Annotated in this window: 45 protein-coding genes, 1 pseudogene and 1 riboswitch; of the genes and pseudogenes, 16 read left to right on the top strand and 30 right to left on the bottom strand. The window is 49.8% G+C overall.

Annotated elements, in window-relative coordinates; genetic code table 11:
• Nucleotides 1–190: 190 nt before the first annotated feature.
• Nucleotides 191–930 (bottom strand): annotated as a pseudogene (locus tag D6029_RS14745) (aminoglycoside phosphotransferase).
• 245 nt (nucleotides 931–1,175) lie between these two features.
• Between D6029_RS14745 and D6029_RS14740 the strand changes: the two are divergent.
• The 5 genes from D6029_RS14740 (at nucleotide 1,176) to D6029_RS14720 (ending at nucleotide 4,882) form a co-directional block, all read left to right on the top strand.
• Entirely contained in the window at nucleotides 1,176–2,147 is a 972-nt protein-coding gene (locus D6029_RS14740; RefSeq protein WP_120065477.1) for an HNH endonuclease, read from the top strand.
• Nucleotides 2,148–2,163: 16 nt separating this feature from the next.
• Nucleotides 2,164–3,066, top strand: coding sequence for a hypothetical protein (locus tag D6029_RS14735; protein WP_120065476.1), 903 nt, complete (start codon nucleotides 2,164–2,166; stop codon nucleotides 3,064–3,066).
• A gap of 284 nt (nucleotides 3,067–3,350) precedes the next feature.
• Entirely contained in the window at nucleotides 3,351–4,004 is a 654-nt protein-coding gene (locus D6029_RS14730; protein WP_120065475.1) for a hypothetical protein, read from the top strand.
• A 189-nt stretch (nucleotides 4,005–4,193) separates the two neighbouring features.
• On the top strand, nucleotides 4,194–4,370 hold the full coding sequence (locus tag D6029_RS14725) for an MbcA/ParS/Xre antitoxin family protein (protein ID WP_272482842.1): 177 nt from the start codon (nucleotides 4,194–4,196) through the stop codon (nucleotides 4,368–4,370).
• The gene (locus D6029_RS14720; protein WP_120065473.1) at nucleotides 4,370–4,882 is read left to right on the top strand and encodes an RES family NAD+ phosphorylase; all 513 of its coding nucleotides are present in this window, start codon (nucleotides 4,370–4,372) and stop codon (nucleotides 4,880–4,882) included. Before D6029_RS14725 ends, D6029_RS14720 begins: the two co-directional genes overlap by 1 nt.
• Nucleotides 4,883–5,138: 256 nt before the next feature.
• Here D6029_RS14720 and D6029_RS14715 read toward each other — a convergent pair whose 3' ends face one another.
• Together D6029_RS14715 and D6029_RS14710 are read right to left on the bottom strand one after the other, a co-directional pair.
• On the bottom strand, nucleotides 5,139–5,588 hold the full coding sequence (locus D6029_RS14715) for a hypothetical protein (RefSeq protein WP_120065472.1): 450 nt from the start codon (nucleotides 5,586–5,588) through the stop codon (nucleotides 5,139–5,141).
• 191 nt (nucleotides 5,589–5,779) lie between these two features.
• Nucleotides 5,780–8,902 carry an autotransporter family protein gene (locus tag D6029_RS14710; protein WP_120065471.1) on the bottom strand — a complete coding sequence of 1,041 codons (3,123 nt, stop codon included), beginning with the start codon at nucleotides 8,900–8,902 and terminating at the stop codon, nucleotides 5,780–5,782.
• Between the two features lie 455 nt (nucleotides 8,903–9,357).
• Here D6029_RS14710 and D6029_RS14705 point away from each other — a divergent pair, with 455 nt between their 5' ends.
• From D6029_RS14705 to cueP, 7 genes are all read left to right on the top strand, one after another.
• Nucleotides 9,358–9,882, top strand: coding sequence for a fimbrial protein (locus D6029_RS14705; protein WP_120065470.1), 525 nt, complete (start codon nucleotides 9,358–9,360; stop codon nucleotides 9,880–9,882).
• 80 nt (nucleotides 9,883–9,962) lie between these two features.
• A complete protein-coding gene (locus D6029_RS14700) occupies nucleotides 9,963–10,511 on the top strand; it encodes a fimbrial protein (RefSeq protein WP_120065469.1) in 549 nt (182 codons plus the stop codon).
• 85 nt (nucleotides 10,512–10,596) lie between these two features.
• Nucleotides 10,597–11,277: a fimbrial biogenesis chaperone gene (locus D6029_RS14695; protein ID WP_120065468.1), complete on the top strand. Its 681-nt coding sequence runs from the start codon at nucleotides 10,597–10,599 to the stop codon at nucleotides 11,275–11,277.
• A gap of 39 nt (nucleotides 11,278–11,316) precedes the next feature.
• The gene (locus D6029_RS14690; RefSeq protein WP_120065467.1) at nucleotides 11,317–13,971 is read left to right on the top strand and encodes a fimbria/pilus outer membrane usher protein; all 2,655 of its coding nucleotides are present in this window, start codon (nucleotides 11,317–11,319) and stop codon (nucleotides 13,969–13,971) included.
• 21 nt (nucleotides 13,972–13,992) lie between these two features.
• Nucleotides 13,993–14,958 (top strand): fimbrial protein, encoded by a 966-nt coding sequence (locus tag D6029_RS14685; RefSeq protein WP_120065466.1) that lies wholly within the window; start codon nucleotides 13,993–13,995, stop codon nucleotides 14,956–14,958.
• Nucleotides 14,959–15,430: 472 nt separating this feature from the next.
• Entirely contained in the window at nucleotides 15,431–16,360 is a 930-nt protein-coding gene (locus D6029_RS14675; RefSeq protein WP_120065464.1) for a LysR family transcriptional regulator, read from the top strand.
• A 471-nt stretch (nucleotides 16,361–16,831) separates the two neighbouring features.
• Nucleotides 16,832–17,374 (top strand): copper-binding periplasmic metallochaperone CueP, encoded by a 543-nt coding sequence (gene cueP, locus D6029_RS14670; RefSeq protein WP_120065463.1) that lies wholly within the window; start codon nucleotides 16,832–16,834, stop codon nucleotides 17,372–17,374.
• Between the two features lie 47 nt (nucleotides 17,375–17,421).
• On the opposite strand, the gene D6029_RS14665 is transcribed toward cueP, so the two are convergent.
• The 4 genes from D6029_RS14665 to D6029_RS14650 are packed head-to-tail and all read right to left on the bottom strand — an operon-like array spanning nucleotide 17,422 to nucleotide 20,464.
• The gene (locus D6029_RS14665; RefSeq protein WP_120065462.1) at nucleotides 17,422–17,922 is read right to left on the bottom strand and encodes a nucleoside deaminase; all 501 of its coding nucleotides are present in this window, start codon (nucleotides 17,920–17,922) and stop codon (nucleotides 17,422–17,424) included.
• Between the two features lie 11 nt (nucleotides 17,923–17,933).
• Complete coding sequence (locus D6029_RS14660; RefSeq protein ID WP_120065461.1) at nucleotides 17,934–18,692, bottom strand: ABC transporter permease; 759 nt, start codon at nucleotides 18,690–18,692, stop codon at nucleotides 17,934–17,936.
• Nucleotides 18,689–19,468: an ABC transporter ATP-binding protein gene (locus D6029_RS14655; protein WP_120065460.1), complete on the bottom strand. Its 780-nt coding sequence runs from the start codon at nucleotides 19,466–19,468 to the stop codon at nucleotides 18,689–18,691. The genes D6029_RS14660 and D6029_RS14655 overlap by 4 nt, the downstream gene beginning before the upstream one ends.
• Before the next feature lie 9 nt (nucleotides 19,469–19,477).
• On the bottom strand, nucleotides 19,478–20,464 hold the full coding sequence (locus D6029_RS14650) for an ABC transporter substrate-binding protein (RefSeq protein WP_120065459.1): 987 nt from the start codon (nucleotides 20,462–20,464) through the stop codon (nucleotides 19,478–19,480).
• A 239-nt stretch (nucleotides 20,465–20,703) separates the two neighbouring features.
• Between D6029_RS14650 and acuI the strand changes: the two genes are divergently transcribed.
• On the top strand, nucleotides 20,704–21,678 hold the full coding sequence (acuI, locus tag D6029_RS14645; RefSeq protein ID WP_120065458.1) for an acrylyl-CoA reductase (NADPH): 975 nt from the start codon (nucleotides 20,704–20,706) through the stop codon (nucleotides 21,676–21,678).
• A 106-nt stretch (nucleotides 21,679–21,784) separates the two neighbouring features.
• Here the strand turns inward: acuI and cobT are convergent, their stop codons facing one another.
• The 20 genes from cobT to D6029_RS14545 form a co-directional block, all read right to left on the bottom strand.
• Nucleotides 21,785–22,837, bottom strand: coding sequence for a nicotinate-nucleotide--dimethylbenzimidazole phosphoribosyltransferase (gene cobT / locus D6029_RS14640; RefSeq protein WP_120065457.1), 1,053 nt, complete (start codon nucleotides 22,835–22,837; stop codon nucleotides 21,785–21,787).
• Between the two features lie 67 nt (nucleotides 22,838–22,904).
• Entirely contained in the window at nucleotides 22,905–23,648 is a 744-nt protein-coding gene (gene cobS / locus D6029_RS14635) for an adenosylcobinamide-GDP ribazoletransferase (protein ID WP_120065479.1), read from the bottom strand.
• Nucleotides 23,648–24,190 carry a bifunctional adenosylcobinamide kinase/adenosylcobinamide-phosphate guanylyltransferase gene (gene cobU / locus D6029_RS14630; protein WP_120065456.1) on the bottom strand — a complete coding sequence of 181 codons (543 nt, stop codon included), beginning with the start codon at nucleotides 24,188–24,190 and terminating at the stop codon, nucleotides 23,648–23,650. The genes cobS and cobU overlap by 1 nt, the downstream gene beginning before the upstream one ends.
• Nucleotides 24,187–25,722: a cobyric acid synthase gene (locus D6029_RS14625; RefSeq protein ID WP_120065455.1), complete on the bottom strand. Its 1,536-nt coding sequence runs from the start codon at nucleotides 25,720–25,722 to the stop codon at nucleotides 24,187–24,189. Before D6029_RS14625 ends, cobU begins: the two co-directional genes overlap by 4 nt.
• Nucleotides 25,722–26,528, bottom strand: a complete 807-nt coding sequence (locus D6029_RS14620) for an ATP-binding cassette domain-containing protein (RefSeq protein ID WP_120065454.1) — start codon at nucleotides 26,526–26,528, stop codon at nucleotides 25,722–25,724. The genes D6029_RS14625 and D6029_RS14620 overlap by 1 nt, the downstream gene beginning before the upstream one ends.
• An 11-nt stretch (nucleotides 26,529–26,539) precedes the next feature.
• On the bottom strand, nucleotides 26,540–27,217 hold the full coding sequence (locus D6029_RS14615) for an energy-coupling factor ABC transporter transmembrane protein (RefSeq protein WP_120065453.1): 678 nt from the start codon (nucleotides 27,215–27,217) through the stop codon (nucleotides 26,540–26,542).
• A complete protein-coding gene (locus D6029_RS14610; RefSeq protein WP_120065452.1) occupies nucleotides 27,204–27,485 on the bottom strand; it encodes an energy-coupling factor ABC transporter substrate-binding protein in 282 nt (93 codons plus the stop codon). The genes D6029_RS14615 and D6029_RS14610 overlap by 14 nt, the downstream gene beginning before the upstream one ends.
• Nucleotide 27,486: 1 nt before the next feature.
• Complete coding sequence (gene cbiM / locus D6029_RS14605) at nucleotides 27,487–28,218, bottom strand: cobalt ECF transporter S component CbiM (protein WP_120065451.1); 732 nt, start codon at nucleotides 28,216–28,218, stop codon at nucleotides 27,487–27,489.
• 168 nt (nucleotides 28,219–28,386) lie between these two features.
• Nucleotides 28,387–29,094, bottom strand: a complete 708-nt coding sequence (locus D6029_RS14600; RefSeq protein WP_120065450.1) for a cobalt-factor II C(20)-methyltransferase — start codon at nucleotides 29,092–29,094, stop codon at nucleotides 28,387–28,389.
• Nucleotides 29,091–29,885: a sirohydrochlorin cobaltochelatase gene (gene cbiK, locus D6029_RS14595; protein ID WP_120065449.1), complete on the bottom strand. Its 795-nt coding sequence runs from the start codon at nucleotides 29,883–29,885 to the stop codon at nucleotides 29,091–29,093. Before cbiK ends, D6029_RS14600 begins: the two co-directional genes overlap by 4 nt.
• Nucleotides 29,885–30,673 (bottom strand): cobalt-precorrin-6A reductase, encoded by a 789-nt coding sequence (locus tag D6029_RS14590; RefSeq protein ID WP_244212415.1) that lies wholly within the window; start codon nucleotides 30,671–30,673, stop codon nucleotides 29,885–29,887. The genes cbiK and D6029_RS14590 overlap by 1 nt, the downstream gene beginning before the upstream one ends.
• 38 nt (nucleotides 30,674–30,711) lie before the next feature.
• On the bottom strand, nucleotides 30,712–31,437 hold the full coding sequence (locus tag D6029_RS14585; RefSeq protein ID WP_120065447.1) for a precorrin-3B C(17)-methyltransferase: 726 nt from the start codon (nucleotides 31,435–31,437) through the stop codon (nucleotides 30,712–30,714).
• Nucleotides 31,431–32,492, bottom strand: a complete 1,062-nt coding sequence (gene cbiG / locus D6029_RS14580) for a cobalt-precorrin 5A hydrolase (protein ID WP_120065446.1) — start codon at nucleotides 32,490–32,492, stop codon at nucleotides 31,431–31,433. The genes D6029_RS14585 and cbiG overlap by 7 nt, the downstream gene beginning before the upstream one ends.
• On the bottom strand, nucleotides 32,473–33,246 hold the full coding sequence (locus tag D6029_RS14575; RefSeq protein ID WP_120065445.1) for a cobalt-precorrin-4 methyltransferase: 774 nt from the start codon (nucleotides 33,244–33,246) through the stop codon (nucleotides 32,473–32,475). The genes cbiG and D6029_RS14575 overlap by 20 nt, the downstream gene beginning before the upstream one ends.
• Nucleotides 33,239–33,808 carry a decarboxylating cobalt-precorrin-6B (C(15))-methyltransferase gene (locus tag D6029_RS14570; protein WP_120065444.1) on the bottom strand — a complete coding sequence of 190 codons (570 nt, stop codon included), beginning with the start codon at nucleotides 33,806–33,808 and terminating at the stop codon, nucleotides 33,239–33,241. Before D6029_RS14570 ends, D6029_RS14575 begins: the two co-directional genes overlap by 8 nt.
• Nucleotides 33,798–34,400, bottom strand: a complete 603-nt coding sequence (locus tag D6029_RS14565; RefSeq protein WP_120065443.1) for a cobalt-precorrin-7 (C(5))-methyltransferase — start codon at nucleotides 34,398–34,400, stop codon at nucleotides 33,798–33,800. Before D6029_RS14565 ends, D6029_RS14570 begins: the two co-directional genes overlap by 11 nt.
• On the bottom strand, nucleotides 34,394–35,542 hold the full coding sequence (gene cbiD, locus D6029_RS14560; RefSeq protein WP_120065442.1) for a cobalt-precorrin-5B (C(1))-methyltransferase CbiD: 1,149 nt from the start codon (nucleotides 35,540–35,542) through the stop codon (nucleotides 34,394–34,396). The genes D6029_RS14565 and cbiD overlap by 7 nt, the downstream gene beginning before the upstream one ends.
• A complete protein-coding gene (locus D6029_RS14555; RefSeq protein ID WP_120065441.1) occupies nucleotides 35,539–36,171 on the bottom strand; it encodes a cobalt-precorrin-8 methylmutase in 633 nt (210 codons plus the stop codon). Before D6029_RS14555 ends, cbiD begins: the two co-directional genes overlap by 4 nt.
• A gap of 9 nt (nucleotides 36,172–36,180) precedes the next feature.
• Nucleotides 36,181–37,140, bottom strand: a complete 960-nt coding sequence (cbiB, locus tag D6029_RS14550) for an adenosylcobinamide-phosphate synthase CbiB (RefSeq protein ID WP_120065440.1) — start codon at nucleotides 37,138–37,140, stop codon at nucleotides 36,181–36,183.
• On the bottom strand, nucleotides 37,137–38,519 hold the full coding sequence (locus tag D6029_RS14545) for a cobyrinate a,c-diamide synthase (RefSeq protein ID WP_120065439.1): 1,383 nt from the start codon (nucleotides 38,517–38,519) through the stop codon (nucleotides 37,137–37,139). Before D6029_RS14545 ends, cbiB begins: the two co-directional genes overlap by 4 nt.
• A gap of 101 nt (nucleotides 38,520–38,620) precedes the next feature.
• Nucleotides 38,621–38,797, bottom strand: a riboswitch (cobalamin riboswitch).
• 287 nt (nucleotides 38,798–39,084) lie between these two features.
• Here D6029_RS14545 and D6029_RS14535 point away from each other — a divergent pair.
• A complete protein-coding gene (locus D6029_RS14535) occupies nucleotides 39,085–39,945 on the top strand; it encodes a GHMP family kinase ATP-binding protein (RefSeq protein WP_120065438.1) in 861 nt (286 codons plus the stop codon).
• 179 nt (nucleotides 39,946–40,124) lie between these two features.
• Here D6029_RS14535 and D6029_RS14530 read toward each other — a convergent pair whose 3' ends face one another.
• Nucleotides 40,125–40,445 carry a DUF496 family protein gene (locus D6029_RS14530; RefSeq protein WP_064512128.1) on the bottom strand — a complete coding sequence of 107 codons (321 nt, stop codon included), beginning with the start codon at nucleotides 40,443–40,445 and terminating at the stop codon, nucleotides 40,125–40,127.
• 223 nt (nucleotides 40,446–40,668) lie between these two features.
• Nucleotides 40,669–41,727 carry an FUSC family protein gene (locus D6029_RS14525; RefSeq protein WP_120065437.1) on the bottom strand — a complete coding sequence of 353 codons (1,059 nt, stop codon included), beginning with the start codon at nucleotides 41,725–41,727 and terminating at the stop codon, nucleotides 40,669–40,671.
• Nucleotides 41,728–42,142: 415 nt separating this feature from the next.
• Between D6029_RS14525 and D6029_RS14520 the strand changes: the two genes are divergently transcribed.
• On the top strand, nucleotides 42,143–42,802 hold the full coding sequence (locus D6029_RS14520; RefSeq protein ID WP_120065436.1) for an acetyltransferase: 660 nt from the start codon (nucleotides 42,143–42,145) through the stop codon (nucleotides 42,800–42,802).
• Nucleotides 42,803–42,892: 90 nt separating this feature from the next.
• On the opposite strand, the gene sbmC is transcribed toward D6029_RS14520, so the two are convergent.
• Nucleotides 42,893–43,363: a DNA gyrase inhibitor SbmC gene (sbmC, locus tag D6029_RS14515; RefSeq protein WP_120065435.1), complete on the bottom strand. Its 471-nt coding sequence runs from the start codon at nucleotides 43,361–43,363 to the stop codon at nucleotides 42,893–42,895.
• Between the two features lie 339 nt (nucleotides 43,364–43,702).
• Between sbmC and D6029_RS14510 the strand changes: the two genes are divergently transcribed.
• A partial coding sequence (locus tag D6029_RS14510) for a helix-turn-helix domain-containing protein (RefSeq protein WP_147365222.1) occupies nucleotides 43,703–43,973 on the top strand: 271 nt, incomplete at its 3' end.

Here is a 43,973-nt window from a genome sequence, read left to right as displayed (position 1 = left end):
CCATGTGGCCGGTTTGTACCGACTACTGATCCTACCCGCGAACAGCGGACAATCCATGTCTTATGTCATCCTACCTGACGGGAATTCCACTCGTCGCGAGTGATTTCCCAGATGTCGGTTCTGGCAGCCCGAAAACGTACCCTCAAAGCATTTTTAAAGTGTCATCTAACCAGGCGGGAAGATTTTCTCTTTACCAGTTGAGATAGAATTGAAAATCACTTTTCTGCCGTTCATTAAGCAGTATGACAACCTCGGTAACTATCCATGCTTTAGCAATTGCAATTTCTTTAGCTAAATCACTAAGATTATAATTACGCGATATACAGTTATAGCGTTCAGCAAACTCCATAAACTTTTGTTTAGAACCCATCCCCTTTATAATTGGGGCAAGGTCAATGGCTGGACTACCAGTGCTGAATCTCTCCCAGTCGAAAAGAACTAAATCACCGTGCTCCCTTTTTCCCCAATTACCCGCATTACTGTCACCCGAAATTAAGCAATGACCACTGAAAAGAGCATCACTTGCTTGCTGAAAATAGCGCAACTGTTTTGCTGCTCTACCCGTTAATACCAATAATATGAGAGATTTTTCGAGGGCTGATTCTGACCAAGAGTGATTGTGATAAACCCATGAAGGGTCCGGTGGATAGCAATGTAAGCGAGACAGAATTTCCAATACGCCGTCTCGTGCAACTTCGTCCTGATCAACTTGGTGCGGAATATACTCAAGTTTTAACTTGCGCATGGACGGATCGGCAAACAACAGCTTTGGGGTAGAAATGTCCACTTGAGCTAGATGCCTGGCAGCATGTTGGTAAAAACTGAACTCGACATCATTGACAGGAAATTTTTCGATGACTTGATTGCCTGCGTCATCCACCAAAAGCCTCACTTTGGCAGTCCCATGCGTGATAAATTATCATCAGACATACATCTTGCCTTTAACGTTGACCGATTGGTTAATTCAGAGGGATTTGAGTTTAGCGCAATCTGCCAGTCATGTGTCCAGTTAGCATATTGTGAAGTGTGGAATGTCCGCTCCTGGCACAGGGCGGACATCAGCATTAATATCCTGCATCACTCCGGTTCCGAAGCTGAAACGTTGTACTGCTTGTTTTCATCAACTAATTAATGTTTTATGATTCAACTGCTACTTTTATCATGGAATCAACAGGATGAATCAGAAGGCATGGTCTTTTAAAGCTGTTGGTCAGGATGATCTTCGGTACTTTGGGAATAATGGTTATCACGACGACTCAACTAGTTTTTACAGATATGACAACTTTGTCCCAAACCATAAGCAGGTTAAAAAAGGGGATATTGTCATAGTTACTGATAGAAAAAATGTCCTGGGAATATCAGTTATAGATAATCTGTCATCGGCACCATACATAAAAATTCGTAACCGATGCCCTTATGAGGACTGCGTTCCAGCAAAGTTGATCCATCGGAAATTTAAAAAACCAGAGTGGCGCTGCAGTAATGGGCATGAATTTGATTACCCAAAGGTAGAAGACGCTCCCGCATTGGAATTTAAAGCTGATTATAAAAAAAACTACAAACCCATTAATTCTGTCTCCATAACAGATTTAATTTCTAACACTCCACGCTACAACGTTCAAAGCTCAATTCAAGAAATTGACTTTGAATGGGCAAATCATTTGTTTGGCGGGGTCAATCAACTTGGCCCTACCGAAGCAGACAGTGACGATACTCTCCTCAATGAAAAAGATCAGAGAAAAGCAGTTATACGGCAAATTAAGCAAAGGCGTGGGCAAAAAGCATTTCGTGACAATTTGATAACCCTAGCGGCTCAATGCGCAATTAGTGATTGTGCAATCGTTGATATCCTCGAAGCAGCGCACATCACTCCATACAAAAATGATACACACAACCACGTAAGCAATGGGCTATTATTGCGTTGTGACATGCACACTTTGTACGATCTGGATCTATTTGCTATCGATCCTGACTCGTTACTTATTTACTTTGCTCCTCAGATCCAAGATAAAGAATACACAAGATATCATGGGAAAAAATTGCGTGTTTCGTACAAAGTTAATCGTGGAGCCCTTGTCGAAAGGTGGAAAACGTTTACTGAAATGTATGGCAATTCCCACCTGATAATAAAAGCAATCCAGGTTTAACCATACAAGGCACAACATGGGATTATTAAAAGCAGGGCTTCGCACTGCGAATGCTATCGTCACGCTCGGTGGATCGCTGGAATTAGAGCATGCGAAAGCAAGCTTCGAATCCACTCATGCTTCCTATAAAACAACGTATGACGAAGTAACGTTAATAAAAGCCAAGATTGATTATCGCATTAGTGAGTTGGGTGACACGCTAAAAACCGTAAAAACTAAACTGGATAATATCGAGCAATTATTAGAGACCACTTCCACCTCTTTCGATAAACAGTCCCGGCCAACTATGCATGCATTGCAGAGTATTGAACTATTCAATCAACAGTATTCCGGCGTACTCAGCGTGGGATTTGGTGGGATTATGGGTGGATCAATGGCATTGGGCGCGTGGGCGCTTGTTTCAGCCATTGGCACCGCGTCTACGGGCACGGCTATCGGCACGTTGTCTGGTGTCGCTGCAACCAATGCGACACTAGCCTGGTTCGGTGGTGGTGCGCTCGCTGCGGGTGGAGCTGGAATGAGCGGCGGTATGCTGGTACTCGGGGGGCTAGTTGCGGCGCCGATTATCTATTTCGCAGCGAAAGGGGCTTGGACCAAAGCCCGCGCTTTTCAGGACCAAGAAGTGCTCGTTGAGCAAGAGCATGAAAAACTACGCGCACTAAAACCAGAACTCGAGAAGCAATATAACGACGTACTAACGTACACCATTCAATTAAATAGCCATTGCCACACATGGTTGGCACAAATGGATAACGGGCTAGCGATCCTTTACCCTTGGGGGAAATTCAGCATTTTTTACCGGGATTTGCTGCACATTATTGGTATTAAGTGGAAAAAACTTGAGCATCTGGCGGCCATTGAAACCATGAATCAGCAGACTATTCAGTTTTTGCATTTTTTCCAAAACGAGAACACGTGACCCGAACACCTACAATTAATACTATGCGGGCTTAGCAACGTCCGCCCCCTGGCACGCAGCGGACAAATGCTCGGCGATTATGGTCTGCACTGAGCGACACGCGGAAGTTTGAACTGAAAAATACAGCGGATAGAATGTTACAGAATTGAATGTGGAGGCTTAATCATTCCAGGCTGGGTGAGATTTATTTTTCAGTCATAATCAATTGCTGGACAACGTTGTCGCAAAGGAGCAATACGGGCAGTATGGAGGCTACCTGCAACAATAATAAATAAGGGATTTTAATGCCCGGTCAATCGACTCTGATGATTTTACCTCTGCTTATGACATCGGTATTCCTGCTGACAGGATGCCCCCCAGCACCGGACCTGACACAGTGGAAACGTCCTGATACGGATATCGATGGCGTGCGCGTCGCAATGGGTAAATGCGGCGTGCAGCTCCCCGGCCCCGATATCCCCAAAACGGATAACGAGTCAGTTCTGTATTACCAATGCATGGAGAATATGGGGTTTACCCGCAAAGACGGATTCAACATTTGCAGCGTTCGTGTTTACCATGATACCCCCGCCTGCCGCACGCAAGAACAGGGGAACCCCTTGAGTCAGAGTCAGCTAGAAGCGCTGCCTTTTGTCGCGGACAGAGGATTTCATCCGATAAAGCCGGATTCCGGCGTGAGCAATTCTTCCTTGATTACCTGGCGTAAAGCGGGGGCCTCGCAGCATTTTTCTCATGAAATTGAAAACGACCAACAAGCACTGGCGGTGATGTATCAATGCGGTTATCCGCAACCTTTGGGCTCGGTGCCTTACGTGCCGACGCTGCGCAAAGCCGCTGATGTTCAGCAATGCATGCTGGATAAGGGTTTCGAGCCGAAATACAAACTCTCTCTGGTATGCCGCAATTACCCGCAAGTCACGGCATGCCCAAAAACATAACGCTTACCCTTCTTAAGCCTGGGGCTGCACCTGACTAATGCGTGGTCGCTTTTATTCGTGACGTGAAGAATGTCAGGACGGGTCACTATTGCAGAAACCGGAGCAACACAACGCTGGAAGATTTTATCTGCTTTTTGGACAGGTACATACGCTGGTATAACGCGAAGCGAATCAAAATCTCATTAGAGAGTGATCACCGCCGCCAGTCAGTTGTTTAACGGTAACACGCAGCGGATGGTTGAGTGGCTGAATAAACCTGCACGAGCGCTTGCCGGAAAAAAACCGGCAGAGCTGTTATCAACCCCGGCCGGCGCCGAGGCGGTACTGACTCTTATCGGACGTCTTGAGCATGGCGTTATCACCTGATGAGTGAGCAGACTTATTACAGGCTGGTAAAAACACCTTACACATCAAATGCCTTTGACGGTTACGGGGCCAGAACGTATGGCGGCAGGTGGAACTCTCCGGGGAAAAACTGCGTTTATCTTGGCAGCTCCCGGGCACTGTGCGTGCTGGAGACACTGGTTCACCTGGAAATAGAGGATCTTATTCAAGGATATACGCTACTGAGCATACAGGTCCCCGAAGCGCTGGTTGTTTCATTGGACAGAGAAGCGTTACCGAAGGACTGGCAGTCCGAACCTGCACCCCGGTCGACACAGCGTATTGGTGATGAATGGCTTGAGGGCGAAGGCCGTCCTGGATACCCTGACTGCAGAGGCTTTCATTATCGATCCAAGGCTCGGTCCTCGCCGCTGAAGGGCGAGCCGTATAGTAGGGAATACGCTTACAACCCCGTCTTACGACTTAGCCTTCAGGCTTTTCACCGCCGTTCAGGTTCTCTCTATACCGATAGGTCTCGGACACGAAGTCAATGAACGCCACTGCAGAGGCAACGGTCAGCCAGCATTAAGGGGGCCGTTTGGATATCGATAATTATTGTACGTTTCCCAAATGCACCCCTATAGAAGGTAATACGCTCATTATTAGCGGGTTATTGCTTTGCTGGGCGAAAGGTTGGATAGGTGAATCCTATTAATCAGTACAGGCTATGCCTGGCTTCGTCGGCTCACCGGCTACGCTATATCCCTCTCAGAGGGTGTAGTTTCCAGGAAAACCGGGCGGTTCAGTTTATTATTCACCATAAAGCCGATCTGGCATCTCATCGGGCAATTTTTCCAATTTTCCACATGGATAAACATGTGAACCTAAGGCAAGACTAAAGCTAAGAATTTCTTTACCATTTTCCTGAGCCCCTCCCCAGACAATGCTGAGTGAATCCTCTGATGGAAGATACCGCCCGGATAAGTTATCAAAGTACACTTTATTATACTGTTCATAAGGCATTAATTCCGTTGTTGGCTTTTCTGAAAGGAATAAATCAGTCTCCATTGTTGACTTATTTTTTAACCCAATAAGGGTATGCCCCTGGTCGTTCCCCTCCAAATTGCTAACAGTTATCGCAATCGATTTACCGCAGACCTGTTGATACTTAACGTTATCCTGAGTGACCGCATAGGCTTGGGAGAAACAGCCAAGCGAAGAGACAATAGCGATAAGTAAAAGCCTTTTCGTTCTATTCATAGTTATACCTTAATATAGTTAGTAGCATTCAATAAAATCATTAAGTCATGAAATATCCGTGCAACGGATATTTTAAATTACTTATTATTCCTCTGACACAGTCAGTGCATCAAAGGAATAATATATTTAGTTTTTAGTAAAAATTTAGGTGGGACATAAAAACACCTAAGCGCCTCTGTTTTTTTGTTTACTTAAAAATTAACTTTCAAACCAAAAGTTGCGCTATACCCTTCGATATCAGATTCAAAACCTCGTTGGTAATTTATCTCTGAATAAATTGTCGCATTGTTATAAAGTTTTCCAGAAAGTCCTATTCCACCCTGCCACCAACCATTACCCATGTCCGCTTTGATTTGCTGTTCGGCTACCTGAACTGCGGGTTCGCTACCAATAAGTGTCACGGCATCCAGCGTCAGATAAGGATTCCATTCAGGGTTATCCTGGAACAAACGCAGCCCTGCCCTGCCTTGTGCCATGTTTATTGATGTGCCTGAAACAGAGCTTATGTCATCGCTAAACCCATCCAAATTCAGATACTGATAAATTGCCTGCAACTGTGGCTCAATTTTCAGGCTTTCATATAAGACAAATGGTTTACCCGCCTCGATGGATAATGCAATACCATAGCCGTTCTGGCTGGCATTATGGGTGCTGTCGTAATCATTTTCGTACCAGCTTCCCATCCCCACAATATCAATATATCCGCCGTCTGCAGCTTTTATCGTGTAGTAGCCACCAAAGCTGTAAATATCACTGCTGATGCTGCCCGTATTTATAGACAGGGAAGGATTTTGGTTGCGTAAACTGTCTTCTGAGTCGGTTTGCTGATTACCCAGAGTCATCATAATACCGGTGCTATACTCTGTATTGTTTGAGTTTTTATCCCACATCAGATCCACACCTAATTGTGCAAACCAGGTATCAGTATCGTAACTAAAACGCCCTGAATCATAATTTGTATGCTGCCCCGCGACCCGCCCCCATTTCCCATTAGCACGCACTACATCGCTGCCAGTACGCTGATGGTAAGTACCGAGAGAGTCAAATCCGTAATGCAGATTGAGCATCGGAGTAGCAATATAGGAAGGTACTTCTTCACGCCATGGTTGCGTATTATCGGATGGTGTCGGAGCTGGGTCCGGAGCAGGAGTTGGGTCCGGTTCAGGAGTCGGGTCCGGTTCAGGTATTGGATCTGGAATTGTCGAGGTGCAGTTATAGTTGGCACAATTGCTCAGATACCAGTTTTCACCAATACCCGTAGTGATGTCACCTTTGCGTAAGCTATAGTTGTAAGCGCCAACAGACACAGGATTTCCCAGAGTGAACGCCCCATTTCCCTGAGTATTTACGCCATCGACTATGATGACCTCAATGCCATTCCCCTCCGTGTTGTTGCCAGTCCCACCAGTATTATTAACATATAAGGTATTGCTACCGGTCACATCACCAATGACGTGGATCTTGTCTGTCGGTGAATTACTATCATCAATAAAGGTGTTAATGTTAAACACACCACTTCCATCCATGTCTCCGTTTACGGTCAGTGTGGAATAGTTATCCCCTGAATGTTTAAAACGTACTTCGCCATTTGATGTCATCGTGTTAATCGTTGAATCGCCAGCAAGCTCCCATAGGCTAGTTTCATCCAGGCTTACACTGTCAACAGTGTCCGTTGTCCCGTTCCATTCGGACTGATTTTGTAGAGATAGATCCACGATGTTCCCGGCATCAGCAATAATCAGCCCTTCAAGCGCTGAATTACTGGCCGATAAATGAACCTTACTTTCTGTTACTACGCCACTGGTACTGTTCGTTGAGCTACCAGCATGGAGTAAAACGCCATTACCACTTTCAACAGTAGACCGGTTAATCACATTAATCTGTACGTTCGCGCCGGAGGTGAGGATCCCTTCACTCGTACTGCTTTTTACATGGCTGTTATCCAGTGTCACCACTGCCTGGTGTGCGACATCAAAGCCTGTTGCATATATTCCGTTTGCATCGTCCCCCGTCGCATTCAATTGGCTGTCTTTCAGGATTATCTGACTGTTCGTGTAGGAGCGGAGTAAATCCGCATTCTGCCCCGACGAATTACCGGTAACAGAAGATGCTTGAATTACAGAATCATTCATTGCAGCAAGAAGGTTACTTCCCGTTCCGATTGTGTCGATGAAGGCGTTATTAATATTGAGAATTCCAGAGCATACTATTGCAGCAGAGCATGCAGCCACGGCAGCAGCTGAATTATTACCCTCCGTATGTAGAGTCATATTTGTAGCAAACAGGGTAACGGGTGGTAATTGGCTGGATGCTTTATCCCCTGAATCTACATACAAAGCGTAAGATCCGGTGCCTGTCGTAGTGACTATATCATTATCAAGATATGCATCGTTTCGGGCATCAATAGCGTTTGACTTGGCTCCGTTGGTGATGAGCGTAAGATTATTTGCTGTAAGGTGACCGTCAGTGCTTGAAACGAAAAACCCTCTGATATTATCGCCAATGCTTTCGTAGTGACCTCCGTCCAGCAGTATTTCACTGTAAGAATTCGCGCTGACAATCATCCCGCTATTTCCAACCATTTTAACGTCACCGTTATTTATGGTAATCAAGGATTTATGCGTTGAATCCTTTCCTAGTGCGTAGAGGGCACTTTGCGAGCGGGTTGACTGTTGATCAATTGTCAGATTGGTAATGGTTGCTGTTGAAGCATTAACAAAAAGAGAATATTGAGCATCTTTCAGATTTATGTTGACGTTATAAAGGTCATTTGCTGATGCACCAGAATATAAACCAATGCCCATCGCCTGAGACCCATCACTACTGATCCGCATACCCTCTCCGTGAAGGGATGAGTCTTGTCCACTAACATAAATCACACTACTTCCTGCTTCAGCAGAACGAATATCCACATTTTCAAATGTTGCGGAGGCACCGGAATCGATATTGATAGTTTTTCTCGAATTCTGTGTTGCTATATCAGCGTCTCGAAGCGTTAGCATACTGTGATCAGTCAAATTAAATGCAAAAGAATCATTTCCTTCGGTGGAAACTAAAGATTTTATAGAGGTAAACGTACCGTTAATATCTACTCCACCCGCCACATCAATATCAGTACCCGCGCCCTTAATATTAAAAGCATTTTCAGTATCAACATTGATTAATGTTTTTGGGAGGTAATCAATTGAAATAGGCTTTCCACCATCATAGGTGGTAGATGAAAAAACCAGAAAAGGATAGGAGAGAACCCCAAAGAGAGTAGTAATTAATATTCTTCCCTTAAGTGGTAAGGTGTTTTTTTGGCATGCTTCCATTTTGACAATTCCTTATTGTAGAACAATTCCATTGCCAATTTTAATTTTGGTTTTGGTTTTTTCTGAGAAAAAATTGGTATTTAGTTTTTTACATTAATTTGAAAATGATGACCTTGTCAAGATTAAATACCTTCAACAAAATCATATCAGACATGGCACAGTCTTTTAATTAACGCTAACAAATAACATGAAAGTATTTAGTAACGCTAAATAGAGTTAGGTTGAATTAACAGCTAACGTTATTTAATAAAGATAATTTTGTGTTTTGACATTATGCAATGCATTGATGATTAATACATTTAGCTACGCTTAACACCTGTTTAAGCCATCTCGCTTCCTTTCATTTTCATATCGTGAATAATAAAGGCCAGCGTAGATTGTTGGTAAATACAGCATCCGCATGGCTGATTAATTTGTTTTCTTAAATTAATCATTTTAATTTTATGGGATAAAATATGAAAATGACTTCATGGTTAAAAATGGGTGTTCTTGCTGCGGCCGTTACCGCATCAATGGGAGCATATGCTGATAATAGCTTGGGCTCAATTACTGTAACGGGCAGTATTATTAGTGCCGGTTGTTCAGTCGATGCCGCAAGCATTGCGGCACCTGTTGAATTGGGGGTTTTACCGGTTGCCGATTTTAAGGCGGCTGGCGATCACTCAGCACTGGTGCCATTTAGTGTTCATCTTACAGCTTGTCCTATCAGCCAGGCAGGTGTAAACCTGTTGACTTCAGGCGCTGCTGATGCAACGAACAGCAAACTGATTGCTGTTAGTGGTGTAACGGGTCTTGGTGTTGCTATTTATAACGCTGATGACACGCAAATTAACCTGAACTCAACCTCTGCATTTGCAGCCATTGATCAGGTAACTGCTGAGGCAACAATCCCATTGAAAGCAGCTGCGATGTCAAACGGTGGAATGGTAACTGATGGTGAATTTACCGCTACGACTAACTTCACTCTGTCATACAACTAATATTGCCAGTAGTCAGTTAATATTAATGGCGTGTAAATGTTCTTATATTACTGACTAGGGTTAAAAGGATAAAACCAATTATGAAAATGAAAAAACTGAGTATTGCTGCGATTGTTATGTTGGGTCTGGGTGTTAATGCAGCGCAAGCGACAGATGGTACTATCAACTTCCACGGCACCGTGACCTCGCCTGGTTGTAATGTTGTAACAGGTGCAGAAAATTTAACTGTAAACTTTACTGCAATGCCTGTAGCAGCACTTTCTCCTCTTGCTTCAGGTACTACAACATCTGAGCTGCAGAAGCCTTTTTCTATTAAATTGGAAAACTGCCCAACCGCAATTCAAAGCGCAGTCATGAAACTGTCAGGTCTGGTTTCAGGTTATAACAATAAGATATTTACTGGTCCTTCTGGTACTGGTACTGCAGGCACGGTAGGTTATGTTGTTAGCGAAGCAGCAACTCCTTCTACTTATTTGGTTTCAAATACTAGCACTGTATATGGTAAACCATTGACAGCCGGTAATAATAGTCTGGATTATTTGGTTGGTATGAGTCGCACCACAGGTAACAAGCCAGTAACCACTGGTACTATGAATGCTGTCATTAATTACGAGTTGTCATATCAGTAACGATTAATACATGATTTATATGTAAAGTTGAGTGATTGTCAGCGTATGGCAATCACTCTTATTTTAATTTTGAGGTGAAAGTATCATGAAGTTTTCTTATAGAACAATTATTGCAAGCACTTTATTAATTGCATCTATTCCTTCTTATGCAGGGCTAACCGTTGGTGCAACACGAGTAATATTCTCTGGAGATATGAAAGAGGCGTCTCTGTCTGTTAAAAACAGTGATAACTCCTCGGTTTATCTAATCCGTTCCTGGGTAAGTTCAGATATAGATGGCGCAAAGGTCCCCTTTCTGACCACACCACCACTATTTCGTCTTGAAGAGGGGCAAAGTAATAATATTAGAATAAACCAAACGACTTCAAATCTACCGCAAGATAGAGAATCTGTATACTGGTTAAACACGCTGGCTATACCACCAGAGTCTGAAAAGAAGACAACGAATTCCTTACAATTTTCACTCAATACACGCATTAAGCTTTTTTACAGACCTGAAGCATTAAATGACCCTCGTAAAGCTGAAAATGCTTCAAGTGAGTTGACGTTTACTCATTCTGGAGACAGTTTACAGGCAAATAACCCAACGCCATATTTTGTTAACATGAGTCAAATAAAGATTAATGGCAATACGTTACGAGAAGGCTATATGGTTGCTCCTAAATCATCTCTAAAAATTAAAAATAGTGCAACGAGTGGTTCTATCAACTGGAAAGCGATTAATGATTATGGTGGCTTAACTAAAGAGTTTTCTGCCAAATTTTAATTTCCGTAAATGTAATTTACGTTTTGCAGGGCGGTTGTTATGGAAGATAATAAAATAAAAAACACTAAAGAAAAACCACAGCGGATGTGTAACCATTTAAATAAAGGCAGCGTTGTTCTGAGGCCGATATTTTTGAATGTGTTAGCAAAAGCTCTCTCATTTTTTCTCTTATTATTTTTCCCATCTGTTGTTATATGCGCAGAAAAATTTAACCCGGAGATGTTGAAATCTATTGGTGGGGTAACTGATTTACAAGGGATAAACCTTGACTACTTTTCAGAAAAAGGTGGTCAAATGCCTGGTTATTATAAGGTAGATGTGTATCTTAATAGTCAGAAAGTAGATGCAAGAGAAGTAAAGTTTATTAGCTCCCCTGGTTCGCCAGGGGAACTTTATGGGCAATTGAAGCCAGCAGAATTAGCCGATTATGGGGTTATTCTCAATACTTTTCCAGACCTTAAATCTGCACCTCCAGATGAAAACCTGGATCATCCATTAAAGTATTATATTAAAGATGCAACAGAAACACTGGATTTAAATAATCGTCGTTATAATATCACTGTTCCTCAGGTCGGTGTAAATAGTCGTCCACGTAACGCAGTGGATCCTAAAAGCTGGGACAACGGTATTCCAGCGATACTTTTAAATTACAGCTATTCAGGTTCAACAACTAAACGCGACGATGGTGACTCCCAAAGTAATTTTGTAAACTTACGAAGCGGAATAAATTTAGGTGCCTGGCGTTTACGTAACTATTCCACTTACAGTGCAACAAGTAATACCTCGTCGGGTAACAGCGATAGTAGCGAAAATCAGTATCAGTCGATAAATACATATCTGCAGAGAGATGTGCAGCTATTACAAGGTGGACAGCTTACGGTGGGGCAAACATCTACGCCGGCGGATGTTTTCGACAGTTTACAGTTTACCGGAGCGCAACTGGCCTCTGATGATCAGATGCTGCCGGATTCGATGAGCCAGTTTGCACCAACGGTACGTGGGATTGCTAAATCGAATGCTCAGGTCACCATCAAGCAAAATGGTTATGTAATTTATCAGACCAACGTTTCTCCAGGTGCCTTTGCGATTACTGATCTTTACCCATCCAGCAATGGGGGAGATCTGGAAGTCACCGTGACGGAAGCTGATAACTCAGTAACTAAATTCACTGTAACCACCAGTTCAGTGCCAATTTTACAGCGTGAAAATCGCCTTAAATACAATATGGTACTGGGTAAATATCGCTCGGGTAACGACGATACCAAAACGCCAGAGTTTATTCAGCTCTCAAATATTTACGGTCTTACTGCACTGACCACTATTTATGGCGGGATCCAGTATGCGGATAATTACCAGGCAGCGACTATTGGGTTGGGAAGAGATCTGGGTCGCTGGGGTGCAGTCTCCTTCGATGGTACTCAGGCTGTCAGCAAGTTCGATGACAATTTGATGGGTAGAAAACAGGGTCAGTCTTATCGAGCTATGTATGCGAAAAACTTCGACCAGACCGATACCAATCTACAAATTGCTGGCTATCGCTATTCAACTGAGGGTTACTACGGTTTTAGTGACGTACAGGATTATCAGCGTGATACAGGTAACGATATTGATAATTATAATCGCTCGCATAATCAACGTAGCAAAGTTCAGCTTACGATAAATCAGACGCTTGGTGATTATGGTTCTGTGAATATCAGTGGCAGCCGTCAAAACTATTGGGGTGGCGATGGAATGGAGAAACTAATCCAACTGGGATATGCCACTTCTATTCATGGCGTCAGCATTGGGTTAAATTATAACTATTCGAAAAATCCAGGCTCACCAAATGCGGATAAAGTAATCGCATTTAATATGTCAGTGCCGTTCGATTTATTATTGGGACACAGCGGTGCATGGATGACATATAACATGAACAGCACCAAGAATGGATCCACGACACAACAGGCTGGAATAAATGGAACATTGCTGAAAGAAAATAATCTGAGCTATGCAGTACAGCAGGGTTATGAAAATGAAGGTAAAGGCTCTTCAGGGAACGCTTCTTTGGATTACAAAGGTAATCTTGGCGAGAGCAATATTGGTTATAGCTATGACAATAACACTCAGCAATGGAATTATGGTATCCAGGGTGGAGTTTTGTTACATCAGAATGGTATCACGCTTTCTCAGCCACTGAGTGACACTATTGCACTGGTTAAAGCGCCTAATGTGGGTGGTGTTGATGTCAAAAATAATACCGGAGTTAAAACCGACTGGCGTGGTTATGCTGTGGTGCCTTATGTACAGCCCTATCGCAAAAATGCTATCGACTTAGATACACAAACATTTGGTGATGATGTGGATATGGACATAAATAGTCAGACAGTTACGCCAACTCGAGGGGCTGTGGTACTTGCAGATTTCAAAACCCGAGTAGGTCAGCGTGCGCTCATTCAATTATTATTCTCTGGAAAACCAGTGCCATTTGGAGCGACCGTGACCTTAGTTGATAAAGAAAACGACAGTCTTATCACCGGTATTGTCAGCGATCAGGGGCAGGTATATTTGTCTGGATTACCTGAAACAGGAAAAATAAGCGCTAAATGGGGAAATGGCAGTGCCCAGCAATGCCAGGGAGATTATGTTTTAAACTCGGATACCCCATCAGAAAATAAAATGGACCTGATAAAACAAACTATTGCCCAATGCCATTAATTCTATGAAAAAGGTTACAAGATGAAAGGCTTCCGTATAAAAATGAATAAAAAAATTCCTGTTCTTTTTTTTACAATATTATTTTCACCATTTTTTTTCTCAGCAACGGCTTCAGCGACCAATGGGATATGTACTCTGGATCCCGGAACTCATGATTTTAATGCTGACTTTGGTAATATTAGCGCTCAGCGAAACTTGCCTATAGGTTCGCTTTTGGCTGTAAAAGACTTTGCATACGGGCAATTATTAGCTAATTGTTCTGGAGGTGATTACGATGCCAGCATTGAGCTTATGCCAACCTTTGCGAACGGGAACTCTACTATAATTAATGGGGATAATGTATACCAAACTACAATTTTAGGCGTCGGTTTTGCAGCAAGAGTAGATGACCAACCTATTAACCGAACATTACTATTAACACAAAATAAAGAAAAGGCATTAAGCCCTAAAATTACAATAAAGCTTTATAAAACCGGGAATATTGTTTCTGATCACCTGCCGATAGGGCAGATTTTAAATTACAAACTTGCAACCAGCACAGGTCTTACTCAGGCAGCAAGTTATAATTTGACATCCGGCTCCGTGACACAATCAGCATGTGAAATAACAGGAGCTACTGCTATTCCGGTAGAAATGGGGGAGCTGACAACAGATACAATGCATGGAAAAGGCTCAACAAGTAATCCTGTTGGAATTACTATCCCTTTAAATTGTGATTCAGGCACGAATGTTAATATCAGCTTTTCTGCAACGTCCTCTCTTGGAGATGGAATTATTGATCTTGCCGACGGAGGGGCACAAGGTATTGGAATAAAATTAATGTATGATAAGAATCCGATCAAATTTGGTCAATCTTTCTATGTTGCCCAATCTCAAACAAACGGCACGTTCAGCATTCCGCTAACTGCTGCATATATACAGACGGATAACATAATAAAACCTGGTGATGCCAGTGCTGTAGCTAATTTTACCATCACTTACAATTAATTCAATTTATAGATAATGAATTTTTAGATAATCTTACTTTGGAATCTATACCTAAATTAATTGTGAATATTTTATTCCACTTACAATTGATTAACTAAAAAGAAGGTTTTTATGAAAGTTATTATAAATGTTAAACATTTTAGGCAGTGGTTTCATGAGGTGTATCTGAAGGATTCACAGTATCCTTCTATATTAGAAGATTCAGAGGTGGAAGAAGAATTTTTGAAATCTTTACCCGCTAGATTCCCATGTCTCATTGATATGTCAGGAAGTAGCATCCGCTATATTTACAAGGATGATTTGATTCTATGGCTAGATGTTCTGAATGAGTGTTCAACTAACTAAGTGGTCACTAATGTAATTATTTTTTGATTTTTCTAATGGTTTTTCTTATAGACCGCAATCGTTCTGCTATAGTAATTTTATGTTTTTTATTTTGCTTATAAGTCAATGAATTTTGAAAGGTGCTGGCATGGTAAGTGATTCATTTTTATCTGGAATGCTTAAAGTTAGGGATTTTGATCTTAATCTTCTTTTAACTTTTGAGGCTGTCTATTTTCATAAAAGTGTGACAAAGGCCGCCAATTTTATGGATGTTACACCTTCAGCTGTTAGTCAGGCTCTTACCAAATTGCGTTTCTTTTTTGGAGATCCCCTTTTCATTCGTGAGAAAAATGGACTAGCGGCCACAACGGTTGCCGTTAATTTACACACGAAATTAAGTAAGAATATTAATCCGTTATTAGAAAGTATTAACTCATTTCCCAGCATGAACGAAAAAAGTAGATTTGTTATACATGCTGCACCATACCTCGCTTTGCGTATAATTCCTGATTTTTACTCAGTGCTCCAAGAGAATAAAATTAATTGTGAAATTATCCATATGAATGCTGACGTAATGCTCGAGAATACCGAAGACATTCTGACTTACAGGAAAGCTGATGTAGTTTTTGATACCAAACCATATTATTCATCTTCTACTGTTTGTGAGGCATTTCTCATAGAACAAACTGTTGCAGTGTGCAGTAAAGAACACCCGCGCCTTGGATTAACCCTGAATAAAGAAGAGATGAAACTTGAAAAATCAACCTTTCTTAGTACTCCATCCGAAGACATTAAAAAATTCCAATATGATGCTCTAAGTTACTTTGAAGATAGAGATATTTTATTTTCTAGCCACTCTTTTATTGTTATCGCAGGGGTAATTGAAAAAACTGATTTAGTTGGTTTTGTCCCCTCTTGGTTTGCCAGAAAGTTCATGAGCAGCTTTAATATTAAAATTTTAGAATGCTTGTTTATTTCCAAACCTATTACATTCTATATGACATATAATAAAAGCTCCCTAAAAGATGAAAATTTCAAGGGGTTGATATCACTCTTACAAGAAATAAAAAAATCATAATTATAAATTTAAATTAGATGTCATTTTTAATTTATTGACTTATGGTGTTGAGCTATTTTACGTGCAGTGTGAAATATTCGCAGGACATGAACTCGTTCATTATCGACAACATACACAACGAGTTCGACAGGTGTGCAAAGGCGCAACACATAATAATAATATATGTGTTGCCGATGTGATATTCAGGCTGCGAAACCTGGCTGCGGCTTTAGCCTTCGCTTGCGCAACAACTTCGGGCTTTTCAGTCGCCAGGATCTGTTCGAGGGTTCTGCTTATGTCATTCATTCCTTTTGCATGCATCTGCTGATAAGGAAATATCTCTTTTATAGGTTTAAACCTATACATGGCAAACACTACACCCCCAAATACCCCCACACTATGTAAAGTTTTGCATATCATTTTGACCCTCCCCTTACTGGAAGGTTTAGTCTTTGCGGCAGGCTTAATTCCTCTTTTGAAAGGTATTCATTGATGAAACAAAAACTGCTTTTCGCCTTACTGGCACTCAGCATCAGCGGCTCTGCGTTAGCTGCGCAGGGCGATGCAGATTTCCTTGCCGCACACGGTCTTTCAGGCAAAACCACCGAGCAAATGGTGGAAGCGATCGACGGCTCAACCCAGGCGCGTCCTTTGCCTTATAACGCGGGGATCACCAGCACCGAACTGAAACTTTCCGATGGCACTCAGCAGTTTAGCTACCCGCTGGGCGACAAGTTTTACCTGTCGTTCGCGCCTTACGTGACGCAAACCCATCCGTGTTTTAACCACAGTCTTTCGGGTTGTCGGGGTGAGTTGGCGAACACGCCGTTTGATGTGAAGGTGACGGATAAAAGCGGGAAAGTCGTATTACAGAAAAGCATGACCAGCCACGCCAACGGGTTTGTCGGCGTGTGGTTACCGCGCGATATTGAAGGCACGATTGAAGTCAAATATCAGGGCAAAACCGCCAGTGCACCGATTGCAACGCACAAAGAAAGCCAGACCTGTTTAACCACGCTGCAATTGCAGGGTTAACCGTTGTCATGTCGGGTGAGGCTAACGTTCACCCGACATTCAACCCTCTATCTCTGCGACCAAAACGCCTGCTGCATCGCCCTAGTCTCTTCAATAATTTCCGGAACCGGGCCGATAAGTTCCACCGGTTTCTGACAATGTTCAAAAACATATTTCGACGACACGCTCATGGTCGGGTTTTCTTCGTGGCTACCGGTGGCTTCCAGTAACTGGCTCTCATACATGCCGAAAACCACGCGCCCGATGTTCGCCCAGTACGCGGTTCCGGCGCACATACAGCAAGGTTCGACGGCGGTATACAGCGTGCATTGCCACAAATATTCGGCGGTAAAGTTGGTTGCAGCAATACGCGCAAGGGTCGATTCCGCGTGGTTTACCGTGTCGATATTGCATTGTTCGAGCAGTACGGTTTCGTTATCGGGTGCCACCAGCAGCGCACCAAACGGATGATGCCCGAGGGCAATCGCCCGCTCCGCCACGGCATTGGAACGGCGCAAATGGCGCAAGATCTGTTCTTTACTCGGCTTTGGCCCACGTTTTACTGACATGTTGTCCTTCCTTATTTCGCATCAAGGCTCCATGGGAACAGGCGTTTTTGTAGCCAGCTCACCAGGCCATAAAGAGTCAAACTGCACACCACCAGCAAAAACAAACTGGCGAAGGCCAATGGGATTTTGAACGATGAAGTGCTGAACAAAATCAGATAACCCAGCCCTTGATCGGCGGCGACAAACTCCGCTACCACCGCACCGATTATCGACAGCGTAATCGCCACTTTCAGCGCGCTGAAAATATACGGCACCGCATAAGGCATGCGGATTTGCCAGTATTCACGGTTGCGCGGCGCACGCAGAGTTTTCGAGAGTTCGAGTAATTCAGAAGGCACCGAAGTCATGCCCGTGGCGGTGGAAATCACCAGCGGGAAGAAGGAAATCAGCGTGGTGATCACCACTCGCGGCAACATGCCCGAACCGAGCGTGACGACAATAATCGGCGCAATCGCCACCACCGGCGTGGACTGAATCACAATCAGCCATGGCAGCACGAGGCGGGCAAGCAATTTTGAGCTAACGATGGCAATCGCCAGCGGCAGCGCAATCACAATCGCCAGCAGGAATCCACTCAGCGCCACGCTTAACGTCGCCAGAATATGTGTCGCCCAACGCCCGGCATCCAGCGTGCTTACAGAAGCAAAAATGGCCGACGGCGACGGCAGAATAAACACCGGAATGGCGAATAATTTACACGCCCCTTCCCACAGCAAAATCGCCACAATCAGCGCCAATAGCGCGATATATCTTTCCAGAAACGCTTTCATGCAGGCTCCTTGCGGCGGCTAAAGACTTTGTGGCGAATCTCGGCTGTTAGCGCGTGGAATAGCGGATGGTTCAGCGTTTCTTCATCGCGCGGGCGCGGCAGTGGGACATCAATAATTTCACTCACCCGCCCTGGGCGCGCACTCATCACCACAATGCGGTCGGAAAGCAGCAGCGCTTCCTGAATCGAGTGCGTCACAAACAGCACCGTTTTGGGGCGTTCATTCCAGATACGCATTAATTCAAAGCTCATTTCATCGCGCGTCAGGGAATCGAGAGCGGAAAACGGCTCATCCATCAGCAAAATATCCGGGTCATGCAGCAGCGAACGCGCAATTGAAACGCGCTGCTGCATGCCACCGGAAAGCTCCGCCGGGCGCTTTCCAGCAAACTGTGTCAGCCCGGTCATTTCCAGCAACTCATGCCCCCGCGCAATGTCTTTGGCATCGACGCGGCCATATTTGTGTTTCATCGGAAAAGTGATGTTATCCAGCACGTTAAGCCATGGCAGCAAAGTGGGTTTCTGGAACACAAATCCCATTTCGTCACGCGGCTCGGTAACAGGTTTACCATACACCGAAATCGTGCCGCTGCTCGGTTTAAGCAGCCCGGCAATCAGGCGCAAAATGGTGGATTTCCCGCAGCCTGACGGGCCAATAAACGATACAAACTCATGGCGGCGCAGCGTCAGATTGACTTCGTCCAGCGCCGTGACTTGCGTGCCATCGGCGGATATAAATGTCTGATTAACATGACTTAGCTCTATAACAGGCTGCATAACATTCCCTTATTTGGCGAGATAAGTACGGTCAACCAGTGTTTCCGGGTTCACTTTATCGAGCGGATATTTCATCGATTTCGCCACCCATTCCCAGGTGTGTTTGAGTAGCGTCGGGTCAAATTGCCCGAGGCCATCGCGCTGGCTAATTTCATTCACGATCAGCGGTTTGGTGACGTTAAAGTCAGCTTCTAACATCGCCACATCCGCTTCCGGCACCATCGCTTTTTGGTCAGCAGCGGCTTTCTCCGGGTGCGCGAGGCTAAACTCGATAGACTTTTTCGCCGCCCGCAGGAAGCGCGCCACCACGTCTGGCTTTTCTTTGATGAGCTTATCGGAGGCAAAGAACGACAGGCCGTAGCCGTCGAGGCCGTAATCCGTCCACGCCAGTTCCAGCGGTTTTTTGCCGACCTGCGTCAGCGTCGCTTCAATACTTGGGCGATTGGTCGACCACACCACCACGCCGTCAACACGGCCTTGCGCCAGCATCGGCACCAGCGTGCCGGGGTCGGCTTTGATCTGTTTTACGCTGTCAGGATCCACACCGTTGTTTTGCAGCATAATCGGCAGCAGCGCGTTAGAAGCCGAGAAAGTCGGGATCCCCAGTGTTTTACCTTTCAGGCTTTTCATGTCGGTGACGCCGCTACCCTGCCAGGAGTAAATCGCATCTGGCTGTTTTGAGTAGATGCTCATAATCGCCTTCACCGGAATGCCGCCTTCTGCCTGCGCCATCATTAAAGAAGCAATGCCGCCAGTGCCGATATCCGCCGCGCCCGAGGCGATTTTAGTCAGGGTGTCGCTGCTGCCACGGCCGGGTAAAATGGTCACGTCCAGCCCTTCGGCGGCATAAAATCCTTCCTGGACGCCGACAAAAACGAACGCTTTATCGCCGCCATTCGGCATCCAGTCGAGCTGCAATTTGAGCTTATCTACCGCACTCGCATGCGCACTTACCAGGGCCAGGGCTACAGCGGTTGTCAGGGTGAATACACGCATGCTTATCTCCTCAAAGGGGAATTGTGAAACGTTTGTCACAACGGTTAGAAACTTTTGTTTCAAACATACGAGGAGCAAGGTCAAAAGTTAAAATAGGAAAATCTTATAACCTGCTAAAAAGCAGGCGTTTAGCGCGGAACAGGTTCGGTTTTCTTTATTCTCGGGCGCGAGAGGTATACCGTGTTGGGCATTAGAAATATCTCAGCCGGAACCCCCGGTTCAAAGAAAGAGGATTGATTATGAAAGCAGTCGTACTCGAACAAGTTGAAGGCCAGACTCAGGCAGAAGTGAAGCAAATTACCGTCCCTGGCGAGGAGTTGGGAAACGTGCTGGTTGATGTTGAGTGGTCAAGCCTGAACTATAAAGACGCGCTGGCGATCACCGGAAAAGGCAAAATCATCCGTAACTTCCCGATGGTGCCAGGCATTGATTTCGCAGGCCGCGTGGCCGCGAGCAGCGACAGCGCCTTTAACGCAGGCCAGGAAGTGGTGCTGACCGGCTGGGGCGTGGGTGAAAACCATTGGGGCGGCCTGGCGGAACAAGCACGTGTGAAGTCCGAATGGCTGGTGCCACTGCCTGCGGGCTTAACCGCTCGCAAAGCGATGATCGTCGGCACCGCGGGCTTCACTGCCATGCTGTGCGTGATGGCTCTGGAAGAAGCAGGCATCACGCCGCAAAGCGGTGAAGTAGTCGTGACCGGCGCCAGCGGAGGCGTGGGCAGCACCGCCATCGCCCTGCTCCACGCGTTGGGCTACCAGGTTGTGGCGGTTTCAGGCCGTGAATCTACCCATGATTACTTGCGCCAGTTGGGTGCCAGCCGCATTCTGCCGCGCAGTGAATTTGCTGAAACTCGCCCACTGGAAAAACAAGTGTGGGCAGGAGCGGTCGATACCGTAGGCGGTAACGTGCTCGCCAAACTACTGGCACAGATGAACTACTCCGGCTGCGTCGCCGCTTGTGGCCTGGCGGGCGGCTTCTCGCTGCCAACCACCGTGATGCCATTTATTCTGCGTAACGTGCGTCTGCAAGGCGTGGATTCAGTGAGCGCACCGATTGAGCGCCGCATTGCTGCGTGGGAGCGTCTGGCGAAGTTGCTGCCGGAGAGTTTCTATCAGACGGCGACGACGGAGATTAGTCTGGAGCAGGCAGCGAAATTTGCCGATGACATTATGAATAATGCGGTTCAGGGGCGGACGCTGGTTAAGGTGAGCTAATCTGAACTAAGCCGTTGTAAGGTGGATAAGCGGTTAACGCTATCCACCTTTTTTCGCTTATGTCGGTTGACGCTGCGCTTAACCGACCTACAAAGCAGATTTATCGTCAGGCAGGCAACACAATGTTGCTATCCGCCAGCGACCCCATCTCATTGTGCATCGCACACGCCGCATCCACTAAATGCATCGCCAGCGCCGCACCGCTGCCCTCGCCCAGACGCATGCCCATCTGCAAATACGGCTCAAGCCCCAGTTTATTCATCGCAATCACCGCGCCTTTTTCAGCCGACAGATGCGACGGAATCAGGTAATCGCGCACACCTGGTGCAATCTGGCAGGCCGCCAGCGCTGAAGCGTAAGACAAGAATCCATCGAGAACTACTGGAAGCCCCGCCGCCGCCGCACCGAGCATCACGCCGGTCATTCCGACGAGGTCAAAACCGCCGACTTTTGCCAGCACGTCGATACCGTCCGCGGCATCCGGCTGGTTGGTTTCAATCGCCTGGCGCACCACGGCAATTTTGTGGTGCAGCTTGTCGCTCGGGAAGTTTGCCCCCATGCCGACCACGTCGTCTGGTGCGCTGTCGGTTAACACGCTGACCATCGCCGCCGCTGGCGTGGTGTTCGCCATGCCCAGTTCGCCCACGCCAAATAACGTCACGCCCTCTGCCGCTTTTTGCATGGTGAGTTGCATGGTTGCCAGCAGCAAATCTTCGGCTTGCTGGCGGCTCATCGCCGGGCCTCGAGCGATGTTGCCGCTGCCGCGCGCCACTTTCATATTCAGCACGCCGGGCAGCGCGTCGCTGTCGATACCGACATCCACTACGTGAATATCCGCGCCGACGGTAGCGCCTAATACGCACACGCCAGTGTTGTGGCGCGTCATGTTGCTGGCCTGAATGGCGGTGACAATTTGCGGGGAAATCGCCACACCTTCGGCATACACGCCGTGGTCGGCGCACATCACGAGAATGGCTTTGCGCTTAGTATTCAGGCCGTTTTTCATGCCCGGCATTCCCGCCAGTTGCACCGCTAATGCTTCGAGGCGACCGAGGCTGCCAAACGGCTTTAACAGGCCATCAATGTGTTGTTGGGCGCGAGCCATGGCTTCGCTATCAAGCGGGGAAATCATTGCCATAAGGGAATTTAAAGTTTGCATTTTTTATTCTCAAAAACGTTATAAAAATCAGCCTAGTAGGTCGGATAAGCGCAGCGTCATCCGACAATCAGCGCAGCAGTGCCAATAAAAACACCACTTCGCCCAATTCAATTGCGGCCCCTAACGTGTCGCCGGTTTGCCCGCCGAGGGTGCGTTTGAGCATCCAGCCGAGGCCAAAGACCGCCAGCAGCGTAACCACCAGCGCCAACAAGCCGGAAGTCGGCAACAGAACGGTGCATAACACCGCGCCACCGAGCAATGTCAGCAGCGTTTGTGTGCCGGTCACTTTGCCGATAAACAGGTTGCCGAGGCCCTTTTCACGGGCGTATTGGTGGTTGTACATCATCAGCACGCAGGCGGTGCGCCCGGCGATAGAAGCCGCCGCGAGCACTGGCAGCATATTGCCATCTCGCAGCGCCAGTTCGCTGACCACCAGCACTTTCGTCACAATCACGAAAATGAGCGCCAGCCCGCCATGGGTGCCGAGGCGGCTGTCGCGCATGATTTCTAACATGCGGTCACGAGTACGTGCCGAGAAAACGCCGTCGCAAGTATCGGCAAGGCCATCAAGATGAAAACCACCGGTTAACAGCGCCAGCGCCAGCACATAACCCATCGCCGCCAGCGGTAAACCCGCCCACGGTTGCAACAGCGTAAACACCCCGCCCGCCAGTGCGCCCAACAGCAGGCCGACAAACGGGAACGTGACGATGCCGCGCACATATTGGTGAGTTTCGATGCCATCGGCCCAGCGCGCACGCACCGGAATGCGGCTCATAAACTGCAAGGTGGCGAAGAACAAACGAACAATCATTTAATTTTGACTCCAATCCCTGAAACGACCAGCCAGACTTCATCGGCTTTCTGCGCCAGACGCTGGTTGACGCGCCCGGCAATATCGCGGAAATGCCGCGCCAGGCGGTTTTCCGGCACGATGCCCATTCCCACTTCGTTAGTCACCAGAATCACTTCCGCCGGGCTGGCTTCACAGGCGGCAAGCAAAATGTCGATTTGCTGATTCACCACGGTTTCCATGGCGTCAAAATCCCAGTCGTCTTCGGCTTTATCGCCTGCGGCGTCGTACATCACGTTGGTAATCAGCGTGGTAATGCACTCCAGCAGCACCGCTTCGTGTGCCTCGTTTTGCTGATTAATCACGGTGTTGAGTTCGCGATATTGCTCCACGGTGCGCCAGTGCGCCGGGCGGCTGTCGCGGTGATGTTGGATGCGTTGTTCCATTTCACTGTCGAAAATTTTCGAGGTGGCGATATAAATCACGCGCTCAAAGTTTGCCGCCAGTTGTTCGGCATGGCGGCTTTTCCCACTGCGCGCACCGCCGGTAACGAGTTTCATTGAGGCTGCTCCTGATGCTCACGCATAATCTGGTAAATCTTTGCCATATCAATATGTTCGCGCATCGCGTCCGCCAGAATGTCGAACTGCTGATTTTTGTGTTTCTGGTAATCAAACACTTCGCCTTCCCAGGTACTGAGCCCTTTGCGAAGACGCAAGCTGTCGAGCAGGCTACGGGTAAATTCGCCGCTATCAAACAGGCCGTGGAGATAAGTGCCCAGCACGCGTCCATCGTCGCTGATTGCGCCGTCAAGATTATGATAAGGCTGAGTATTGCACTCGGTGAACGTCGCAAATGGCGAGATGTTTTCCCCGCGTTGGGTTTCGCCCATATGGATTTCATAACCCGCGAGTGAGGTGCCTGCGCTGGCGGCAAAAATGCCAGGCAAATCTGACTGCACGTTTCCGGCCACGCGGGTGGTGGTTTTTTCATGGGCAAAACGAGTCACGACATCCAGCAGCCCGATGCCCGGCATTTCGCCCAGGCCAGATTCCACTTCGTCGTAAATGTGCTGCCCGAGCATCTGATAGCCGCCGCAAATCCCCAGTACCGCGCCATTGTTGCGATGATGGGCCAGCAGTGCCGCCTCGAAACCGTTTTCACGCAGCCAGCGCAAATCACCGAGGGTATTTTTGCTACCTGGCACAATCACCAGATCACTGTTTTGCAGCTCATCGGCTTTGCTGACGTAACGCAGACGCACGTCCGGTTGCGCCGCCAGCGCGTTAAAGTCGGTGAAGTTCGACATATACGGCAGTTGCAGCACCGCGATATCCAGATCTTTCGCCGTCACCGAATCATATTTCCCGCGATCGAGCACCACGCTGTCTTCATCTTCGAGATCCACGTTCAGCCACGGCATTACGCCCAAAACGGGCACGCCGGTTAACGCTTCAATCTGTTCGATACCGGAATAAAGCAGCGCCACATCGCCGCGAAACTTGTTGATGATGACGCCTTTGACGCGCCACTTTTCATGCTCCAGCAGCAGCGCGATAGTGCCGTAAATCGAGGCAAACACACCGCCGCGATCGATATCCGCCACCAGAATCACCGGGCATTGCGCCAGTTCCGCCATACCCATATTGACGATATCGCGGTCGCGTAAATTGATTTCCGCCGGGCTGCCCGCGCCTTCAAGCACCATCACATCGTGCTCTGCCGCCAGGCTCTGGTAGACCTCGCGGATTTGCGTTTTCAGCTGCGGTTTGTAGTTGTGATAGGTCACCGCATCCATGTTGGTGGCGACTTTGCCCATCAACACCACCTGCGCTTTGCAGTCGCTGGTCGGCTTGAGTAATACCGGGTTCATGCGCACATCCGGGGCGATGCCTGCCGCTTCGGCCTGGAAAATCTGCGCCCGGCCCATCTCTTTGCCATCCGGCGTGATGCCCGAATTGAGCGCCATATTTTGCGATTTAAACGGCGCGGTGCGATGGCCGTCCTGGGCAAAGATGCGGCAAAAACCAGCCACCAGCATACTTTTGCCAACGTCCGAGGCGGTGCCCTGAACCATTATTGAAAGGCTCATCATGCTTCCTTTGTTTCGCGTAACGCGTTGAATAATTGGGTTTCGGTTTTGCACAGCGGGAAGCCGAGTTCACTGTGTAGTTTGACCAGCCACGGCTGAACTAATCCGGCAGCACGCAACATTTCGCTCTGGCTAAAGACAGTGCCTGGCGAACCTTGCGCCACAATTTTGCCGCGATTCATCACGTACACGCCATCACAAACTTCATAAATCAAATCAATATCATGGCTGGAAATCACCACATGTTTCCCCTGCGTGGCAATGCGGGCGATGATCTCAATCATCTGCTGGCGGCCTGAAGGATCAAGCCCGGCGGTGGGTTCATCCAACAATAAATAGTCGGCTTCCATCACCAGCGCCCCGGCAATCGCCACGCGTTTTTTCTGCCCGTGGCTTAAATACTGAATCGGCTTATGGCGAAAAGATTGCGCGTCCACCAGCTCAATGGCGTGCTCTACGCGGCGGGTGATTTCGGCTTCATTGACGCCAAGGTTGCGCAGGCTGAATGCGATATCGCTGTCGATATCGGTATAAAAAATTTGCTGTTCCGGATCCTGAAACACGGTGGTGACGCGCTGGCGATGCTCAATCAGCCCGGCTTTGCTGTAATTAAGCGGCTTGCCTTGCCACAAAACGGCCCCGCTGTTCGGGCGCAATACGCCATTGAGATTCATAAATAGTGTCGATTTACCGCAGCCGTTTTCGCCCACAATCCCGGTGACGGCACAACGACCAAAGTCGAAAGTTAAGTCGTGCAGAACGGTTTCGTCTTGATAACTAAACGATAAATTATGGGTTGCGAGCATTGGTGCGGTTCTCACAGGTGAAAATCACCCTGGTAAAGTTTGACGTCAAGCGTGGTCACCATTTGCTGGTAGCGCACCAGCACGCGGGAAAACAGCATACTGATTAACATCGCCAGCGAGCGGTATCCGCCAGGCAAAGTACGATAACCGAAACGCAGTGACTGAGCACGATGAATGGCCTGCGCTTCGTCCAACAGGATAAAAATAAAACGCCAGGTGAGCAGGATTTGCTCGGTCAATAAGCGCGGCACTCGCAAACGCTGGAGCAACTGAATCAGCTGAGGAAATGGCAGATTGAGCACCAGCCAATACGTGGCGGCGAGCGCAGCCAGGCTGCGCCAGAACGTCTGGTTCGCGACTACAATGCCTTGCGCATCAATGCCGATGTAAAACGAGCCGAGTGGCACGCTCCACAGCAATGACTGCGCGTGGTGCGAGGCGCTAAAAATAATCGTCACCACGCCGATGAGCAAAAAGCCCAGCGGCACCGCCAGCCAGCGCAAGTAACGCAGCGGCCCCACGCGCAGCAGCCAGCAGGTGAACGCCGCAATCACCAGCAGCAAAATACCCTGCCCGACGGGCGGCAACGCAAAGGCAAGCACCATCAGCAGCAAATACAGCGCGAATTTGCGCAGCGGCGAAACCTGGCACCAACGGCTTTGGTAGCTGAGTTTATCAATCCCCAGCATGGTCTTCGCGCTTGCCCCGGTAATAGCCGAGGATGTAGAAAATCACCGCCGTGCCGAGGGAGCCTTGCAGCGTAAACAGCAGGCTTTCGATTTCACTGCTCGCCGGTTCGTAAAGCGGTTTGAACCACGGTTTGTAATGCGGGGCGACGACTAAAATCTGGCCCTCGGCCTGGTCGTCGGAACCGCCGTAATCGCCGCCGTGCGAAACAAAGAACGGCACAATCATCAATCCCACCACCAGGGCGAGCAAAATCAGCGTCTTTTTCATGTTATTGGCCCTTAACCGGAAGCAAATGGCGCTTCGTGAGTTGGTCGTAAATCATCACCGTCAGCAGGCCTTCGGCGATGGCAATCGGGATTTGCGTCAGGCAGAAGATGCCCATGAATTTCATCGAGGAACCGGTAACGCCAAAGTGCGGATCGGGGAACGCCACGCCGAGCTGAATGGAAGTGACAAAATAGGTGGTTAAGTCGGCAAGCATCGCGCACAAGAACACGCTCACGTCGCGACGGAACCCGGCTTTGCACGCCAGTTTCCACACCAGATAACCGACGATTGGGCCAATCACCGCCATCGACATGCCGTTGGCACCGAGCGTAGTCAAGCCGCCGTGGGCCAGTAATAGTGCCTGGAATAAAAGCACAATCGCGCCCAATACGGCGACGACGCCAGGGCCAAACAAAATCACCGCCAGGCCTACGCCCGTCGGGTGCGAGCAGCTTCCGGTGACCGACGGGATTTTTAACGCCGAGAGCACAAAGATAAACGCGCCGCATAATGCCAGCAGCACCTTTTGGTTGCTGTCTTCGGCGACAATCTGGCGCAGGCGCACCAGCCCGACATACAGGCATGGCAGGAATAAAATCCACCAGGTCAGCGCCCACATCGGCGGCAGAAAACCTTCCATAATGTGCATGGCAAAGGCTTCTTGCGGCACGATCAGCAGCAACATTCCCATGCCGAGGCCGGTCAATGAGAGTTTTTTAAGTCGCGATTCCATTGGGTTCCTTGCTTGTTTATTGTCGGATGACGCTGCGCTTATCCGACCTACACGGTTTCATAAGGCCTTTGTTTTTGTCGGATGACGCTGCACTTATCCGACATACGCGGTTTCATAAACCTTTGTTTTCGTAGGGTGGATAAGCGCCAGCGTCATCCACCAATGGTTTTAGCGCTGCCACTTTTTGTTGACCAAAATGGTCGAGAAATACGGCAGCTTTTGGTCATCCGCAACTTCGTTAAGATCTCGCCAGCACTGCTCACCCGGTAGCGTCGCTTCGGCCATTAACACCGCGCTGTCGATAAGCTCAAGATGTTGCAAAAGCGCTTTGATTTGCGCAAAACGCCCGTAAACCTTCATCAACACCACGCAATCGTGGGAACGTAACGCCTGCGTCAGCGCCTGATGTGATGCGGTGCAAGACATCACCGCCAAAGACTGCTGCTCCATCGCCAGCGGCAGTTGGGCGCGGGAAGCAATCGCCGCAAACGAAGTCACGCCTGGGACGATTTCCAGCCACTCCGGGTTGCCGATTCGCGCCAGTAAAAACACCCAGGTGCTGAATAACATCGAATCACCCAGCGTGATAAACCCCACCTGTTTGCCCTGCTCGACTTCACGCACAAGGGCGGCGGCGGTTTCATCCCACACCACCGCTTTTTCGTCGTTATCGGCACTCATCGGGAAATGGCAGGTGCGAATTTCGGTGGTGTCGCTGAGGTATTCGCGCACGATGGAAAGCGCCAGACTGTCGCCGCCTTTGCGCCCTGCGGGAGCATAAAGCACGTCGAGTTTGCCGATGATGCGCGCCGCACGAACGGTGATCAGGTCACTCGCACCAGGCCCGGTGCCGAGGGCATATAAACGTCCGCTCATGCTGTCACCTGGTGTGATTTTTCCAGCGCACGCTGCAAATGGTTGACGAACATCGCACGGATTTGCGGGTTTTCTCCCAAACCTTGCAACCACGGTTGCGCTTCGATGCCTGCTTCCTGCAATTGCGTTTTCCACGAGTCTTCTTCGTCAGAGGCCATGTCGTTAATCGCATGATCGCCCGCCACTAACATCAGCGGCATCAGGTGGACTTTACGCACTTTATCTTGCTGCAAACCGCGCACGATCAGGTCGATCTCCGGGTAGCTTTCAACCGCGCCAACTCGCGCCGGGATCTGACGCGCCGCCATTATATGATCGAGGCAAGCATAGGCAGAAAACGCATGGTGGCTGGCTCCGTGGCCCATAAACACCACGCGTTCGTCGGCTGCAAGCTGTGGCATCTGGCTTTGCAGCGCGTTAAGCAATAACTCGTAATCGTTGAAGTCGCTCAGCAGCGCAGTGCCTAACGCGACACGTTGGAATAAGTGGCTGTAAGCCTGGACTTCGCGGGCGATTTTTTCGTATTCGTCGCCATTAATCACGTGCAGCGATTGCACCGCGACATCCTGATAACCCATGGCCGCCAGGCGTTGTAAGGCCTGCGCGGGGGAATCAATATCGAGGTTATCGCGGCTTTTTAATTTGCGAATAATCATCCCGGAGGTAAACGCGCGGAAGCGGTCGCGGTCGGCAAATGCGCCGCTAAGTTCCTCTTCGCAGGCGACAATATTTTTGGCACAGGTGTCGTGGTAACTGGTGCCGAAACTGATCACTAACAGGGCTTTTTTCATTATTTTCTCTCTTGCAGCCAGCGCATGACGCGGCGGCTCACATCTTCACGGCTTTCTAATAATTCAGGGCCAAAAACTAACGGTTGCGGACGCGTCACCACTACGCAAGGAATGCCTCGTGCCAGCGCGGGGTTTACTTTGTCGAGATACCCGCCTTCGGCACCGGACTCTTTGGTGATCACCACATCGGGCTGGCAGAAGTCGTACAGTGCGGCGTTGAACTCGGCGCTGAACGGGCCGCGCAGCGCGATAATGTTATCGACGCCAAGTCCCAGCGCCTCGCATTCGGCAATCACTTCGCGGGTCGGCAATACGCGCGCCAGTAGCGTTTTATCGGGCAAGCCTTGTTGATACGCCGCCAGCTCTTTGCTGCCAGTGGTTAACAACACGCGCGGGCCAAATTGATTTGCCACCGCGCAGGCAGCTTGCAGGTTTGCCACTTTGTACAACTGCGGGTGACCGAGATCGTTGAGTTCGCTGCGGCGCTGGTAACGGCTTAGCGTTACGCCCACTTTTTTGCAGGCGCTGGCGATGTTGCTGCTGAGAATTTCCGCGTACGGATGCGAAGCATCAATCACCCAGCGCACCGCAAGGCTTGCCAGTAAATCGGCGATTTCGTCGGCGTCGATGCGCCCGACGCGAATCTGCCCGCCGATATTTCCCGCAAGCGACTCCCCCACCGCCGTCGCCACCGAGAGGGTGTACGAAATGCGATGTTCATCGAGGATCTGGCAGATAAATCGGGCGTCGCTGGTGCCGCCGAATACCAGCACCGCGCCAGGATTTATCATGTCGGATGACGCTTCGCTTATCCGACCTACGAAACTCACAGCTCGTAACCTCGCGGAGTGATCATCAGGCCATCGCGTACAAAGGTGGTTTTGTTACCGACAATCACCAGGCTGGTCATATCAACCGGTTCAAAGTCCATCTCACCAAAAGTGGTCAGCCATTTTTGTTCTTTCTTACGCCCAGCCGCTTTCACCACGCCGACCGGCGTTTTTGCATCGGTAAACTCGCGCATTAATTCGAAAGCCCGCGCCAGATGCCCTTCGCGGCCACGGCTACGCGGGTTGTAGAAGCAAATAACAAAATCGGCAGACGCGGCGGCGATAATGCGTTTTTCGATAACCGGCCACGGCGTCAGCAAATCGCTGAGGCTGATATGGCAGAAATCGTGCATTAGCGGCGCGCCGAGCAAAGATGCGGCAGCGATACTGGCGGTAATGCCCGCCACCAGCCGTACTTCAATGTCGAGCTTCTGGGATGTCACCAGCTCCAGCACCAGCCCGGCCATGCCGTAAATTCCGGCGTCGCCGCTGCTGATCAGCGCCACTTTGTGCCCGGCCTGCGCCAGTTCGATGGCGGTCTGGCAGCGCTCAATCTCTTTGCACATGCCGGTTTTGATCACCTGTTTGTCGCCGGTTAATGGCTTCACCAGGTGGGTATACGTTTTATAGCCGACGACAATTTCCGCTTCTTGCAGGGCAGCAATGGCTTCCTGGGTCATCATCGCTTCGCTGCCGGGGCCAATGCCGATTACCGTTAACATCTGTCTGAAACTCCTAAAGTTATGGTGACGCCCTGTTGTTTCAGGGTGTTGCCCACCAGTTTGCCGTCGCTCATGAGCCACGCCGCTGGTTGTGACACGCTGCCGACGCCGACGGTGGCGCGCACAAATTCCGAGGCCGGAAAGCGCTGTTCGTGCAGGGCGAGTTGGTCAACGCTGTAAATGTTGAAAGGGATTTGCAGGCTGCGCGCCAGTTCCAGCAGCGCTGGTTCGTCTTTTTTAAGGGCGATACTGCCGATGGCACGCAGCGCCAGTGGATCAAAATGGTTTTCTAGCAGGTGCTGATTTAATAATTCTGCGACGATTTGCGGCGGCGTATCGCGGCGGCAACCGATGCCCGCAACAATACGTTTTGGCACCAGTTTGAATAGCTGAATAGTTTGTGGCGGCAGTTCGTTACGCAGCGTGACGCAGACCAGCGCATCGAGTTCTGGTAATGCCTCGAGGTTTTCAACCGCGATAAAACCTCGGGTGTCGTAAAGTGCGGCGCTGCTCGCAAAATCTGCATCCCACCACAGGCCAACACGCTGGTTGCTCACCAGCATTTGATTCACGGTTTTTACCGCCAGGCGGAAATCTTTAAGCGTGGCATCAAGCCTGGCCGCCAGCGTGTCGAGTGCCGCCAGATGGTTAACATCAGTCGCCGTGGTGATCACCGGGTCAGCACCTAAACTGCCCGCTAACTGGCGCGTGAGATCGTTCGCGCCGCCCAAATGCCCGGAGAGCAGGCTGATGACGTGCTCGCCGCGTTCGTCCATCACCACCACCGCCGGGTCGTGGAGTTTGTCGCTTAACAGCGGCGCAATCACCCGCACCACTATTCCCGTGGCGGCAATAAACACCAGCGCGGAATATTGGCTAAATGCCTGCTGAACCGTCTGCGCGAAGCTTTCGCCAAAGGGAATAAAGCCCGGTTGCAGCAGTTTTTCGCTGGTAAAACAGGTGAGCGGCAACGCCGTTTGCAGTCGCTGCGCCAACGTCACGCCGCCGGGCGTCAGGCAGAACAGCGCAATCGTCTCAGGCTTTGCGGTATTCATGGCTGAACCCTGCGTCGTAGAGTTTGGAATAGTGATACTCCTCGCCCAAAAATGCCCCGACCATAATCAGCGCGGTTTTACGAATGCCTGCGTCACGCACTTTATCGGCGATATCAATTAATGTGCCGCGCAATTCCTGGCAGTCTGGCCACGTCGCTTTGTAGACCACGGCAACGGGCGTATCCGCCGGATAACCGCCTTCGATTAACCGCTCCGCCACGCGATTAATGCGTTGCACGGAAAGGAAAATCGCCATCGAGGTTTGGTGTCTGGCAAATGACTCAAGCTGCTCGAGCGGCGGCATCGGCGTGCGGCCTTCAATGCGCGTGATGATCAGGCTTTGGGAAACTTCCGGCACGGTGTATTCCACGCCAAGTTGCGCGGCGGCTCCCAAAAATGCGCTGACGCCCGGCACCGAAACGTAGCCGATGCCGAGTTTAGTGAGCATTTCGCCCTGCTCGCGAATAGAGCCGTAAAGGGAGAGATCGCCGGTTTGCAGGCGCACCACCAGCTTCCCGGCTTTTACGCCGTTTTCCATAAGCTCGATAATTTGTTCAAGATTGAGCGCGGCGCTGTCGTGGCATTCGGTGCCTGGCTGGCAATAATCCAGCAGCTCAGGGTTGATCAGCGATCCGGCGTAGATCACCACTTGCGCCTGTTGCAGCACGCGGTAGCCTTTCAGGGTGATCAGCTCTTTATCGCCCGGCCCTGCGCCGACAAACCAGACTTTGCGGGTATCAAAAACGTCAGTCATGGGATTGTTCCTTGCTGCAAGAAATCAAATAAGTGGGATTGTTCGGTTTGAAGTAGTGGCCACTGCCCAGCGCCGCCAGCGTCGAAACTTGCAGTTGCAGGCAGTCGAAATCGCGAATGGCGCACTGCTCAAGGTGAGTTAACGCGCAGGTTAAATTTTCCATCAGGATGAAGGTCATCACTAAACGCCCGCCGGGATACAAATGCGCCAACGACCAGTCGATAAGCTCGGTAAGTTGCCCGCCGCTGCCGCCGATAAACACCGCGTCGGCCATCACATCCAGCTCAACGGGTGCGTAGCCGCTGATAATGTCCACGTTCGGGCAGGCGAAAAGTTCGCGGTTTTCCGCCATCAAAACCAGCGCGTCGGGGTTGCGTTCAATCGCCGAAACCTGCAAGTCCGGGTAACGAATTGCCGCCTCAAGCGAGACGCTGCCCGTTCCCGCGCCGATGTCGATCAACCGCCGCGCGTGCTGAAGCTGTAACCTTTCCAGCGCCTGAGTGCGCACCACTTCTTTGGTCATCGGCACGCGTGCGCCGCGTAAAAACAGATCATCTTTCATTGAGGATTAACACCACGTTCATCTCGTAAGACTGCGCCACATCGCTGGCGCGCAGGGAATGGATTCGTTCATCGGGGGACGACAGGTTTTCGCCAATAATCAAAGTGGGGTTCAGGCCACGTGCGAGCAAAGCTTGGGCGATGGCATAAGGGCCGATGATTTTGTCAGTCACCATCGCCACTTTTTGGTGCGCGGCGATGGCATTGAAATCAGGTTCGCGTCCGTGGCTGCTGGTTATCCATAAGTCATTCATATCCACCGCCGCTCTGGCGCACAGATATTGAATCGAGCTAATGCCGGGGATAATGCACAGCTCTGCGGTCGTGAAATTCGCCGACAATAGTTTGCCGATGCCGTAAATCAACGGGTCACCGGAAGCCAGAACCACGATGTTTTGGTTGATATGCTCGCGCAGCCAGTCGATTAAGCCGTCGAGGTCGCTATCTAACAGGCGATTTTGTGCGCCGAGATGAGCATATAAATCCAGGTGACGAGCGCCGCCCACCAGAATTTGCGCGTTGTTAATGGCGGCCTGCCCCTGGAGAGTCAGTAATTGGGCAGCGCTTGGGCCAATTCCGACGACAGTCAGCATCGCTTTTCTCCAGCCAGATCCTGAGCAATTTCGGCAATCGGGCGGTTGCTGCCCAACACCTGGTTATCGAACGAGAACATAATCGCATCGCACTTTGGCGGCGATTGCGTGAAGCGCAGCATCTCTTCGATGCGCTCACAAATGCGAATGGCCAGCCGTTCAAACACGCTCTGCCAGCCTTGTTCGGTGATGATTTCAAGCGCGGCTTCGGTGGTGTCACAAAGGCTGACGGCGGTGAGTAATTCAAGCGGCGCGCCCATTAATGCCAGGTGCGCGACCAGTGTTTCCATGCGCCCGTCGGCAATGTGGCTGTGGGTGTGGAAGATTCCGGCGGCGATTTTCACCAGTTTGCCGGGGTGGCCAATCAACACGATGTGGCGATATTCGAGGCGCACCGCTTCCTGAATCATGTAGCCGACGAAGTTACTCATCGTCACCACGCATTCGCCATCGAGCTGCAACTGTTCACGCACGAAGCGTTCGCCGTGATTGCCCGGCACCAGAATCACTTTGTCCAGCCCTGCGGCGCGTTTCATTTCCAGCTCCAGCGCCAGCGAGCGTTTCCAGCTTTCTTCGGACATCGGCATCACAATGCCGGTGGTGCCAATAATCGAAATGCCGCCGAGAATACCGAGCCGATGGTTGTAGGTTTTCTTCGCTCGCTCTTCCCCTTCCGGGGCAAAAATTTCGATATCCGCGCCCCGTTCAGTACCAATGACTTCACGCACGGCGGCTTCGATAGTCTGGCGCGGAGTGCGGTTAATCGCCGATTCGCCGATGGGCAAACCGATACCTTTGCGTGTGACTTTGCCAATCCCATTGCCGCCGCAAAGCGTGATAACACCGCTGTCGTTTAGCTGCACGCGGGCAAAAATCAACATGCCGTGGGTGGCGTCAACGTCGTCTCCGCCGTCTTTGCGGATCGCCGCCGTCGCCTGCTGGCCTTCAATCATCGGCATTTCAACGCTCAGTTGCAGCGTGACGCCAGAAGGCGTAACGATAGAAACCTGGTCGATCACGTGTTGGCGCAACACCATTAGCGCAGCGACTTTCGCCGCAGCAGTGGCACACGATCCGGTGGTGTAACCTTTGCGATACGCCTTGCCTTTATGCCAGACGCAATCGGCTTGCTGCTCGCTCACCCCGCCTCCCGCATGCGGTAAAGCAGCGCGTTGACAATCGCGGCTGCGACGTTGCTACCGCCTTTGCGCCCACGAGCGGCAATGGCTGGCAGGCCACTTTCCACCAAAGCCTCTTTGGATTCCTCGGCACCGACAAATCCGACCGGCACGCCGATAACGGCTGACGGTTTGGCCTCTTTTTCGAGTAACCGGAACAGCGCGGTGGGCGCATTACCGAAGACAAAAACCTTCTCGCCCTCTTCCTGCAAGGCGAGATCGACCGCCGCCATTGAGCGCGTAATGCCCTGTTCTTTAGCATGAGCCACCACACGCGGGTCGCTGATATAACAGCGGCAACTGCATCCAAACTCCGCCAGCAGCGTTTTGTTGATGCCGGATAACGCCATGGTGGTGTCGGTGTAAAGCGTGCAGCCACGCTGCAAACTTGCGGTTAATTGCTCGATGACATCAGGCGAAAACCACAGAATATCCAGCCATTCAAAATCGGCGGTGGTGTGAATCACGCGTTTAATCATCGCCTCTTGAGTGGCGTCGTTAAAACGATAGTCCGGGCGCTCGGCGGCAATAATTTCGCTAATGATTTCAAAACTATGCTGTTCAATAAGTTGCGGTTGTTGCAGGTAATTCATGTTGAATCCTTAAGCGATGCCCAGCGTGAGTGTGCGCAGTGCGGCAAACAGCAGCAAAGCGAAAAACGAAGCCAACATCATGAGTTGAATGGTGCGGGGAATGTCGTCGAGCGCGATGTCGCGCTGAGCGTCCCCAATCCACGGCTTTTCTACCCGTTCGCCGAAATAGAGGTTCGGGCCGCCGAGGCGAATCCCTAGCGCGCCAGCAACCGTGGCTTCAGGCCAGGCACAGTTTGGGCTGCTGTGTTGGTAACGGTCGCGCCAGCCGATGCGCAGGGCCTGGCGCGAGTTGGCGCGTAAACAAAAAGCGGCAATGCTCAGAAGCAGCCAGCTCAACCGGGCGGGAATGAAATTGGCGAGATCGTCGAGTTTTGCGCTGACAAAACCGATGGCGCGGTATTTTTCCGTTTTGTAGCCGACCATGGAATCGAGCGTGTTGATGGCTTTGTAGGCCATCGCCAGCGGTGCGCCGCCGAGCATTAAGAAAAACAGCGGCGCAATCACGCCATCGACGCTGTTTTCTGCCACGGTTTCCACCACGGCGCGGGTGATTTGCGGGCGTTCGAGCTGCGAGGTATCGCGCCCGACAATCCATGATAGCTTTTCGCGGCTCTGTTCAAGGGTGCCATTTTTCAGGGCGCAGTAGACTTCGAGGGCGGCGTCGCTCAGGCAACGCGCGGCGAGCACGGTGTAAATCATCCACACTTCGACCAGCCAGCCGAGCCATGGATGCACGAGGTTTGCGAGGTGCAATATTCCCCAACTCACCCCCCAGCTTATGCCAACGACCACCAGCCACAGCACGCCGCCGCCGATTTTCAGAGCGCGATAGCTTTTGCATAACCGACGAATCAGACGCTGAGAAACGTTAATCAGGTTGCCTATCCAGCGCACCGGATGCGGCCAGTTCGGCGGGTCGCCGAGCCAGTAATCCAGCAGCCAGGCCACGCCCCAGGCGAGTAATGTCACAGATGATTCCTCGCAAGCGTTAACCAGTGATTGAGCATTTCCGGGCGTTGCGCGAAATGAACGTGCAGATAGCTGGCGAAAGTGGTCTCGTGTTGGAAGCCGCCCTGCCAGCGGGAAATCGCGACACCATCGCGCCATTTGCAGCAATCGAGCGCGGCGGGTAATGGGCCGTTGAAATCGGAATAGTGGAATTCGTGGCCGCGTAGGGTTTCGCCCTTTTTAGCCAGCAAAGTGTCTTGTTTGGCGGTGGCTTCACAGTAGCCAAACCGCGTCAGGCGTTTGCCCATCTGGCTATGGCCGGGGAGCACGCCGCACATGGCGTGAGTTTCACCGTCGCCGTCGGTTAATGATTCCCCGAGATACATCAACCCGCCACATTCGGCGTAGATAGGGATGCGTTGCTGATGAGCGTGCTGTATGGATTCGAGCATGCGGGTGTTTGCCGCGAGTTTTGCGCCATGGACTTCCGGGTAGCCGCCGCCGAGCCAGACCATCTGGCAATCAGGCAGCGTGCGGTCATGAAGCGGGCTGAAACGCTGGATCTTCACCCCGGCCTGCTCGAGCATCTCGAGGTTATCCGGGTAGTAAAAGTTAAAGGCTTCGTCTTCGGCGAGGGCAAGGGTCAGCCCGTCGGCTAATGCGGAATTGGGGATTGCGGGGGCGTCGCCTTCAGGGAGAGTGTTCAGGCGAGATAACGCCAGCAGACGATCGATATTGATCGTTTCTTCGAGCTGCTTCGCAAGTTGCTGCCAGCGAACATCCTGCGGGGCATTTTCTTGTGCGGGAACCAGGCCGAGATGGCGCGAGGGCAATTCCACATCTGCCATCACCGGCACGCGCCCTAAAACGGGCAGCCCGCAAAAACGGGTAATCGCCTCGGCAAGCAGTTGATAATGGCTGTCGCTATTCACGCGATTGAGGATCACACCCGCGATATTGAGCGACGGATCAAATTGCTGGAAGCCCATCACCGTGGCGGCGATGGAGGTGGAAACCGCTTTGCCGTCCACCAGCAATATCACCGGGCAGCCGAGCTGTTTTGCCATCGCAGCGCTGCTGCAATAGTTCGGGTCGGTGCCGTAGCCGTCGTAAAGCCCCATCACGCCTTCGATGACCGCCACGTCCGCCTGTTGCATTTGCCGGTTAAACAAACCATTGAGTGTGGCCGTCGGCAGCATGAACGCATCAAGATTGCGCGAGGTCACGCCGGACACCGCGCTGTGCCAGCCGCTGTCGAGGTAATCGGGGCCGATTTTGAAAGGCTGGACGCGCAGACCACGCGCAATTAGGGCGCGGAGCAGCCCAAGCGTGACGGTGGTTTTGCCACAGCCGCTGCTGGTTCCTGCAATAACGAATGCGTGTTTTGCTGCCCCTGCCATAGTTGCCTTTTTACGTCTGGGCAAAAAGCGGATGTCAGCACGTGCGCGCAACCGCAGGCCGCACGCATCTGATGACAACTAACTTCCCACCGAAGGAGTTGTTTAAAGTGAACAGACAAGTCGGTCTTCTGGCTTAGCGTCATTCTCGCCCGCCCTTCCCAATCGTGAGATCAGTGGTTACGCGGGTTCGTCGGCATCACAGCAGCGGGGGCTGCGGGGGAATGTCACCCCCTTCCCAGCCACATTAAATCCTTCATACTTCAAGTTGCAGGTGCGTTGGCTTTCCTCGCTCACCCCAGTCACTTACTAGAGTAAGCTCCAGGGGATTCGCTGCGTCGCCGCCTTCCTGCCTCTCGAATTATTTTGGATTTATATATATGGCATAAACGAGTCAGTTGTAACGTGCATGACACTCAAACTATCATGCGCGTGAATATATAAAAGCTCGAACAGTGTAAAAGCTAATAGATAGCGAGTGTTGCGCTATAACAATTTTTATTGATTTTTTAAGCCTTGTGGCGAAGAAACAAGATGAGATCTTTGATGAAAGAGAGTTGCCACTGTTATGGCTGAAGCAAGCTGCCCGGCGTCCTGCGGTGAACTGATTCAGGGCTGGATTGGCGGCGGGGAAAAACTGGTGTCATGCCCTGTTGACTGGTTTAGCACCGCTGAAGTACGTGAAGGCCCGAGGATTAGCGAAGAGCGCCCGCGAATGCGCCTGATGCTGGAGCGGGTTGTGGCGCATTTTGGCTGGCCTGTTTCAGTGGCAGACAGCTTGAGCATAACGCTTGAATCAACGATCCCGGTGGGTAAAGGTCTGGCGAGTAGTACCGCAGATATCGCTGCAACGGCTGTGGCAACCGCCCGGCATTTGGGCGAAACCCTTGATGAATCCACGCTGGCGGCGTTGTGCGTGCAGATCGAACCCACGGACAGCACCATTTTTCGCATGCCGACGCTGTTTGATCATCTTAATGCCCAGACTCAGATTAGCTGCCAGGCCGCTCCTGAATTGGATTTATTGATTCTGGAAAGTCACACAACACTGCTGACGGAGGATTATCGCCGTCAGCAGCGCGAACCTGCCTTACGGCGCAATGCTGAGATTCTGGATAGCGCCTGGCTGAAATTACAACGCGCTTGCCAACAGCAAGATCCTCTTTTGCTTGGGGAAGCCGCGACATTGAGCGCCATTGCCAGTCAGCAGTTGCTGGAAAAACCGCTGTTTTCGCAGCTGCTGGCATTGATTGAAGAGTTTGATTTGTACGGGCTGAATGTCGCACACAGCGGCAGCGTGGTGGGTTTGATGCTCGATACAAGCAAGCATGATGTTGAGAAGTTGCTCTGGCAGATAAAACGCCTGGATGTTGATTCGCACTACCCGCGCCAGCATTTGGTGAAGATGGTTGAGGGCGGAGTGCGCTAAGTTCAGGCGAAAAAAAACCGCCGAATCGGCGGTTTCTGCACGCAAAAAGCGTTTACCCTAAATAATTCGCGTTGCATCAAGGCGGCAAGTGAACGAATCCCGATGAGCTTACATAAGTAAGTGATTCGGGTAAGTGAGCGCAGCCAACGCAGAGGCAGCTCGAAGTATGACGGGTAAAATTATTCAGGCTTAATTTCGCCCATCACTTTCAGCTTTTTGGAAATTTCACGACGCTCTTTAGAAAGCTCAGCGTTCTTGATGATGTAGTCATCAACGCGGTCTTCGTAGTCGGTTTTCATGCTGGCGATGATGCCCTGGATAGCTTCAATGCTCATACCCGGCTTGATGTAGTCGCTCAGGTTGTCGAGCAGCAGAACGCGTTTTGAGTTATCACGGATCTTTTTCTGCACGTCCTGGATTTCACGTTGCAGTTTGTTTTTACGACGGAACAGACGCACGAACTCAAGCACGTCCTGGAAAGATGGTTTGGTTGGTTCCATTTTTATACCCCTGCTAATTTCATACTCGGATTCGTTAAATAACGATTCATTACGTTAACGGTCATCGACTTACCTTAATGGTAGCGATGCCCGCTGACAATGTCATTCTTCAAGCTGCATGGCGATTAGCTGCAACCCGAACATACAGGCGATGGGTCTCTTTCGCTATCTTAACCTCAATTGGTGCTGAATCGAAACCAGCAATTCGCATCATGCTAAGCAATTATTTGCGTAACGCGCGGCAGATCAACTGTGAGAGCAATTCCAGTTGACGGGCGAGCTCCAGGCTCAACCAAACGTAGCCGTGAATGGGGGTTTCCTGAAGTTTCCCATTCTGCCCCTCTTGCATCAACTGACGCAGTTCACTGACGATTTCCGTGAGTTTTTCGTGATTGGCAGAAATTGGCGACGGGTTGCCGTCATGCAAAGCCAGCGCAATAGCCGCGAGTGTGCGTTGTGTCATCTGCTGGGTGTCGCGCAGCGTATGGGCGTTAATCATCAGGAAATGGCTTTCTCGTGATGCCCAGTAAGCGTTAATTTGCAGCTCAAGCGTACACACCATGTTGCGGCTGACGGTTTGTATCGCTTCAAAAATGGTTTTCTGAATGTGAGTTTCTTTGCTGCTCGGCCCAATCAAAGCACGCATTTTGACCACATCGCTTAACACTTGGCGCAGATGCTTTTCCAGCCGTGGGCGCTCCAGTAAGTTTGGAGAAAAACCGGCGTTATATACCCGGCCAAACGCGGTGACGAAGTTCGCCATTTGGATGCGCCAGTGAATGAAGGCACGCTGCGGGTAAATGCTGGTGAAGAGCATCGCCAGTAGCGAACCGAAGATAACGTCACCGCTGCGCCACATCGCAATTTCCATATCACCCGCGGGCGCGCCAACAACCACGGCAAGTGTGATACCAATCAGCAAAGCCTGGTACGGACGTTTTCCCAGCGCCAGGTAGCCGCAGATAAACATCGCCAGCGCGCACCACACCAACATCAAAGGCAGTGAAAACAGCTCAAGCTTGAGCGCAACCAGCCCCATGGTGGCGCCGCAAATGGTGCCACCAATACGCTCGAAAGCGCGTGGAACAACGTTTCCCCAGAAGGAAATCGGCCCCATGACGACCACAAGAGTAATGAGTGGCCAGGTGCCTTCAGGGACTTTCAGAAGATGGACGATAAGAAAAGTGAGAACAAATGCCAGCGCGATACGCACGCCATGCACGACTCGGTAGTTGCGATAAACGCGGAGCTCAAACGGGCTTAGTGATTTGTCGGGGCGCACACCCGGCTCTCCTGAAAAACAAAAACGGGATTGTACCTGTTTTTTTCTTACGGGTATCGCAATACTTAGGCTAACGTTTCTAATTAGTATCAAAGAATGCTTGCAAATGGAATACATAACAACTTTCGTAATACTCTAAATAATTAGCATTACTGCCAACCTACAACTCTAATTATTTAGAGCATTACAAAATCAAACCTGAAAAATTAAAACCCCGACGAAAGGAATGATTGATAAAAAATTCATCAATCATGTATTAAACTCAAGAAACAAGACAACAATTTATTAACCCAGTTTTCAGGCAACTAATAAACCCGAACATTGTTTATAATGTCCATCAACAAAAACTAGCATTTGTCATTATGCCAAACTATTATATTCCATATTATTTCAACAGTAAAAAACTGAGGTAAAAATGAAATTGTATGGCATCGCTGGAGCCGGTGGTTTTGGTCGAGAAGTCATCCCCATTGTCAAACAGATGATTAACGATCTACCGCACGGGCATTCTACTGAAGTTGTTTTCATCCTTGAAACCTCAGAAACCTCAGAAATAAATGGCTACAAAGTCCTTTCACAACAAGAATTTATAAACTCATCTCATGATGAAAAGTTTTTTAATGTTGCTATCGCTGATAGTAAGATCAGAGAGCGAATTGCCAATCTGCTGATTGAGGCAGGCGCGGTGCCATTCACAGTAACGCACCAAAATACTGTCATTTATACTGAGTCTGAGATTCATCCAAGTGCAATTTTATGCCCTTTTGTTACAGTTACGGCTAATGCCAAAATCGGTAAATTTTTCCATGCTAACGTCCACTCCTACATTGCACACGATTGTGTAATCGGGGATTACGTCACGTTTGCGCCGGGTGTAAGATGCAATGGTAGTGTAACCATTGAAGATCATGCGTACATTGGAGCAGGCGCTGTTATCAAGCAGGGCACAGCAAACAGACCTGTAGTGATCGGCGCTGGGGCTGTTGTCGGCATGGGTGCTGTAGTGACAAAAAGTGTCCCCCCTGGCATCACGGTTATGGGTAATCCAGCTAAACCCAAAGCAATTATCGAATAAGCAATAATATTCATCCCCGAGAAAAAGAAAAACTAGAAACATAACTCAGAATACCGCTAATTTATTATTAGCGGTATTCTGTAAAGCGCATTAGCTTTTTCTGGCAACCGGAATAAACATGTCTATTTCCCAGACGCCACTTTCTGAACCGTCATTCAAATAGTGTTCGAAACACGGTTTCCCGGTTATCTGATAACGCTCATCCTCAAGCAGGCTGTCAAAGAACAGGTTCCACGGCTTGGCAAAATCACCGTCATCAACACGGGCACGCGCCACCGCATACTGTCCGGCTTCTATTTTGGTAGTGATAACGCCTTCACTGTTTTCAGGCACGGTGAAGTTTTCAGGCACCGAGACAACCGTATCGCAACGCAGTTTTTCCGCTGGCACGACGTCGGGGTTATCGTAATAAACGGCCAGCCACTCTTCCCCGGCAATTTTGTGTGTTTTCACCCACAAGGCGAGCTGCTCAAACCCTTGATGAACCGTCTTTTCCCACGGCCCTACCATATGAAAACCGGCTACTTTACGCTCGGGCACTTGCTGTACGTTAAATTCCATATGACCTCCTGACTCAATTAAAAAACACTGTATGTTTATACACCACTGAATTGCAGGGAAACAGTCCTTTGTCAGGGTGATGTGGTTACTTTGCGAGCAGGATCGCTTTTCGCAAATCTTTCGCTAATAGATCTTAGTCCAAACAAAAAAATGGGCCGACATTGCCGCCGACCCAGGAGTGATACAAATCTTTGCGTAGGCCGGATAAGCGCCTGCTTCATCCGTCAATACCGGTGAAAATGGTGGATGACGCTATCGGTACAAACCGGACACCTAGGTAACACTTTAGACCGGACACATGGGTAACAGTTATAAACGGCATAGCAGAGGAGACTCACTATGCCCTGGACTGAGACCCGACCCATGCAACGTCTTGATTTCATCCGTGCCTGCCACGCAGGCACGGCTCCTGTTTCCGAACTGTGCCGCCACTTCGGTATCAGCCGCAAAACCGGGTATAAATGGCTGCAGCGTTTTAACCCCGACGACCCGGCCTCTCTTTTTGACCAGCCCCGCGCCCGCCTCACGCATGATGAACGCCTGCCCGCCGGGATTGTTCAGCAGCTTATCGATATGCGCGTACGGCACCCCGACTGGGGGCCGAAAAAAA

The organism is Buttiauxella izardii (assembly GCF_003601925.1).
GTDB classification, from domain to species: domain Bacteria; phylum Pseudomonadota; class Gammaproteobacteria; order Enterobacterales; family Enterobacteriaceae; genus Buttiauxella; species Buttiauxella izardii.
This window is presented reverse-complemented; position numbering and strand designations above follow the sequence as displayed.

What these genes read in the sequence shown, in the direction of transcription:
- D6029_RS14565 (WP_120065443.1), bottom strand. Translation starts at nt 34,400, where the DNA reads ATGCTGACTGTCGTCGGAATTGGCCCAAGCGCTGCCCAATTACTGACT.
- D6029_RS14715 (WP_120065472.1), bottom strand. Translation starts at nt 5,588, where the DNA reads ATGAATAGAACGAAAAGGCTTTTACTTATCGCTATTGTCTCTTCGCTT.
- D6029_RS14625 (WP_120065455.1), bottom strand. Translation starts at nt 25,722, where the DNA reads ATGAGCCTTTCAATAATGGTTCAGGGCACCGCCTCGGACGTTGGCAAA.
- D6029_RS14660 (WP_120065461.1), bottom strand. Translation starts at nt 18,692, where the DNA reads ATGAAAGCGTTTCTGGAAAGATATATCGCGCTATTGGCGCTGATTGTG.
- D6029_RS14545 (WP_120065439.1), bottom strand. Translation starts at nt 38,519, where the DNA reads ATGGCAGGGGCAGCAAAACACGCATTCGTTATTGCAGGAACCAGCAGC.
- D6029_RS14710 (WP_120065471.1), bottom strand. Translation starts at nt 8,902, where the DNA reads ATGGAAGCATGCCAAAAAAACACCTTACCACTTAAGGGAAGAATATTA.
- cbiK (WP_120065449.1), bottom strand. Translation starts at nt 29,885, where the DNA reads ATGAAAAAAGCCCTGTTAGTGATCAGTTTCGGCACCAGTTACCACGAC.
- D6029_RS14740 (WP_120065477.1), top strand. Translation starts at nt 1,176, where the DNA reads ATGAATCAGAAGGCATGGTCTTTTAAAGCTGTTGGTCAGGATGATCTT.
- cueP (WP_120065463.1), top strand. Translation starts at nt 16,832, where the DNA reads ATGAAACAAAAACTGCTTTTCGCCTTACTGGCACTCAGCATCAGCGGC.
- cbiG (WP_120065446.1), bottom strand. Translation starts at nt 32,492, where the DNA reads ATGAATACCGCAAAGCCTGAGACGATTGCGCTGTTCTGCCTGACGCCC.
- D6029_RS14700 (WP_120065469.1), top strand. Translation starts at nt 9,963, where the DNA reads ATGAAAATGAAAAAACTGAGTATTGCTGCGATTGTTATGTTGGGTCTG.
- D6029_RS14575 (WP_120065445.1), bottom strand. Translation starts at nt 33,246, where the DNA reads ATGACTGACGTTTTTGATACCCGCAAAGTCTGGTTTGTCGGCGCAGGG.
- D6029_RS14615 (WP_120065453.1), bottom strand. Translation starts at nt 27,217, where the DNA reads ATGCTGGGGATTGATAAACTCAGCTACCAAAGCCGTTGGTGCCAGGTT.
- D6029_RS14705 (WP_120065470.1), top strand. Translation starts at nt 9,358, where the DNA reads ATGAAAATGACTTCATGGTTAAAAATGGGTGTTCTTGCTGCGGCCGTT.
- D6029_RS14570 (WP_120065444.1), bottom strand. Translation starts at nt 33,808, where the DNA reads ATGAAAGATGATCTGTTTTTACGCGGCGCACGCGTGCCGATGACCAAA.
- D6029_RS14730 (WP_120065475.1), top strand. Translation starts at nt 3,351, where the DNA reads ATGCCCGGTCAATCGACTCTGATGATTTTACCTCTGCTTATGACATCG.
- D6029_RS14675 (WP_120065464.1), top strand. Translation starts at nt 15,431, where the DNA reads ATGGTAAGTGATTCATTTTTATCTGGAATGCTTAAAGTTAGGGATTTT.
- D6029_RS14720 (WP_120065473.1), top strand. Translation starts at nt 4,370, where the DNA reads ATGAGTGAGCAGACTTATTACAGGCTGGTAAAAACACCTTACACATCA.
- sbmC (WP_120065435.1), bottom strand. Translation starts at nt 43,363, where the DNA reads ATGGAATTTAACGTACAGCAAGTGCCCGAGCGTAAAGTAGCCGGTTTT.
- D6029_RS14685 (WP_120065466.1), top strand. Translation starts at nt 13,993, where the DNA reads ATGAAAGGCTTCCGTATAAAAATGAATAAAAAAATTCCTGTTCTTTTT.
- D6029_RS14600 (WP_120065450.1), bottom strand. Translation starts at nt 29,094, where the DNA reads ATGAGCGGACGTTTATATGCCCTCGGCACCGGGCCTGGTGCGAGTGAC.
- cobT (WP_120065457.1), bottom strand. Translation starts at nt 22,837, where the DNA reads ATGCAAACTTTAAATTCCCTTATGGCAATGATTTCCCCGCTTGATAGC.
- D6029_RS14535 (WP_120065438.1), top strand. Translation starts at nt 39,085, where the DNA reads ATGGCTGAAGCAAGCTGCCCGGCGTCCTGCGGTGAACTGATTCAGGGC.
- D6029_RS14665 (WP_120065462.1), bottom strand. Translation starts at nt 17,922, where the DNA reads ATGTCAGTAAAACGTGGGCCAAAGCCGAGTAAAGAACAGATCTTGCGC.
- D6029_RS14610 (WP_120065452.1), bottom strand. Translation starts at nt 27,485, where the DNA reads ATGAAAAAGACGCTGATTTTGCTCGCCCTGGTGGTGGGATTGATGATT.
- D6029_RS14520 (WP_120065436.1), top strand. Translation starts at nt 42,143, where the DNA reads ATGAAATTGTATGGCATCGCTGGAGCCGGTGGTTTTGGTCGAGAAGTC.
- D6029_RS14585 (WP_120065447.1), bottom strand. Translation starts at nt 31,437, where the DNA reads ATGTTAACGGTAATCGGCATTGGCCCCGGCAGCGAAGCGATGATGACC.
- D6029_RS14690 (WP_120065467.1), top strand. Translation starts at nt 11,317, where the DNA reads ATGGAAGATAATAAAATAAAAAACACTAAAGAAAAACCACAGCGGATG.
- D6029_RS14735 (WP_120065476.1), top strand. Translation starts at nt 2,164, where the DNA reads ATGGGATTATTAAAAGCAGGGCTTCGCACTGCGAATGCTATCGTCACG.
- D6029_RS14655 (WP_120065460.1), bottom strand. Translation starts at nt 19,468, where the DNA reads ATGCAGCCTGTTATAGAGCTAAGTCATGTTAATCAGACATTTATATCC.
- D6029_RS14650 (WP_120065459.1), bottom strand. Translation starts at nt 20,464, where the DNA reads ATGCGTGTATTCACCCTGACAACCGCTGTAGCCCTGGCCCTGGTAAGT.
- acuI (WP_120065458.1), top strand. Translation starts at nt 20,704, where the DNA reads ATGAAAGCAGTCGTACTCGAACAAGTTGAAGGCCAGACTCAGGCAGAA.
- cobU (WP_120065456.1), bottom strand. Translation starts at nt 24,190, where the DNA reads ATGAAACTCGTTACCGGCGGTGCGCGCAGTGGGAAAAGCCGCCATGCC.
- D6029_RS14555 (WP_120065441.1), bottom strand. Translation starts at nt 36,171, where the DNA reads ATGAATTACCTGCAACAACCGCAACTTATTGAACAGCATAGTTTTGAA.
- D6029_RS14695 (WP_120065468.1), top strand. Translation starts at nt 10,597, where the DNA reads ATGAAGTTTTCTTATAGAACAATTATTGCAAGCACTTTATTAATTGCA.
- cbiM (WP_120065451.1), bottom strand. Translation starts at nt 28,218, where the DNA reads ATGGAATCGCGACTTAAAAAACTCTCATTGACCGGCCTCGGCATGGGA.
- D6029_RS14620 (WP_120065454.1), bottom strand. Translation starts at nt 26,528, where the DNA reads ATGCTCGCAACCCATAATTTATCGTTTAGTTATCAAGACGAAACCGTT.
- D6029_RS14530 (WP_064512128.1), bottom strand. Translation starts at nt 40,445, where the DNA reads ATGGAACCAACCAAACCATCTTTCCAGGACGTGCTTGAGTTCGTGCGT.